Here is a 57,671-nt window from a genome sequence, read left to right as displayed (position 1 = left end):
GTTGATTTTCATGTGCATAATTTTGAATCCAAGGAATACGGTGGCTGAATCGGCAGCCTGTTCTAGGTAGTTTGTCTAAAGGTGGAACTGTACCTTCAATAATATGAAGTCTTTGATTTTTTGAATGAGTAGTAGGAATAGAGTTTAATAGTGAGCGCGTATATGGGTGTAATGGTTTATTTAGTATTTCTTCTACTGAACCAGTCTCAATAATTTGTCCAGCATACATAACAGCAACACGGTCTGCTACTTCAGCAACAACACTTAAGTCATGCGTAATTAAAATGATACCGAGCTTCGTTTTCTTTTGTATTTCTTTTAGTAAATCTAGTATTTGGGCTTGTATCGTTACATCTAAAGCAGTAGTTGGCTCGTCTGCAATAATGAACGAAGGGTTACATGCAATGGCAATTGAAATCATAGCACGTTGTCTCATACCACCAGATAATTCATGCGGGTACTGTTTATAAGTAACCTCTGGCTTTGGAATTCCAACTTGATTTAGTAGCTCTAATGCACGATCCTTTTTTTGTGAGCGCGAAAGATCAGTATGGAAATCTAGATTTTCTTCAATTTGTTTACCAATCGTCATTAACGGGTTTAGAGCAGTAAGAGGTTCTTGGAAAATCATTCCGATTTCCTTTCCTCGAATTTTATTCAATTTACTATCATTAAGCGCTAGTAAATTTGTGCCCTTGTAAGAGATCGATCCATTCATTTTTGTACGATTATTTGAATGTAGTCCTAGGATTGATAGGGCTAGTGCACTTTTACCGCAGCCTGATTCACCCACAATTGCAAGAACTTCATTTTCATGGACAGTAAGTGATACATCATCCACAGCAGGATAGTATTGGTTGTTTATACGAAACGATGTCGTTAAATGTTCGATTTCCAAAAGAGGTTTTGACATTTCGTGTCTCCTTTCGAGATTTCATGAGCTAAATTGTTGGTTTATTTAGAATTTTCATAAGTATAATATTATTACGCGAATGTTTCAATATGAAAACATTTTCTGTAATATATAGTCCTTTTTGACTATAATTTGTTCGAATTTCGGATTAACTAGTAAATTAATAGGGAAAAAATGTCACTATGATTCGATAGAAAGGTTGATAGATTAAATAAAATAAGGGAGAGTAAGGAAAATACAAAATGAAAACGTTTCCAAAACAGTTGTTAGAATAGATAAATAGATGTGTTTGAAAATGATGTTGAAAAAAAGAGGTTTTTGTCAGAAAATGCATTAATTTAGGGGAAAAAATATATTCGATGAGCAATTTGTAGTTTAAAATTCCTAGTTCATATTACCTGTTTTTACACTGAAAAATAAGAATTACATTAAAAAGTATGAAGCTACTACATCTCATTTAAGCTTTAAATTAGAAAAGAAAAAAAGCAGTATAAAGATAAAAGGATAAATAATCCATTTTATTTTATACTGCTTTTCTTAATTTAATCTTAAGTTTTAACTTAATTTAAGTAGGCTGTTAACATCCAAACATGCTTTGCAAGCTGTTCTCGAATGGCTAATAATAAATCATGAGTAACTGAATCATTTTCACACTCTGCAATTTCCATGCCATCTTTTAATTCTTCAATTAAATAGTTATAATCCTTAGTAATGTCCTGGACCATTTCATCAGAAGTAATATTCTTATTGGCTTCTTTAAGGCTTGAAGTATCAAGATACTCTCTCATTGTAGCTAGTGGTTTTCCACCAATTATTAACACTCGCTCTGCTAGTTCATCAATATGTAAACTTGCCTCGTTGTAAAATTCCTCAAATTTAGTGTGTAGAGTGAAAAAATTTGGACCTTTTACATACCAATGATAGTTATGTAACTTTACAAATAGAATATTCCAGTCTGCTATTTGCTTATTTAGCACATCAACAGTCGTTTTTGAGATGGATGATGTATCCATTAAAATCCCTCCTCTAAATGATGTAAAAGATTAAAAAACCATATAACCCATCTTAACTGATATTGAGTAAGAATAGTCATGGTAATATTTGATAGCTAAGACAACAATTAGTAAAATTAACGTTAAATTGTAAATAGCATTATATTGAAATAAAAAACTTTTTGGATGGAGATAGGATTCTTACTTACATAAGAAAAGATCATGAGTAATTAAAAAACATATAGACGAAAATACCATACTCAAAACAGGCTTATATATAAGGAAAAAACAAAAAACCTCATCTAATTGTTAGATGAGGTTATTTTAGCTATGAATGTACGCTCTCTTCAGGAAGGGAGGGCTTAGGGTCAATTCTTAAAGCATCATCTACATTAAATGCATTTTTTAATACTAAGAAAAATGAACCAATCATACCTAAAAGAATAATAAAGTAAAAGAAAAAGATGAGTACATCATATCCCAATATTTATACCCCCTTCGAAACTCTGTATTCATATATATGATTGAAGAAAAGGACAGATAACCAAAATTCACAAAGTGTTCAAAATTTATATGCATATTTAAAATGTGGATAAAATATTTTTACTATTTGGTTGGATCGGTTTATCTAAAAGCAAGTGACATCTTCATTTGTAGCAGTTATACCTAAAATATTAGGAAGAATTGGTTCCAGGTGGAGGTGCACAGGATGTAGCTTTTGCAGATGAAGGTAAGGGACTCGGAACGTGGACGATTGCATATGGTCTGAATTCATCAAGTGTAACTCTTTTCGTGCCAGGAGAAGCTTATAAAGAAGTAGGAGCTAAATATAAGACGAATTTAACGTGGACATTAGCAGATACACCACTCTAAAATCATGAAATAATTTGGTGTAAAAGGAAAAGTGAATCCCCCATCGAGTAGATCATAAATAGTCGATGGAGGATCCAGTTCTTTCTTATTTAATTGTATAAACTTGCAAAAAATGTTTCTATAGTTACGCCGCTTGATTTCGATTCTTTTTAACATGAACAAGAACTGGCGCAGAAGAGAGTAAAATAATTAAAAGAACTGCACTAATAATAAAAGAAGGAACCATGTACCAAGCATTATATACTAATGAATAAAGTGAAACTGGTGTTCCTTTTGGAGCGTATGAACCGTAAAATACAATCCCAGCGATAAAGTGACAGATGAAACGAGCTAATGAGCCGATAAAAGTTCCTAAAATTATATAGGCTGCTGCACTTTTTTTATTGCCATTTGCTAAACTATTTTTTATTTGTTTATATACAAGACCAGCTAATCCGAGACTTGTAAATGCTAGAATATAGTCTAAAAATACTTGAATTGGATGAACAAAATATAGCTTTGTAACGATTTGTAGTGCTGCTAATAATAGACCAGTAATTAAACCTTGCTTTAATCCCCAACGAAAAGCAATTAAAAAAACTGGAATCATTGATAATGATACAGAACCACCTTGAGGTGCAGTAAACAATGGTAAGAAATCAAAAACGATTGCTAGTGCTGCACACATCGCTATTTCTGTCATTAATTGAATCTTTGATGTCTTCATATATATATTTCCCCCTTTATCTAGTGGACAACTTATGTAGTGAAACACTTTGTAAGTAATGATGTTTGAGCGACTAGTCGCCTACATTTTGTAATGTCTAGTTCCAGCGCCTTACCCTTTCTGGTGTCGGGGCAAAAGCGAGCCGCTTCCACATTTCGTAATGTCTAGTTTCAGCACCTTGCCCCTCGAGGTCATAAGACAAAGCCATGTGAAGATAAAAAGCAATCTTCCCCTGTCTTTGTCTTATGCTTGTCGGGGCAAAAGCGAGTCGCTTCCACATTTCGTAATAGGGAGATTTCAGTAGGAATAAATAAAAAAAGCAATACTGGGTAGCATGATGATCCCGGTGTTGCTTTTTCATCGTGCCACATCCCTACGTTAGTACTAACTAACAGGTTCAGAGGGTAAGAATAGCTAATCTATTCACTCTCAGCCAAATGGCTCCCCTTGTGGTTTAGCTTACATTTAGTTGTCTTTACTAAATATAGTCAAGGTCATTTAAAAATACAATTAATTTATCTGTAAAAATTAAAAAAAATTGGCCAATTGTTAATGCAATCTGTGGAGGACTTGCGAAAAACATTAACAGAGTTAACTTTTTAGATAGACATTAAAATTATTTTTAAAAAATGAGTGTAATCATAGCTATTATGTAAAAAATAAGCATTATAACTTTTATCTTATTTATCCTTGCCATAAATTATTCACAATGGCTTGCTTTTCATTTTAAAATTTACCGTGTAGAATGAATACGAAAGAACAGCTAAATTTTGGCAGAAAGTGTAAATAATTTGAAGGGGACATTGAGATGATTCAAGTATTATTTGTCTGTTTAGGTAACATTTGTCGATCGCCAATGGCTGAGGCTGTTTTTCGTCATTTAGTGACAGAAAAAGGGTTAGATAAACAATTTATGATAGACTCAGCTGGTACTGGAGATTGGCATTTAGGTCACCCTCCACATAAGGGAACACAAGGTTTATTGAGTGAAAAAGGTATAACCTGCGATGGTATGAAAGCTCGAAAAGTGACAGATAATGACTTTAAATATTTTAGTTATATTGTTGCTATGGATGCACAGAATAAAGAGGATTTAATGAATTTAGCAAGAAATAATTGTATAGGAGAGATTTCACTACTTTCAGATTATGTTCCAGCATCAATGTGGAAGGAAGTGCCTGATCCATATTATACGGGTAATTTTAATGAAGTATATGACATCATTACAGAAGGATGCTCTCATTTACTTCAGCATATTTTAAAGCAACACCAATTAACAGTTTAGAGGAGGATGTAGAATGTCAAAACGTAACAAAGCTTTACGCAATATTCTAGTCGGAGTCGCAATTGGTGCAGGGGTTACTCTACTTAACAAGGAAAATCGTGAGAAAATCTCACGTAAAGGAAGAAGTGTAACAAACAAATTAAATCAAATTAAAGAAGATCCAGAAATCGTAAAAGGTGCTGTTAGAAATCAGTTGAGAGTAGTACAAAGCTCAGTTGAGAAATTAGAAGGCAATGTACAGCTTGTAAAAGATAAATGGATCGAAATTAAAGATTCCACATTAAATAAGTTTGATAAAGGCTCTTCTAAAGTAACAGAAAAAGCAGTTGAAGCTGTAGAAGCAAAAATTGAAGATTCAATTGATCTAGAAGAAGGTAAATCGCAAATTTCAGCGACTTCACAAGAAGTAAATCATGAAAATGAATCTTCTGAAACTGACGAGCAGTTAGAAGCTTCTCTTGAAGGTATTGAAGAATTAACTGATGAAAATGCAGATGAAGTACAAGAGAAAGTAGAATCAATTTTATTGGCAGGTAATACATCTAAAGAATAACAATTGAAGGTGTCAATTTGATTAAGAAAAAGAATTCTATTGTAGCATTTGTTTGGGATTTAGTGAAAAAGTGTATGGAAGACGAAATAGTATCTCGTTCAGCGGAGCTAGCATATTACTTAATGCTATCTCTTTTTCCATTTCTACTTGTTCTAACTCAAGTCGTAACCTATTTACCACTTTCTACTGATCAAATATTGTCATTCTTGAGTCAATATGCTCCGCCAGATGCAATGGCGATTATACGAAGTAACTTGCAGTTAATAATCGGGCAATCTCATGGTGGAGTTTTATCAGTAGGATTAATTGCGACTATTTGGGCTGCGTCCAATGGGATTAATGCAATCATTCGAGCACTTAATGATGCGTATGATGTAGAGGATAAACGAAATTACTTTGTTACAAGAGGAATTTCAATTCTTTTAACAATTATTATGATTTTTGTGATTGTATTTGCATTATTAATACCAGTGTTCGGGAAAGTCATTGCTAAGTCTGTATTTCATTTTTTAGATATATCTCAGGATTTCTTATATACTTGGAGCCTAATTCGTTGGTCACTAAGCTTTGTGATTCTAATGATTGTATTTACTGTTCTATATTCAATTGGACCTAGTAAAGTAGTTCACATTAAAAAGGTATTTTTTGGTTCGCTATTTGCAACATTTGGATGGATCATTTCTTCATTTGGATTTGCTTTTTACGTTGATAATTTTGGTAATTACACAAGTCATTACGGTAGTTTAGGTGGAATTATTGTCTTAATGATTTGGTTTTTTATTTCGGCAATGGTTGTGATTATTGGTGGAGAGCTCAATGCATTATTAAAGCAAAGACAATATGGTAAGCACAAAGCTAAACCAAAATTAATTGACCCTAAAAAGCCAAATCCAAAATAATTTCTTCTATAATATAATGGAGTTTTCTTCCATGAGTAGTCTTATTTTAGAAAGGTAAACTAATAAAGACTTCAAAAAGGGAGGAACTTTATAATGAGTAATAATAAGAAAAACCATAATGATAAATCAAATAAGAAACAAAAAAGTAGCTCTCACCCAAAGGGCAAAACTAGCGGTTCTGCAAACGGGCATAATGATTACCATTGATTTTTAGACTGACTAGAATATTTGCTTTTCCTGCTAAAAGGCTCATTCCTAGTTTAGTTTAGAAGAAAAAAGCATCGTACAAATTTGTACGATGCTTTTTTTTAATCTCTTAATAATCGTAAAGAGTTAAGAATAACTAAAATTGTACTTCCTTCGTGACCGATTACTCCATAAGGTAAATCAATGATTTGTAGGAAATTCGAGCAGATTAGGAATGCTATTACGGTTAGTGAAAAGATAATATTTTGTTTTACGATCTTGTTCATGCGTTTAGATAAAGTGATTGCTTTTGAAATTTTCGTTAAGTCATTTTTCATCAATACAACATCTGCAGTTTCTAAAGCAACTCCAGTTCCACCACCCATTGCAATACCTACATTTGCAGTCGCTAGAGCAGGGGCATCGTTTATACCATCACCAACCATTGCAACTTGACCATAGTTGTCTTTTAGCTTTTTAACAATCGAAACTTTTTCATCCGGTAAGCATGATGCAAAGTATTCATTGATTTCACTTTCGGCAGCAATTGCTTTCGCCGTTTGTTCGGAGTCACCTGTAATCATGACTGTTCGAACACCTAATTTATTTAAAGTAGATAAGGCTTGCTTAGATTCTTTTCGAACTAAATCTTTTAATGAGAAAATCGCAACAACCTTATCTTGAGTACCTACATAAACAATTGTATTTCCTTCTTGTTCCCACTGTTGTTCAAAATGAATAAGGGGATTTTGTTTCATCGTTACGAATTCTTTTTTACCGACTCTGTACTCAGAACCATTTAAAATCGCTGATACACCGAAACCAGGGTGGTCATCTATTTGTTCAAATGACGAAGATACTGTGATTCCTTGTTTCGTTGCGTATTCAACAATTGCTGCAGCAAGCGGGTGAGTTGAGTATCTTTCAATTGAAGCAACGATCGATAATAACTCTGTACGGTCAAAATCTTCTATTTTCTCAAAACCAGTTACCTCTGGCTTACCAATCGTTAAAGTACCAGTTTTATCGAATGCGATTGCTTTTAATACACCTAATCGCTCTAAATGAATACCACCTTTAACAAGAATTCCCGACTTTGCTCCATTCGAGATTGCAGATAAAACAGCTGGTGTAATCGATGCTACTAATGCACAAGGTGATGCAACAACTAGTAAAATCATTGCTCGATAGAATGTTGTAGTCCATGACCAATCTAATGCAAAATGCGGTAAAAACATCATGATTAATACGGCAATTAATACTCCTTTAACATAAACACCTTCAAATTTCTCAATAAATTGTTGAGAAGGAGTTTGTTCACTTTGAGCTGTTTGAACAAGGTTAATGATTTTTTGGAAAAGAGTTTCATCACTATGTTTCGTAATTTCAACTACAAGCGTTCCTTTAATGTTGATTGTTCCTGCAAACACTTCATCATTTAAGTTTTTAACAACTGGAACTGATTCACCAGTAAGAGCAGCTTCATCTACTAATGTTTCTCCTTTAACGATCTGACCATCAGCAGGAATCCGTTCTCCAGCTTTAATTAAAATATAATCACCAATGTTTAGACTTTTAATGCTGACGACTTCTTCAACTTCATCGACTAATCGAATTGCCGTTTGTGGCTGAAGTGACAATAGTGAAGAAATTTCTTTATTTGTTTTATTTAACGTATATGTTTCAAGTGCGCCACTTAAAGCAAATATGAAAATCAGTACGGCACCCTCAGTCCAATAGCCAATTGCTGCTGAACCAACTGCCGCAATAATCATTAGCATTTCAACGTTTAGTTCCTTTTCAGCAATCGTATCTTCAATACCTTCTTTTGCCTTTGCATATCCCCCAATACAAAATGCTAAAACATATAAAATAATCGACATGATTGAATTATCGTTCTTAACGAATGAAGCAATTAGAATTAATACACCAGAAACTAAAGCGGCAATTAATTCTCCATGTTTTGAAAGAAATGATGTAGATTCCACATGGTCTGCTTCATATGTAGCATGAATCGTAGTAACTTTTGGACTTGCTTCCATAATAAATACCCCTTTCTTATTTTCAATTGAGAAAAATAATCAAATTCACTATCCTTATAAAACGACGAAAGCTGCCGTCCTAGGACAGCAGCGTACATTTTATAAGACCTTACTATTTATTTAATCTCTTAGTTGTGTAGTTCACAGATTTCTTAATTAAAATAATTCTTATTAAATATATATTACCACATTCCTTTAAATGTGAAGAAAAAATTTGCTTATTAATTAAAAAATTTTTAATGAATGTGATGGAGTTGTGAATTCGTATGTAGGTGTGGGGGAGACAGGAATCCTGTCTGCCTATTTAATTTTAACGGTTCTTTCTAATAATAAAATTTTTGACGTTCATTAAAGAATTTTAAGCATCAAACCGATATTTATACAGTAAGCACATTAAATACATATTTGTTACTACATTAAAAGCTAGTTCATCTATTTCAAATTCAAAAAAGTATAGCAAATATAAATAAAAATAAAAATAAAAGCTGGTGGAGATTTTGAAAAAAAAAATTATACAATCAATTGCAATCATAGGATCTGTTTCATGTATTAATTCTATGGATCTATTAGAAGCAGATGCAGAAAGTACAGCTGCAAATCAACCTAAAGTATCGATCTCAAACGCGGATCACTATATCTCTACAGGGAACGGAGTACGTATTCGTTCAGGGGCAGGAACGAATTATAGTATTTTAGGAAGTGTAAATAAGAATGATAAATTAGATGTTAAATCTTCCGCAAATGGTTGGTACAAGATTATTTATCAAGGGAAAATTGGGTACATAAGCGGTACTTATGTTAAAAAACAAAGTAGTGATGTTGAAAATGAAAAAATAGAAAACAATACTATCAATTATATCTCAACAGGGAACGGAGTACGTATTCGATCGGGAGCAGGAACAAATTATAGTATTTTAGGAAGTGTAAATAAGAATGATAAATTAGATGTTAAATCTTCCGCAAATGGTTGGTACAAGATTATTTATCAAGGAAAAATTGGCTACATAAGCGGCACTTATGTTCAGAAACAAAAGAATATTGAAGATGAAAAACCAGTATACAATACGACTAAATATATTGTAACTGGGATTAGAGTTAATATTCGCTCAGGTGCGGGAACGAATTACAATATAATAGGTAGTGCGGCAAAAATGCAGAAGTTAAACGTTATTTCAACTTCAAATGGTTGGCGCAAAATAAACTATCAAGGAAAAATCGGTTATATAAGTGCTGGATATACTGAAAAAGAAATTGATGATTCAAATGATTCGACTAGTGATCGTGATGAGCAAAATATGATTTCTTTTGCAAAACAATTTTTAGGAGTTCCCTATAAGTGGGCAGGAGTATCGCCTACGGGTTTTGATTGCAGTGGCTTTATTTACTATGTCCTTAAGGAAAATGGTAAGCCATTTGGAAGAACAAATGTATCAGGTTATTGGCATAACAATACTTCATTCCAAAAAGTAACAACTTCACAGCCTGGTGATTTGATATTTTTTCAAAACACATACACATATGGACCTTCACACATGGGGATTATGTTAAATCAAAATGAATTTATTCAAGCCGGTAGCAGTAAAGGCGTTACAATTTCAAATATAAATGACTCATATTGGCAAAAGCATTTTTTAGGGTATAAGCGAATAAAATCATAAAATTTTAATTTCATATCCTCATAAATTACTTTTATAAAGATTCCCAACAATTGTCTTTACCTTCAGGGCTTTCACAAAATCAAACGAATAGAAGGAATGCCCTATTGATGATAGAATAAACTGTATTCTATAGAGAGAAAAAGGCTTATGGAGGGAAACAATGTCTGCAAAGAGATTTTTTACACATCCTTTGGGAGTGATTGCATCAGCGGTTATTACAACTTTTTTATGGGGAAGCGCATTTCCGTTTATTAAGCTAAGTTATGAGCACTTGCATATTGAGAAAAATGAAATCTGGAAACAAATGATTTTTGCGGGTTATCGTTTCTTTTTGGCCTCATTATTAATTTTAATATTTTTTACGATAATTGGTAAAAAGTTAACTTTTAAGCGAGATACTTTTTTTGTAGTAGGAAAAGTAGGTTTGTTTCAAACGTTTTTACAATATGTGTTGTTTTATATTGGATTGAGTTTTTCGACGGGAGTTCAGGGCTCGATTATTGCTGGGACTACTTCGTTTTTTCAACTTTTAGCAGCGCATTTTATGTATAAAAATGATCGTTTAAACATGCGTAAGGTTCTTGGTGTAACGGTAGGATTTGCGGGTGTAATAATCGTGAATATTACAAAGGGCACTCTTTCTTTACATTTAGGAATTGGCGAGATTTTATTATTGTTTGCAATGGCATTTGGTGGCTATGGTAATGTACTTGCTAAGGAAGCTGCAAAGAAAGTGGATGTTGCCTATTTAACGGCATATCAAATGATGATCGGTTCGATTGGATTGTTATTAATTGGTGGTTTAACGGCAGGATTTTTACCGTTCCATTTTGATTTAAAAACGTTTGGCATGTTAGTTTATTTATCTGTACTATCATCTGTAGGATTCATACTGTGGAACAATGTCATGAAATATAACCAAGTTGGAAAAGTATCAATGTACTTATTCTTAGTTCCTGTTTTTGGTGTAATTTTATCATCAATCATGCTGAATGAAGTGCTATCTTATCTTGTATTTATTGGTTTAATTATGGTTACGTCAGGTATTATTATTGTGAATTATCAAAAGGTTCAACGTAGCACTCATATGAAGAGTGCGTCTTAACTCGAATAGAATGCAACCCGAATAAAAGCAACTCTACTTTTTAATAATAAGGTGGAGTTGCTTTTTTTTGTAAATCGATAAGAAGGGAGGTACATAGTTGTCAAAGTTTGATAAAGCAATGAATAAAGAAGTTGAAACAGTTGTAGATGATGCTACTGACTTTAAGGTCTCCTATCGAAAGAAACGTAGAAATAGTGGAAGTTTTATCGTATTTGTTGGTCCAGCTTTTCTAGTTTTTGCAGCTTTAGTGCTTATTCCATTTCTAATGGGTCTGTATTATTCCTTTACAAATTGGAATGGTGTAGTCGGAAATATCCATTATGTCGGTTTTGATAATTACAAGTACATATTTACACAAGATGCAGACTTTAAACAGTCTTTTATAATTACCACAAAATATACGTTTTTCGCTGTAATCTTAACGAATTTGATTGGTTTTGGCTTAGCTTTATTAGTTACTAAGGGGCTTAAATCAAGAAATATTCTAAGGACGATTTTCTTTTTACCTAACTTAATAGGTGGTTTATTACTCGGTTTTATTTGGCAATTTATTTTTAATAAAGGTCTCACTTCATTAGGAGCTGCGTTAGGTATCGATTCTTTAATGCAGTCATTATTAGGTACTGCAAATGGAGCGTTTTGGGCAATTATTATTGTAGCGATTTGGCAAGGTGCAGGATATATCATGATTATTTATGTAGCAGCACTCCAAGGAGTACCTCAGGAATTAATTGAAGCAGCTCAAGTTGACGGCGCAGATCGTTTTACAACTTTAAGGAAAATCATCATTCCAATGGTAGCACCAGCTGTAACTGTTTGTTTATTTTTAACAATCTCTTGGTCCTTTAAAGTATTTGATCAAAACTTATCACTTACTGGTGGTGGACCATTTAAATCGACAGAAATGCTTGCGCTAAACATTTATACAGAAGCATTTGTAAACAATCGATATGGATTAGGGGAAGCAAAAGCAATTGTTTTCTTCGTAGTTGTCGCAGCTATTTCAATTCTCCAAGTTTATTTAACGAAGAAAAGGGAGGTTGAAGCATAGTGGAAAATGAACGCTATACTGGACTGACGTTTTTGCTTGAGCTATTTGGGGTCATTTTAGCAATATTTTTCCTCGTTCCTTTTTACTATGTATTAGGAAACTCGTTTAAATCCTTTGCAGATATTTTACAAAATACATCAGCGCTACCTAAAACTTTCGATTTTACAAACTACTCACAAGCAGTTGTCATTATGGATTTCTGGAGAGCTCTTTTGAATTCTTTAATTATCTCAGTTGCAAGTAATGCTGTTATCGTTTTATTTTGCTCAATGGCAGCCTATAAACTAGTTCGCACAAAGCATAAAATATCAACGATTATTTTCTTTATTTTTGTTGCAACAATGGTCATTCCTTTTCAATCAATTATGATTCCACTTGTTAAAGTTGGAAGTACACTTCATTTAATGAATAGTCATTATGGACTTGTTGTTATGTATTTAGCGTTTGGCTCAGCACTTTCAATTTTTCTCTATCACGGTTTTATAAAAGGCATTCCAATCGAACTTGAGGAAGCTGCGATTATTGATGGTTGTTCACCATTTATGGTTTTTTGGAAAGTGGTGTTTCCTTTATTAAAACCGATCACCGTAACAATTGTTATTTTAAATACTTTATGGATTTGGAATGATTTCTTGTTACCATCTCTAGTTTTGCGTGATGAAGAGCTACGTACAATACCACTGGCTACTTTTTATTTTTTTGGTGCGTATACGAAACAATGGAATTTAGCACTTGCCGGATTAGTTTTAGGCATTTTGCCATTGTTGATCTTTTTCTTCGCTGCTCAAAAGCAAATTATCCGTGGTATTACAAGTGGTTCAATAAAGTAAGTTAAGGAGGAGCATATGAATAATAAATTATTTAAATCGATTGCCGTTTTATCAACTAGTATGTTGTTGTTTACTGGATGTAATAATAAAAAAGAAGAAACAAAAAAGCCTGGTGCTGGCGAAAAAATCACATTAAATATTTTTCAGTTTAAAGCTGAAATTGCAAAAGATTTAGAGGCTTTAGCAAAGGAATATCAAAAGGAAAATAAAAATGTAACGGTAAAGGTTCAAACAGTAGGTGGAGGTGCTGATTATGGAGCAGCATTGAAAGCTCAATTTGCATCAGGAAATGAACCCGATATTTTCAATAATGGTGGATACCAAGAGGCTGTTACTTGGAAAGACAAACTTGAGGACCTGTCAGATCAAGATTGGGTGAAGGATTTATATCCTGAAACCGAAAAACCGATGACAGTTGGTGGGAAATTACTCGGAATGCCTATGAACACTGAAGGCTATGGATTCATTTATAATAAAGATTTATTTGATAAAGCTGGTATTACACAATTGCCAAAAACATTAACTGAATTAGAGGCAACAGCAAAAAAATTAAAAGATGCTGGCATTACACCATTTTCAGTTGGATATGGTGAGTGGTGGATTCTAGGAATTCATTTATTAAATATTCCATTCGCACAACAACCGGACCCAGATAAATTTATTGCCGATTTAAATGCAGGCAAAGCAAAAATCCCTGATAATGATAAATTTAAGGAGTTTATAAAATTATTTGATTTAACGATTAAATATGGAAATAAAAATCCATTAACAACGGATTACAATACGCAAGTTACAAATTTTGCATCTGGAAAAACAGCTATGATGCAACAAGGAAACTGGACACAAGGTATGATTGATGGCATTACGCCAAACATGAAACTTGGTCTTTTACCAATGCCGATTAATGATGACAAAAACGCAATGGACAAAATCCCTGTCGGTGTACCAAATAACTGGGTAGTGAACAAAAATTCAAAAAACAAAGAAGAAGCGAAGAAGTTTTTAAATTGGATGGTTTCTTCTGATACAGGTAAAAAATATATCGTTGAAAAGTTTAAATTCATTCCAGCAGTTAAAACAATTGAAGGAAAAGGCTTAGGACCGATTGCTGATGATATTCAAAAGTACTCAGCTGACGGAAAAGTACTTTCATGGAACTGGTTTAAATATCCAAACGGTGCAACAAACGAATTTGGTGCCTCAATGCAAGCTTACGTTGGAGGACAAAAAAATCCACAGCAATTACTGCAATCACTTCAGGATTCTTGGGATAAGCTAAAGAACCAGTAATCGAAGAAGAAATTTAAGACAAACCTTATTTCGAAATAATTTCGAATAGGGTTTGTCTTTTTTTGTAAAGTATTTTATTAAAGATTCACTGATTGGAAGATTTTATGTGATGAACTGATTTAATTATCGTGATATAGTAATTATCGTTACGAAAATAAATGAAATTCCTGAGTTTAACCTAGATTAATAGATTAATAGTAAGGGAGAGTAATCAAATATGAAAAAAACGATGAAAAATGTTATTTTATCAACTGCGATTGTCTTTTCTTTAGGAACAGTAGTTGGGTCGGCAAATGCTGCTTCTGTTGATTATAAAGTTAAAACGATTAGTCCCGTGAAACTTCCAGCAAGTGAATCAGTTAAAAAGATGGCATTAGAAATCACTTCATGGTATGAAACATCATCATCTGGGGCGGATGCATTTGGTGCAACAAGTGGTAATTTCGATGGTGCCGGTCTATCTTTTGGTGCGCTTCAAGAAAATTTTGGAACAGAAACGATCCAACCAATTATGAAAAATATGTTCGCAAATCATAATGATGTGGTATTAAAAGCTTTCAATGGAGATACAGATTCTTATAATACATTTAAAGATGTAATTATGAACAAAACGACAAAAGAACAGGTCGCTTGGGGAGAATCTATCAGTGACCCTAATAATAAATACCAAGTTGTAGAGCCTTGGAAGACTTACTTTAAAAATCTAGGGACAAGTAAAGCATGTATTGATGAACAAATTAATGCTTCAAAATGGTACTTCGATCAAGCAGAAAAGTATTACAAAACATTCGGATTATGGACAAAAAGAGGATATGCATTAATGTTTGATATATTTGTTCAAAGTGGTTCGATTTCGGATAAGACGAAAAATTTAATATTAGATGACTTTAAAAAAATTGATACAAAAAACATGACAAAGGAACAAATCGAAACGAAAAAAATGAATATTATCGTTAATCGTCGTGCTGCAGATGTAAATGAACAATGGAGAGAAACATGGAAATCTAGAAAATCAGTCATTGCGAACGGCAGCGGAAAAGTTGTTGGGTATGGAGACTTCTTTGATGTAACTCCGTATGGTGCTACGTTAACACATGTTAATAAATAAGTTTTTTGATGTGGGAGTCCGAGATTTTGGACTTCCTTTTTTATGTGTGCACTAATTATATTTCATTATTTTTGATAAGAAATATGTGATTTGATTTTCTTATGGGAATATTAAAAAGGAAGTAAACACTAGCTTTTGGATAAAATAATTTCTTAGGAGAGATCAGTTGTGCAATGGTATTTAAAAGTATTAAAGAATTATGTAGTATTTCATGGTAGAGCGAGTCGAACTGAATATTGGATGTTCATGTTAATTAATGCAATTATTACTTTCTTACTTAGTTTATTAGATAACTTTGCAAATACAGATAACATGATTTCAGGAATTTATGGTTTGCTTACCTTGCTGCCACTAATTGCAGTCGGTGTTCGCAGATTACATGATATTGGTAAAAGTGGTTGGTGGTATTTAATTAGTTTAATTCCGTTTATAGGATCAATTATTTTATTAATACTTGCTTGTTTTAAAAGTGAAAATCACGAGAATCGTTTTGGACCAGTTCCAAGATAAGATTAAAATTAATACTGTTCATTGAGTATTAGGAAAAGACTTAAATGTACCATATTATTTCTTAAATAAATTCATCATTGAAATCTTATACCCAATGTATGTCCCTATAGTATTTAAAATAACATCATCTATATCCGAAGTTCTATAAGACATCATTAATTGGACAACTTCAATACTTACCGATAAAAATAAGCCAATTATTATAATTATTTTTGATCTTTTAATTGAGGTCAAAATAACCCCAAATGGCACAAATAGAAGGATATTTCCTAAAGTATTAACTATAAATTGTTTAACGCTGCTAAACTCATTAAACATTTTGATTAATGGGATTAAATTTAATCCACCTTTAGAAACACCTATCCCTAAAGAAGCGACTGGAAAAAAAGTAAACCTAAAAATAAACACAAGTGAAAAAATTAACAATAAATATTTTATGAAAATTGGCTTCAAAATAAATCTCCCAATAAAAAGTTTAGTTACAATAACCTCTGCATCAACATTTATTACTTTTCCGTTAATGGCCGTAATCTTGTGCAGTAATCCGAAAACCATCATCAATAATTAATAATAAGGTTATTATACATTAAGAATTTTTGTATTTCCTCAACAAACTTTGCATTAAATGATGATCGTTTTGGCCCAGTCGAGAAATCTAAAATTATTAACCGCCTAATTTTAGGCGGTTTTTTATATTAATTCAAAATAGATTTTCCAATGATTAAAAATTAATAATGTTACTTAGGTATTAAGAATAGACTTAAATGTATCGTATATATCATCTTAGGAGGGATCCATCTTGGAATGGTATTTAAAAGTATTAAAGAATTACGCAGTATTCAACGGAAGAGCTAGAAGAACAGAGTATTGGATGTTTTTTTTGTTTAATGTCATTATCTCGATTATACTTTCAATTTTACAAAGCATTGCCAATATAGGGGAAGTATTAACTATAATTTATAGTATTTTGACTTTACTGCCTTCGTTAGCAGTAGGTGCACGTAGATTGCATGATTCAGGTAAAAGTGCTTGGTGGTTGTTAATTGGATTAATACCGTTTTTAGGTGGAATCATTCTTCTGATTTTCTTTTGTTTGGATAGTGAAGAGGGAGACAATCGATTTGGGGCGAACCCTAAATAGTAATGTATGGCTGGATTTTAATATTAAAGGATTTGAAGCAAACCGCCTTGAAAAGGGCGGTTTTTTCTTTTTATCGTATTTCTTATTTTTTCACTAATAGTTCAATAATAAGAAATAATTCTAATTAACAACATGATAAAATATTATTGTGAAAGTTTTCACAATAATTAGAACACTCTTTAAGCACGTTAATTAATTATTAATAAAGTGTAATTCCATCTTATCATTTAAAGAAATAATATTAACTATTTCTCCATCCTTGGTGAAAACTTTTCTTGCGCCAAGGGCTTCTTCTTTTACTTCATTCCAACCCCGCATTTTTAAAATTAATTCATAATAATTTGGTAAACCATGTTCTTCAGATGCCATTTTCCAATTGTAGACTTCATATTGATTTTTGTAGTCAATATTGGACTGAAATGCAGTTAACGGAATAGGGAAACCCTTATTTAATTTAGATGGTTTATGTACAACAAAAAATAAAATAATTAAAAAAAGAAATGTAAATAAAATCTTCTTATTTATTTTATTCATTAGATACCTCCCCTTTTTTTCCAGGTTTATAAACATTTTATCATTTTTAATAAAGTGTTTATTAAGAAGTAGTAAGGAGATTATGAAACTTTTATGAATATTGTTGCAAGCAATGTTTTTTATCAGAAATAAACAGTTCAAAGACTAAGTAGAAATTAATATTATTTAAACCTAAAAATTAATCTAGTCAATATATTCCACCCTACTGTTCAAATGAATACGTTTTCACAACTTGAGAGGTATTTTATGATGATAGTGGAGGTGTTACAGATGATTGAAACGAAAAAAGTGATTGATACAAATTTAACAGATGCCAAGACACAGAAGTCATCTAAAAAATTAAGAGGTTTTTTAAATTATCTTACGTTTGTAGGACCAGCAACTTTAGTTTTTGCAGCGATCGTGTTAACGCCATTTTTAATCGGATTTTTCTATTCATTTACTCAGTGGGATGGTGTAGCTGATTCTGCAAAGTGGGTCGGACTTGAAAATTATAAATACATTTTTACGAAAGATACGGATTTTATCCATTCGTTTATTTTAACTGGTAAATATACATTATTCGCTGTGATCTTAACCAATGTGATCGGTTTTGGTTTAGCATTAATCGTAACGCAAGCATTGAAGACTAGAAATATTTTAAGAACAGTCTTTTTCCTTCCAAATTTAATCGGTGGATTATTATTAGGTTTCATTTGGCAGTTCATTTTTAATAAAGGTTTAATTTCAATTGGACAATTATTACATTCAGACTTTTTACAAAGAGCACTTTTAGGAGAAGAAAAAGGTGCGTTCTGGGCAATTGTCATCGTGGCAGTTTGGCAAGGTGCAGGTTACATAATGGTTATTTATGTAGCGGCTCTGCAAGGTGTACCTCAGGAATTAATTGAAGCAGCTCAAATTGATGGTGCAAATAAATTCCAAGTGTTACGTAAAATCATTATTCCAATGGTAGCACCAGCTGTAACAGTTTGTTTATTCTTAACAATTTCATGGTCATTTAAAGTGTTTGATACAAACCTTTCATTAACAAATGGTGGACCATTTAAGTCTACTGAGATGTTAGCTTTAAACATTTACACTGAGGCTTTTGTAAATAACCGTTATGGATTAGGTGAAGCAAAAGCGATTGTATTCTTCGTAGTCGTAGCGTTAATTTCAGTAATTCAAGTTTACATTACGAAGAAGAGGGAGGTTGAGGCATAATGCTAAAAGAACGATATACAGGCTTTACTTTTATATTAGAAATAGCGGCAATTATACTTGCTCTCATCTTCTTAGTTCCTTTTTATTATGTGTTAGGTAACTCATTTAAATCATTTGCTGATATTTTACAAAATACTTCTTCGCTTCCAAAAAGCTTAGATTTTACAAACTATCAACAAGCAATTGAAGTTATGAATTTTTGGAAAGCTCTAATGAACTCGTTAATCGTGACAATTGCTAGTAATGTTGTAATCGTATTTTTCTGTTCGATGGCGGCTTATAAACTAGTTCGTTCAAAAAGCAAAATTTCAAACATCATTTTCTTTATCTTTGTAGCGACAATGGTTATCCCGTTCCAATCAATTATGATTCCATTAGTGAAAGTTGGAAGTACGCTTCATTTAATGAATAGCCATTGGGGATTAGTAGTAATGTATTTAGGTTTCGGTTCAGCATTATCGATCTTCCTATATCATGGGTTTATTAAAACTATTCCGATTGAGTTAGAGGAAGCAGCAATTATTGATGGATGTTCACCGACTATGGTTTTCTGGAAAGTTGTTTTTCCTCTATTAAAACCAATTACGGTTACAATTGTTATCCTAAATACGTTATGGATTTGGAATGACTTCTTATTACCATCACTTGTATTAAGAGATATGGAGTTAAGAACAATTCCGCTTGCTACATTCTACTTCTTTGGAGCATATACAAAACAGTGGAACTTAGCGTTATCTGGACTTGTTTTAGGTATAACGCCACTATTAATTTTCTACTTTGCAGCACAGAAACATATTATTAAAGGGATTACAAGCGGTTCAATTAAATAACGTGATTGGGTGGAAGCTATCAATATATTCCACCCATCATGTCAATATAGGCTATCCATAGTTGTTTATTTTTAAATGTATAATGAAAGCGTATTCAAAATATAGAATATTGAGACGGGGGTTTTTAGGATGAAAAGGATGCTAAAGGTAGCAGCAGCATTAACAACATCAGTAATGTTATTCTCTGCATGTTCTGGAGGATCTTCAGACAAAGGGTCAAATGATTCAAAGGATAAAAAAGTAACATTAAACGTATTCCAGTTTAAAGCTGAGATTGCGAAAGATTTAGAACAAATGGCTAAGGATTACCATAAAGAAAATCCAAACGTAACAGTTAAAATTCAAACTGTTGGTGGCGGTGCTGACTACGGTGCTGCATTAAAAGCTCAGTTTGCTTCAGGTAACGAGCCTGATATCTTTAACAACGGTGGATTCCAAGAAGCAATAACTTGGAAAGATAAATTAGAAGATCTTTCTGATCAATCATGGGTAAAAGATTTATATCCAGGAACTGAAAAACCAATGACAATTGACGGCAAACTTTACGGTATGCCAATGAATACTGAAGGTTATGGTTTCATTTACAATAAAGATTTATTCGCAAAAGCTGGTATTACTGAAGCACCAAAAACTTTAAGCGAATTAACTGTTGCAGCTGAAAAGCTTCAAAAAGCAGGTATCACACCATTCTCAGTTGGATACGGTGAGTGGTGGATTCTAGGAATTCACTTATTAAATATTCCTTTCGCACAACAACAAGATCCAGACAAATTCATGGCTGACGTTAATTCTGGTAAAGTGAAAATTCAAGACAACGAGAAATTCAAACAATTTATGAAACTGTTTGATTTAACAATCAAATACGGAAATAAAAATCCTTTAACAACTGATTACAACACTCAAGTTACAAACTTTGCTCAAGGTAAAACTGCTATGATCCAACAAGGTAACTGGATTCAAGGTATGGTTGATGGAATTACTCCTAACATGAACTTAGGCGTGTTACCAATTCCAATCAACGATGACAAAGCAGCAATGGACAAATTACCAATGGGTGTACCAAATAACTGGGTAGTTAACAAAAACTCTAAAAACAAAGAAGAAGCTAAAAAATTCTTAGCATGGATGGTTACTTCTGACACTGGTAAGAAATACATTGTAGAAAAATTCAAGTTTATCCCTGCATTAAAAACAATTCAAGGTAAAAACTTAGGACCAATCGCAGATGACTTACAAAAATACTCTGCTGAAGGTAAAACATTATCTTGGAACTGGTTCAAATACCCAGATGGAGCTACAAATGAGTTTGGTGCATCAATGCAAGCTTACGTTGGAAAGCAAAAATCTGCTGACGAAATGTTAAAATCTCTTGAAGATACTTGGATGAAATTAAAAAAATAAATTCTTAATTTGAGGCTTCCCTAAATTTCCTCTATAGATTAAGGCAACCCACAAGGAGTTTAATTTCCTTGTGGGTTTTTTATCTGTAATAGAGGTGGCCTTGATGGCAATATGTTATTAATAACTATCTGCTTTTTGAACAAAACTTCTTACTTTTTTAGAAAGTGAACTAATTGATTTAGTTCACAAAGTGTTCTAGTTCAAACCTTATATTTTATCAAAACTTACTAATCTCGTGATATGATTTTATTATGAAAGAAAGTGAATTGAAAAAAGATATTAACTGGGCATACTGTTGAAAAGGTGAGTGATGCTATGCTTGATGAAATGAGAAAGTTTGAAAAAGGATTTCCTGACGGAGTTTTTATAGAACCAAACCGTACAAGTGAACCTAAAGTAAAAGTTAAGGCATTGTATGAATACTGTAGGAAAAAAGGATTAAAGCCTAAAGATTTGACAGAAAAAGAAAGAGAACAGTTTCTTGTTTATGAATGAAAAGGATCAACTTCTTTCTATAATTATAGATATCCACAAGGAATCAAACTCCTTGTGGTTTTTGTTTTGGAAAAGAAGTGGATTTCATAAGATGGATAGTTCTTTTTACTGAATATTTCAACCTTATAAGGGTGTTATTCGTACTTTATCTTTGATAAACTAATATTAGAAAGTGCAAACGTTTCCGCAAAGGATGTTATCATGAAAAACAGTATTAGAAGTAAGCTGATTACCTTATTGTTAATTGCAACCATTATTCCATTTGGCTTATCGATTATAGCAAGTTATTTTTATACGAAAAACACGGTTACGAAGGAATTTGTAAATACGAATTATGATTTATTGAAGCGTAGTGGAAATGATTTATTGAATTATTTTAATGAAATTTACGGTATTCCACTGTCTATTTATAGTAATAGACCGTTTTTGTCTGTGTTAGAAAATGGTGCTACAGCTTACATCGAACAAAATTCTGCTGAAATTCAACGTAGTTTATTAGGACTTTATTTTTCTAGAAGAGAGATTGAGCAGTTGCATTTATATTTAACGAAGGGTAAGGATGATTACACCGTTTACAATGCGAAGGTGAGTAGTCGAGGGAAATTGTATAATTTCAACCAAATTCCCACATATAGAAATTTAAGTTTTTCGAGGGACTCGTATTATATTCAACCGACTCATCCGATTCAAAATTATAATAATTTATCTGATTTTCGAATTGAGCCAGTTAAGCAGGTTGTATCACTTCATTATTTTTTAAATAATGTTACATCCGACCAATGGCTAGGCTTTTTATCGATCGATATTGAGTTAAGTAGAATTAATGAGATTTTTGATCGTATTTATAAAAAAGGAGAGGAACATCTTTTCGTTGTTGGTGATGGGAATGTTGTTCTTTATTCATCTGAAAAAAATCTGATAGGTAAAAAGCTAGAAACAAAATGGTATAAAAAAATAAGCTCAGATCGATCAGGCGAAACTAGTTTTGAATGGAAGGGCAAGGATTTTAGTGGGGTTTATGTGTATGACAAAATAAGAAGCAATCATCAACAATGGACAATCATTAAAAGTATTCCTTATAAGAATCTCTACCATAATTCGAATCAATTATTGAAAATTACGGTTACTCTCGGGGCGATTTCAGTCTTATTAGTCATCATTTTGACTATTATCGTATCATTCAGATTTACACGACCAATCCGAATCTTAATTCGAGATATGCAACGAATTGAAAAAGGAGAGCTTGCAGTTTCCTTTGATACGTTAGGAAATGATGAGTTTGGTCAGTTAGGTAAACATTTTACTTCAATGGTCGCTACGTTAAATGATTTATATATAAAAGAATACAAGCTTCAAATAGAGAATAAAACGAATCAATTAAAAGTACTTCAGTCTCAAATTAATCCGCATTTTTTATACAATGCCTTGCAGTCAATTGGAACTCTTTCATTAAAAAATGACGGAATTAAAGTGTATCGATTAATTATGTCACTTTCAAAAATCATGAGATATAGCATGAAAAATAATGAAGATTTTGTAACGCTTAAGGATGAATTAAATCATATAAAAGATTATTTATCGCTTCAAAATGAACGTTATGATGGCAGATTTGTTTATAACCTGGAAGTGGATGAAGGGTTAAACAAAGTAAAAATGCCGAAAATGATTTTACAGCCAATCGTGGAAAACTTCTTTAAACACGGCTTTGAAAAGCAACAAAAGCTTGGTGAATTAAATATTTCGATTCATAGACAACAAGATAATCGCTTAAAAATAGTCATTGCTGATAATGGTGAAGGTGCATCAGAAGAGGAATTAGAAATCATCAATTCATCGCTTTCAGAAGGTGTATTAAATACTCAGGAGAGTATCGGGTTAAAAAATATTTCTGATCGCATTCAATTCTATTATGGTAAAAAAGCAGAAGTAAAAATAGAAAGTGTGAAGCATGAAAACTTTGTTGTAACGATAATCATACCGATTGAAATGACAAGAGGAGAAGTTAATCATGAAGGTTCTACTAATAGATGACGAAAAGCATGTACGAGAAGGTGTAAAACTTCTTGCAGATTGGGATGCAATTGGTGTAACTGAAATATTAGAAGCAGAAAATGGAGCGATCGCGCAAGAAATCATTATAAAGGAAAGACCGACAATTATATTTACTGATTTAATGATGCCAGAGCTAGACGGTAGAGGATTATTAAAGTGGCTTCATTCAGAAAATATTAATTGTAAAGTAATCGTTGTAACGGGATATGATGACTATCATTATATGAGAGAAGCCATACAGTTCGGTGCATCCGATTACTTATTGAAACCAATTGATCCGGATATATTGAATGAAACTTTAGTAAAAGTAGTTTCAGATTGGAATGAAAAAGAAAAAGAGAGAATTGATGCATTAAATGATTTTCGTTTGCTCCAAGAAGTTTTACCTGTTTATAGAGACAAACAATTAACAAATGCTATTTACGATAAAGAATTTAACCAGAACATGTTAAACCAATTAGGATATGAAGAAGGGCAAACTTTACATGTTTCTTTACTAAAATTACGAAATCTAGAGACATTCAAAGATATATGGCCGGAGGATTTATGCTTCTTTGCCCTTTTGAATATTGTAAATGAAGTTCTTCAAAACCAAAATGGTGGAATTGCATTTCGTAATTTACAAGGTACAAAGGAGATTTGTTTACTCTATTGGGGCGAGCAAGTTACTGACAGTATTCAACATATAGCTAAAATTTTATCGACGGTTGTGCCTTTCCCGTTTCATTTTGCAATCAGTAGAAAGTTTCCAATTGAATCGATCCAGTCTGGGTATGAGGAAGTTGTAAATGTTCTACAGCATGTAAATATTTTAGAAAAGCGAGATGTACCAGTTTATTCTTATGAAGATATAAAAGAGTATAATCCGTTTAATCTAGTAGAAATCATCAACTTATTTGAACAAATGGTTGAGAAGCAGGATATTTATATTTACGATGAAGTCATTCAACTTTTTAGTAAACGAATTGCACAGAAGAATTATCTTCCTTTTGCACAGTTACTTTCATTGCATCAAGAGTTTCTAATCTTCTTAAATCACTGGATTAATAAACTTTCGCTTCAAACCATTCAAGAAGTGAGTCTGGAATTGTTCTGGAATGCGAAAGGACATTTTGAAATTGGTGATTATGTAGCGACTCAAAGAGAAAGAGTGCAGTCGATTATTCAAGAAAAAAATCAAACGAACCAAGAACTGAATAGTATTGAAGCAATCGCAAATTATATTCAACTTAACTATGCTGAAGAGATTTCACTTCAGGAGTTTTCAGAGAAATTTTACTTAAGTCGCGAATATATATCCCGTAAGTTTAAACAAATTTATGGTGTGAATATTTCAGATTATATTGTTTCAATTCGGATCGAAAAAGCGAAGGAATTACTGAAGTTCCCCAATTTAAAAATATATGAAATAGCTGGGAAAATTGGCTATCAAGATGATAAATACTTTCGAAAAGTGTTTAAGAAAATCGTTGGGATGACCCCAAATGAATACCGAAATATGAATGATTAGTAATTATTTAGTAAAAAAGTTGCAGGAAATCCTTGGAAACTGAGGAATAAGTAATTAGATATTTATCCTATGCTTTTATTTTATGTTTCGGGGGATTAAAAAATGGAACAGGCAGTTGAAAGAGTTTTTACAAAAGAGATTTTAACGAATGCAGCATCCCAATTTGGTATTACGGTAGAAGAAAAACCAGTCGGAGAGTTCGAGAACTATCTATTTAAAGGTAAGTTGGCAGATGGTACTGATCGCATTTTACGATTAACACATTCATCTCATCGCTCAAAGGATGAAATTGAGGCAGAGCTAGAGTTTTTAAAATATGCTAGAGAAAATGGAGCGAATGCAGCAGGTTCTTTACCTTCTTTGAACGGTAATTTAGTAGAAGTCCAAAATGCAAGTGATGGTACAAGTTTTTACGCATCAATGTTTGAATGGGCAGATGGTCAATTAGTTGATCGGACAAACCCAGCTGTGTGGAATGATGACCTAATGTACACATGGGGAAAAACAATCGGAAAACTTCATGCGTTAACAGTTGATTATCCTGTCACAAATCATCGTGAACATTGGGACGAAGAAGCTTATTTGAATGAAATGGTAGCTGATGATGAGCTTGGTATTTATACGAAGGAATTAATAGAAGAAATCCAAGCTTATGACAGAAAGAAGGATTCATATGGATTAATCCATAGTGACTTGCATCTCCACAATTTCTTCGTAAATGATAAAGGTGAAATTACGGCTTTTGATTTCGATGACCTGCAATATAATTATTTCATATCAGATATCGCAATTGTCCTATATTATACTGCTTGGGGTAGTAAGGCATCATTTGAAGAAAAATCTAATTTAGCAAAAAGACAACTAGAAATCTTTCGAAAAGGATATGAAACCGAATATATATTAGATGAAGAATGGTATAGCCGAATTCCTTCGTTTTTAAAATGTCGTGATATTACGCTTTATCATGTATTGAATATGAAATATGAAGAGAAAACACAAAGAGTTATTGAACTTTGTGAAGAACTAAAAGAGCGAATCATAAATAAGAAAACAATCATTGATCTTTAAAATTACACTAAACAAAAAGCTACGATTCAAATACGAATCGTAGCTTCTTTTTATATTTAAATTGGGGGGTGAGTAAGGTTATTTGTGTGTAGCTTCTTCTATTTTATTAATATTGCTCTCATATAAATCATCTTCTAATGGGATATAGCCAACTTGCTCAGCTAAAAGTGGAGCATTTTCATTCGCAAATTTCAAGTAGTCCAAAACAACAGGACGTTTAAGTGAGTTTATATTTACATATGTGTAGAGTTCACGAGAAAGTACGTAAGTCCCGTTTTTGATTGTTTCTTCAGTTGGTAAAACTGCTTTACCAGTTTTCGGATTAACGATTGGTACAATTTTTAATTGATCTTTGTTTTCTTCATAGTAAGCATGACCAAAGTATCCAATTGCACCTTTTTCACTAGCAACATCAACGACAAGATTTTTGTCATCTTCAGACGTTTGAGCATCTTTCCGTTCGCCAGCTTCATTTAAGATGGTTTTATTAAAGTATTCGTAAGTTCCTGACTCAGTACCAGGGCTGAAGAATTTAATTTCTTTCTTTGGCCAAGCAGAGTTTAGCTCGTGCCAAGTTTTTATTTTACTTTTTACAGACCATAACTTTGCTAATTGTTCGACTGTTAATTGATTCACAAAATCATTGTCTTTATTTACTACGACTGATAGACCGTCGTAAGCTAATTTTAATTGAATATAATCGATGTTATTTTGTTTAGCGATTGTAGCTTCTTCATTTGTTATTGGACGAGATGCGTCGTTTATATCAGTTACGCCATTTGCGAATTTTTTAAAACCATCAGTTGTACCACTATTACCTATTGAAATAGTTACCTCGGGTTGTGCAGATCTATATTGTTTCGTTATTGTTTGCATAATCGGGAAAACGGTAGATGAACCGTCAATTAGTATGCTACCAGTTAATTGTTTTTCAGGTGTACTTGAATTAGGATGATAGGCAATTCCACAAGCTGCTAAAGATAACATAGCTGTGATTGCGACGACTAATACAAGTGCTTTCTTTAGTTGCATCTACAGTTCCCCCCTCGTTGTTTTTACTACATTTCTTACAATATCCCACAAAGATTAACTTGCTTTTAACGCTACGTAAAGAATTTGTAAAGGTATAGTGAAAGTCCCCCTTTTTTGTTAATAACCAATTAAAATGACCGTATAAACAGTAAAAAATGGGAGAGATATACGGTGGAGCAAATTGTCATCATCCAAGATCAAAACGAGATTGAACATGTGCTTCAACAAAGTAAACAATTCGGATTAATTAAAATCAGCACATATCGATATGGAGAGTTTAATGAAGAAATACATTTAGGTTTCTTAAAAGGTTGCATAGTATTAATGAAAAGCCAAGTTTTGGACGAGTTTATTCCATTAATAATGAGAATAAGACGGATAACAGAAATACCGATCATATTATTAGTTGAAACTTATGACTCATACGAAGCAGCCATATGTATTGAAGCTGGAGCGGATCAATATGTAAAATATCCGATTCATCCTAGAGACTTGTCCGCAAGAATAAAAGCAGTTATGAGGAGGGCAGGCAATGAAAAAATAGAAGAAGACCGAGAAAAAGTCTTATATTTTGGAGAGATTTCCTTCTATTTAAATCGAGAAGAGGTTTATAAAAACAAAATGAGGATCGAATTAAATGGTAGAGAATACGCAATTTTACTATTTTTAATAAAAAAAGCTGGCTTCATTGTAACAAGAGAAGAATTAATGGAAGTTATTTCTGTTTATAAAAATAGAAGATTAATCGATATTTATATTCATAGTTTACGGCATAAAATTGAGGAACTTCCGAATTATCCTAAGTATATTAAAACAATTAAGGGAAAAGGGTATCGGTTTGAAACGCTTGTTAATTGAACACGTGTGTAAAAAGTTAGGTGCATTCTTTTTTAAGGATGTCATTTAGCTTTTTTATTTTTATATGGCAGAGCTTTGGGGAGAGTAGGGAATACGTAATATTATGTTTTTATTTAAAAAGCAGTTTTTTCTATAATAAGAGACAACTCTTTTTTATTAAAATTTAAAAAATTTTATTTTTATGTATAAACCCAAATAGACCAAAAAACTAAGTTAAAAGCGGGTGGATTTAAGCGCTTTCGCAACTTAAACAACAAAAATACCTAATTTGTTTATTTACCATATTATGGTAATATTAAAATTTTAATATAACAAAAAGATGCGTAGTGAATACTCTTTTTTAATTTTTTTGTCTAAATTTGAGGAATATAGTCGAAGAAGCAGGACTTTTGTTGTCTTTTGTAAATTCGAAAAAAAAGGATATATAAGTAATTAGATACAGCATTAACGATAGAAAAATTGGCAAATGAAAAAGCTAGGTGAATCCAAATAAGGATGTACACCTAGCTTTTTATTTTATAAGTGCAGTAATCCAAACTCGTAAGATCTTATCAGCGTGATGTAACATATAAGTATACGTCGTGTCGTAAAGGTGCTTTAAACCAGCATCCGTCATGAAAACTAAGTCCTCAGTTGAAAATCATTTTGTTAATTCAAAAAATTGAACCATGTTTTTACGCTCTTCTCTACTAATTATTAACAACACTCCCTTTGATTTAAATGATTGACTAATTTGTTTCCAATCTGTTTTAATACGATATATTTATTTGTTGATTGTTATATAACAAAAAAGTTGAAATGTGCTAGAGATTTTTACTGAAAAAGTAAAAAAGATAATTTAATCATTTCATTAATTATTATTCAAATTACAACGTATTAATTATTCTAGAAAAATATCTAATGTTACAATTTTCATTAATGAATGTAACAAAAATAGACCGGTTTGCAAGGATTTCCATAAGTTAGGTAAAAAAATCGACAAAAAGTTTTGTTTTATGGTAAATTTAACTAAAACTTCCTATTTATAGGTTAATTTTTACTTAACTTTTTGTTAAGTAATTGTTATACTTGGCATTGTTGAATCTGAGGGTATATTTTAATAGAATAATAAATGGATTACAGGAGTCATTAGCTATTTATTTATAACCCCAATTTATCAATCTTCAACTCAATTATTAGTTAACCAAAAAGAAACAAAAGATTCTTTGATTTATCAGAATAATCAAATACAAACAAATATTCAATTGATCAACATACAATGTCGTTATTAGGAGTCCATCTATTTTAGACGAAGTTATTAATCAATTAAATTTAGATTGTACAAATGCATGAACAATATGATGAGATTCTGTTTGATGACCCTTAATACCTCTGACAACTAGCGTCTAAGCAGATCATTACAAGTCATCACACACTTGTGAAATGATTTGAGCATCAATAATTGCTAACAATGAGTGTGAGGAGGGGTTAGATGCCCTAAATTATATTTATTTTAAAAGAAAATAGATTTTCTTCTTGTGTATTTACTCACATGAATATAGAAGTGGAAACTTTATTAATTTGGGGAAAGAAAGCAATGAAGGGAATTTGTAAATGAAAAAAGTAAGAAAAGCAATTATACCCGCAGCGGGTTTAGGGACACGCTTTTTACCTGCAACAAAAGCAATGCCGAAAGAAATGCTACCAATCGTAGACAAACCAACAATTCAATATATTGTTGAAGAAGCAATTGAATCAGGAATTGAAGATATCATTATCGTAACAGGTAAAGGAAAACGCGCAATTGAAGATCATTTTGATTATTCATTTGAGCTAGAACAAAATTTATTAGAAAAAGAAAAATATGCGTTATTAGAACAAGTTAAAGCTCCATCTAATATCGACATTCATTACATAAGACAAAAAGAACCTAAAGGATTAGGTCATGCTGTATGGTGTGCGCGTAATTTTATCGGCAACGAACCATTTGCAGTATTACTTGGTGATGACATTGTTGAAGCACAAACACCAGGTTTAAAGCAGCTAATGGACCAATATGATAATACATATTCTTCAGTAATTGGTGTTCAAACAGTACCAGAAGAAGAAACGCATCGATATGGCATTGTTGAACCAATTATGCAAGAGGGTAGAAGATACGAAGTAAAAAACTTTGTCGAAAAGCCAGCACCAGGTACAGCACCTTCTAATTTAGCAATCATGGGTCGTTATGTATTTACACCTGAAATTTTTATGTATTTAGAAGAACAAAATATCGGTGCAGGTGGCGAAATTCAGTTGACAGATGCAATTCAAAAATTAAATTCAATTCAACGTGTGTTTGCATATGACTTTGAAGGAAAGCGTCACGACGTTGGTGAAAAATTAGGGTTTATTAAGACAACAATTGATTTTGCTTTAAAAAATGAAGACTTAAGAGAAGATTTATTGAAGTATTTACATGAAACGTTAACAGTCAGTATTAATTAAGGATAGATGATTAGATTGAAAGCAATGAGATTTGAACAATCAGAATATGCTTCTAAAGCCACTCTTATCGAAAGAAACAATTGAAAAAAGAAGGATCTATTTATTTACTAAGCGCTTAGTGGATTTATCTGGCGCTTTTTTGGGTCTTATACTACTTTTACCAGTTCATATTATTATTGCTATTATTTTAAAGTTAGAAGATCCTAAAGGTCCAATTTTCTTTTTTTAAACTCCGGTAAAAATGGAAAAGGGTTTATTCGGAAAAGGATGGGAGATTTTTGACGTGACAATTTAATCTGCCCACCCATAAATAGTTGAAACATTGTATTTTTTTATTTACCCAATAATAGGGACTTGACTAACAAGAGGGATGAACAAAATGAAAAGACAACTGAACACTGAAAGCAATTTGGAACCATTACCTAGAGTGCATGAAAAACCATCCACTGCAAAATTGACATTGAATCGAATCTATATTTTGTTTACGATTTTATTTTGGCTGCTTTATGTAGCATCCACAATTTTTGATCAACTGCATAATGGGAATGGTAGCTTTAAACAAGTCGTTGAAGCGGGATTATATATCTTGATTGTTACGACACTATGTTTTTCCGCATTGATGTATCTTTATTCTAGACAAGGGGCATTGATCCGCTTTAAAGAGCATACTCGGATCCCACGTGAAACCCTATCTGCTTATTTTTCTGAGAATCAACCAGGAATTACTGTTTTGGTTCCATCGTATGATGAAGAGGTTGACGTTATTCGAAAAACATTACTATCAGCTATTTTACAAGAATATCCGAAAATCGATGTACAACTCCTGATTGATGATAAGCCGAATCCAACAGATCCGCAAAAAAAGGAAAAATTGCAAGCAACTATGAATCTTGCAAAAGAAATTACAGAGCTTTTGGAAGTCCCTTATACTAAACTAGCAAAAGCTCGTGAGGTTTTTGAAGAGACATACAACAAAACTGGGGAAATCTCTTCTTCTACTTTAAATGATTTAGTAAAGCAATATAATTATGCTGCCAAATGGATTAATAAATTTGCTGATGAAGAACCTTTGGAGAATCATGTAGATGATTTCTTTAATAATCAAGTTTTAAGAGATTTAGCTGAGGAATTAGCCGTAACGGCAGTAGCATTAGAGAAATCCTCAAAAGAAAATTATAGCATGAGCTATGAACGTATCTATCAGTTTTATTCTCGATTAGTATGGATTTTTACCGGAAAAGTAGGGTATTTCCAACGAAAACAGTTTGTTTCTTTATCTGATGAAGCCAATAAAGCTATGAATCTTAACTCTTATATTGATTTAATGGGAGGGAGTTACAAGATTCTCCAAACACCAGCTGGTAAAGTATTGCAGAGAGTATCTTCAGAGGCAGAAGCAGATTTAGTAATTCCAGATACTGAATTTTTACTAACGCTCGATGCCGATTCTATTCTGCTAAAAGAGTATTGTTTACGTCTGGTATATCTATTGAATCAAGAAGGAAATGAAAAAGTAGCTGTAACACAAACTCCTTATTCTTCTTTCCGTGGATGTCCAACTCGAATCGAACGAATTGCTGGTGCTACAACAGATATTCAACACACTTTACACCAAGGAACAACGTATTATGGCGCGACATTTTGGGTAGGGGCGAACGCGGTCATCCGAAAACGTGCGATCGAGGAAATTGCCGAAACAGAATATGTAAATGGATTTAAGATTCGCCGTTTTATCCAAGACCGTACAGTAATTGAGGATACGGAGTCTAGTATTGATTTAGAAAAAAATGGTTGGACCTTGGCGAATTATCCGGAGCGTTTGAGTTACTCAGCAACTCCTCCAGATTTCGGTTCTTTAGTCATCCAACGTCGTCGTTGGGCCAATGGTGGATTATTAATTATGTCAAAACTATTTGCTACTATTCGCCAACGCCGTCAGGAAGGGAATCCAATCAAGTTAATGGAAATCTTGTTGCGAGTCAATTACATGGCATCTATTGCTTGGTCTAGTTTTGGCTTAATCTTCCTATTAGCCTATCCTTTTGACGATCGTTTATTGAGTATTTTTATTGTTGGTGCTGCTGTCCCTTACTTTACTGCAATGGCGAGTGATTTAAAATACAATCGTTATAAACGAATGGACATCTTCCGAATTTATGGTCTCAATCTAATCTTGTTGGCTGTTAATACGGCTGGAGTGCTAAAGTCGATCCAACAGATATTAACAAGTGAAAAAATTCCTTTTGCACGAACACCTAAGGTTAATGATCGGACTGGCACGCCAACACTTTATATCTTAGCGCCGATCATTATTATTGCTTATTCTGCTTTTATTTGCTGGCGCTCTTTCATGCTGGGCAATTGGCCGAATGCTTTATTTTCATTTTTTAACGCCTTTACTTGTGGGTGGGCTGCATTAACATTTATCGGACCTGTTAATATGCTTGTGGATTTGGTTCATAACTTTAAAGATTGGATATTTGTAGAAGTAAAACCTAAGCAAACTGAAAAAGATGCACAAGACCAATCAGAAATCAATTGGCAATCGGTTTTATACTATGGTGATGCGAAGGAGCGAACAGAAGTTCCTTTAGGTGTATCACTTGGCAAATTGGAATATACAGAGACAACTGGAGTTGAAGATAAACTTAATTCCAGCAATAAAAAAATAGGATGAAAAAAGATTATGCAAAATAAAAAGAAATTGTCAATGCCGCGTTTATTGTTGGTATGTTTAGTCGGGGTAGCTGTAGGAGCTAGTTATTTTTATCGAGATAATATAGTCGTATTTAGTAAAATAGAAAAAACAGAAAAAACAGAAAAAACGGCAGTAGAATCAAATCCTTGGTTTGCCTCTTATGTCGATGCTACACTGACACCGCAATATGAATTTGAAAAAATCGATGGTAATGTTGTGCTTTCTTTCATAGTAGCTGAGAATAAAAATAGTGCTGTTCCTAGTTGGGGAGGCGCCTATTCGATGGATCAGGCATCTGAGGATTTAGATATAGATCGACGAATTGCTCGCCTACGACAAAAGGGTGGGGAAGTCATTGTTTCATTTGGTGGCTTATCCAATTCGGAATTAGCTATTACAACAACAGATGTTGGAAAAATAAAAAATGCATATGCTAAAGTAGTAAAGCGTTATGATCTGAATACGATTGATGTAGATTTAGAGCAAGAAGGATTGACAAATAAGCATGCCGCTAAACTTCGTGGGGAAGCTTTGGCAAAATTGCAGCAAGAACGAAAAAAAGATAAAAAAGAGTTAGCTATTTGGGTAACATTACCAGTAACCCCGCAAGGTTTGACTGAGGATGGTACGGATGCCGTAACAACATTATTGAAAGCTGGAGTAGATTTAGCTGGCGTCAATATCATGACAATGAATTATGGGGAAAGTCGTAATTCAGCACTTTCTATGGCAGACAATTCGATTAATGCCTTGAAAAAAACCCATCGCCAACTAAAGATTATTTATCAAAAACAAGGAGTTAACTTGAGTGATAAAGCATTATGGAGAAAACTCGGCGCAACACCAATGATTGGCCAAAATGATATCCAAGGTGAAGTTTTTGATTTAGAAGATGCTGCTAAGCTGAATAAATTTGCCCTAGAAAATGGTTTGGGACGATTGTCTATGTGGTCAGCAAACCGTGACAGGAAGTCCAGTGAGAATAGTGTTGGAATTCAAAGTGTTTCCAACTTTTACAGTGGTGTTAAACAAAACAATCAAGAGTTTGCAACGATTTTGAAACAGAATATGAATGGTAGTGTTTCTAGTGATGCAAAACGGACAACCAAGTCAGATGTAACTAATATAGATTTGAATAAACCTGATGATCCGAAAACTTCCCCGTATGAGATATGGAATGAATCTACAACCTATTTAAAAGGTACTCGTGTTGTCTGGAGGCACAATGTGTATAGAGCTAAATGGTGGACAAAAGGAGATGCTCCTGATGCACCTATCTTGGATGAAAATACAATTCCTTGGGAACTTGTTGGTCCGGTATTGCCTGGAGAAAAACCATTGCCAAAAGTTAGCTTGCCTAAAGGAACCTATCTGGAATGGGAAGAAGGAGAAGTCTATGGAGCTGGTGATCGGGTAATGTTTGATGGCATCCCGTATGAGGCAAAATGGTGGAACAAAGATGAAAATCCTGAAAAACCCCTTGCTAATGATGATGCAGCACCATGGAAACAGTTGACTCAGGATGAAATTAAGAAAGTGTTGCAGAAAATTAAGGAATAATGATGGTTAGGCTTATGATTGATACGTGCCTAATTTTTGCCTACCTAAAATGAAAAACAATGAAACAATATGAAAGTCCATATACCAGAAATGCCGATAAACCGGTATATGAACCCATTTAAAAACCTTCCACATTCAAGTATGTAAAAATAGAAGATTAATCGATATTTAAATTCATAGTTTACAACATAAAATTGAGGAACTGCTAAATTATCCTAAATATTTTAAAACGATTAAGGGAAAATCGGTTTGAAACGCTTGTTAATTGAATAAAAGTAAAATTAAAAAGCTAGATGAATTCTTTTAAAGGATGCATTTTAGCTTTTTTATTTTTATAAGGCAAAGGTTTGGATAGAGAAATGCACTTTTATTGTTTTTAATAAAAAAATAGACAAATTTTTTTATTAAAAATTAAAAAAAAAAATTTTTTTTGTACAAGCCCTATTAGACAAAATGGCTAGGGAAAAAACGTACAAATTGTATACAATTCCATAAGTAAACAACAAAAATGGTCAATCTGTTTATTTACCATATATTGGTAAAAATAAAATTTTGATATAACAAAAAGATGTATAGTAAATACTTTTTTAAAATGTTTTTGTTACAAATTGAGGTATATAGTCGGAAAAGTAGGACTTTTGATGTCTTTTGTAAATTCGGCAAAAGGAAGAAATGTAAGTAATTAGAAACAGTATTTACCAACGAAACGATTGTAAATGGAAAAGCCAGGTGAATCCGAAAATAGGGTCCACCTAGCTTTTTTATTTTTATAAGTGCAGTAATCCAAAGTTGTAAGATCTTACTCAGCGTGATGTAACATGTACGTATAAGCCGTGTCGTAAAGGTGCTCTAAATCAGCATCCGTCATGAAAACTAAGTCCTCAGTTGAAAATCCTTTTGTTAATTCCAAAAATTGAACCATGTTTTTACGCTCTTCTCTACTCATCATTAACAACACTCCCTTTGAATTAAATGATTGATTAATTTGTTTCCAATCTGTTTTAATACAGTGTATTTATTTATTTATTATTATATAACAGAAAAGTTAAATTGTGCTAGTGATTTTTACTTAAAAAGTAAAAAAGTTAATTTAATCATTTCCTTAATTATTATTCAAATTACAACATATTAATTATTCTAGAATAATATCTAATGTTACAATTTTCATTAATGAATGTAACGTAACTAGACCAGTTTGTAAGGGTTTCCATAAAATGGGTAAATAATCCGACAAAATACCTTGTTTTATGGGAAATTTAACCAAAGTTCCCTATTTGTAGATTAATTTTTACTTAACTTTTCGTTAAGTAATTGTTATACTAGGCACTGTTGAATCTTAGGGTATATTTTAATAGAATAATAAATGTATAGAATTTAAGGAGGAAATGATGGAAGAGACGATTAGTTTACAAGAATTATTCGGCGTTATTAAGAAACGTCTAATCATGATAATTAGTATTACAGTTGTAGCCACGGTGGTTACAGGTGTCATTAGCTATTTATTTTTAACCCCAATTTATCAATCTTCAACTCAATTATTAGTTAACCAAAAAGAAACAAAAGATTCTTCGATTTATCAGAATAACCAAGTACAAACAAATGTTCAATTGATCAATACATACAATGTGGTTATTAAGAGTCCAGCTATTTTAGATGAAGTTATTAATCAATTAAATTTAGATTATACAGTTGCAGAACTAACTAAAAATATCACAGTTGCAAGCGAAGCAAATTCACAAGTATTTACGGTTTCTGTACAAGATCCTGATCCTAAGCAAGCACAAACGATTGTGAATACGATTGCAAATGCATTTCAGGCAAAAATTAAAACAATTATGAGTGTAGATAATGTAACTGTTTTAGCAAAAGCAGATTTAAGTGAAAATCCGATTAAACCAAATAAGAAATTAAATGTTGTGATTGGATTTGCAGTTGGGTTAATGATTTCAGTTGGTATTGCATTCTTACTTGAGTTTTTAGATAACACAGTTAAGACTGAAAAACAGCTTGAAGAATTATTGGAGTTACCGATTCTAGGTGTTATTTCTGAAGTAACAAAGGGAAAAATCACTCCGAAAATAAATTTAAAATTGGGAAAGGGTGCGTAAGATGAGTAAAAAAACTGCTAAAGAAAAATTAAAAAGATTTCTTATTACATTAACAAACCCTAAATCACCATTTGCAGAGCAATATCGAACAGTTCGTACGAATATTCAATTTTCTTCGATCGATCGAAAAATAAAATCAATTTTAGTGACATCTTCTGAACCTTCAGAGGGTAAAACAACGACAATTGCGAATCTTGCTGTTACGTATGCTCAGCAAGAAAAGAAAGTTCTTTTAGTAGATGCCGACTTACGTAAACCGCAATTACATTCTGATTTTAAGTTAGAAAATTTTAAAGGTTTAACAACTGCTATTGCACAAGAAAAGTCATTAAAGGACGTTATACAAAAAACTGAGATTAACAATCTATCCATTCTAACTTCGGGTCCTATTCCACCAAATCCATCTGAACTATTATCTTCAGAGAAAATGAAGAAATTGATTATACAAATGTATGAACAATATGATGTGATTCTTTTTGATGCGCCTCCATTGTTAGCAGTTACTGATGCCCAAATCATTTCACAAGTATGTGATGGTACGATTTTAGTTGTCCGTAGAGGATACACGGCAAAAGAAAAAATTAAAAAAGCAAAAGAGCTATTAACACTAGTAAACGCAAATATCCTAGGTGTTGTATTAAATCGAGCGGAACAGGATAAAGACGGTTATTACGATTATTATGGTAGCGAAAAATGATTGATCTTCACTGTCATATTTTACCTGGCCTAGATGACGGTCCAATTACAATGGAAGATAGTATTGATATGGCGCGAGCAGCCGTGGACAATGGGATTCATACAATTGTTGCATCACCTCATCATCAGAACGGACGTTACAATACAGACAGAAAAGAGATATTGGAAAAAGTAGAAGAGTTAAATAAAGTATTAAAACAAAAAGCTATACCTTTAACCATTTTACCAGGGCAAGAGGTAAGGCTTTATGGGGAATTGATTCAAGACTTTGAACTTAATCGAATTGTATCAATTAATGATGGAAGACGCTATTTACTATGCGAACTTCCATCATCCCATATACCACAATTTACAAATAGGTTATTTTACGAGATGCAAGCAAATCGAATTATACCGATTCTTGTACATCCTGAACGCAACAAAGTTCTTATAAACGAACCAGACATTCTTTTTGAGTTTGTCCAAAAGGGTATATTAACTCAGCTAACTGCTTCATCAATAACAGGTAAGTTCGGTAAAAAAATTCAAAAGTTTGCTTTTAAATGTATTGAGGCAAATTGGGTGCATATTATTGCATCAGATGCACATAACACGAAAAATCGGAATTTTGAGTTAATTGATGCATACGAAATCATCCGAGAAAAATTTGGAATCGAAACCGAGTTCCAAATGAGGGAAAATGCGCAATCAATTGTGAATGGTGACATTCTTTATCCAGAAGAACCTCTTAAATTAAAACAAAATATTTTTAGTCGTTTACTAGGAATCTAATAAATGATAGGTGATATCTCCTTACCGTTATCAATGGGGGTACTCGGCTATATTGTGGTAGATGATTAAATTGATTAGTTTTCCGTTTATCTTAGTGCACAAATAGACCCCATAAAATAATTCAAACTAAAGGGCTATGTGTATTCGAGAAAAGGAATGACAAATTTAAAATGATCTGCTTAGACGCTTGTCGTCAGAGGTATAGTGTGAGGAGGGGTTAGATGCCCTAAATTATATTTAATTTAAAAGAAAATAGAGTTTCTTCTTGTGTATTTATTCACATGAATATAGAAGTGGAAACTTTATTAATTTGGGGAAAGAAAGCAATGGAGGGGCTTAGAAAATGAAGAAAGTAAGAAAAGCAATCATACCAGCAGCGGGTTTAGGAACACGCTTTTTACCTGCAACAAAAGCAATGCCGAAAGAAATGCTACCAATCGTAGACAAACCAACAATTCAATACATTGTTGAAGAAGCAATTGAATCAGGAATTGAAGATATCATTATCGTAACTGGTAAAGGAAAACGTGCAATTGAAGATCATTTTGATTATTCATATGAGCTAGAACAAAATTTATTAGAAAAAGAAAAATATGCGTTATTAGAACAGGTTAAAGCGCCGTCTAATATTGACATTCATTATATTCGACAAAAAGAACCTAAAGGACTGGGTCATGCGGTGTGGTGTGCACGTAATTTTATCGGCAACGAACCATTTGCAGTATTGCTTGGCGATGACATTGTTGAAGCTGAAACACCAGGACTAAAGCAGCTAATGGATCAATATGACAATACATATTCTTCAGTAATTGGTGTTCAAACAGTACCAGAAGAAGAAACGCATCGATATGGTATTGTTGAACCGATTATGCAAGAAGGTAGAAGATACGAAGTAAAAAACTTTGTTGAAAAGCCAGCACCAGGTACAGCGCCTTCTAATTTAGCAATTATGGGTCGTTATGTATTTACACCTGAAATTTTTATGTACTTAGAAGAGCAATCAATTGGCGCAGGTGGCGAAATTCAATTAACGGATGCAATTCAAAAATTAAATTCAATTCAACGTGTGTTTGCATATGACTTTGAAGGAAAACGACATGATGTTGGGGAAAAACTAGGATTTATTAAGACAACGATTGATTTTGCATTAAAGAATGAAGACTTAAGAGAAGATTTATTGAAGTATTTACATGACATGTTAACAGTAAATATTAAATAAGGATGGATGGATGATCAGATTGAAAGCAATGAGGTTTGAACAATCAGAATATGCTTCTCAACCACTCTTATCGAAGGAAACTGTTAGAAAAAAATCGATCTATTTATTTACAAAGCGCATAATGGATTTATTTGGTGGTTTTTTGGGTCTATTATTATTATTACCAGTCTTTATAGTAGTAGCAATTTTAATTAAATTAGAAGATCCGAAAGGTCCGGTTTTCTTTTATCAAATTAGAGTCGGTAAAGAAGGAAAAGAATTTAAAATGTATAAGTTCCGTTCAATGGTAACTGATGCAGAAGATCGATTAAAAGAACTTCTACAATATAATGAAGTTTCAGGTGCAATGTTTAAGATGAAGGATGATCCTAGGATTACAAAAATCGGGAAATTTATTCGAAGAACATCTATTGATGAGTTACCACAGTTATTTAATGTTATATCTGGAAATATGTCACTTGTTGGACCAAGACCACCATTACCAAGAGAGGTACTGGAGTACTCTAATTACGATAAACAAAGACTTCTTGTCGTTCCAGGATGCACAGGATTATGGCAAGTAAGTGGTAGAAATCATTTGAATTTTAATCAAATGGTCGAATTAGATATTCAATATATAATCAAAAGAACACTATTATTTGATATAGTAATAATTTTTAAAACAGTAATAATGATTTTTAAAACAAACGATGGAGCGTATTGATACGAAATTTTTGTTGGATATTAGGAGATGAAAAAAAGATGAATACTAAAATTTGTGTTGTTGGATTAGGGTATATCGGTCTGCCGACTGCGAGTTTACTAGCTACTAAAGGCTTTAATATACATGGCGTTGACGTGAATAAAAAAGCTGTTGATTTGATAAATCAAGGGAAAGTTCATATTTATGAACCTGACTTGGATATGATGGTAAAGGCGGCTGTTCAGAGTGGGAGATTAAAAGCTGGTACAACCCCAGAAGAATCAGATATCTTTATTATAGCGGTTCCAACTCCATTTCAGGATGATCATAGACCAGATTTAAGCTATGTAAAAGCCGCCTCAAAAGCAATCGCTCCTTACATTAAAGCCGGAGACTTAGTAATTCTAGAATCTACGAGCCCTGTAGGTACTACTGAAAAGGTAGTAAATTGGATTTTAGAAGAGAGAAAAGATTTATCAGTTACAGAAGAGGCTAACACTAATAAAGGATTAATTTTTGTATCACACTGTCCAGAAAGAGTGCTACCAGGACATATTTTAAGAGAATTAGTTGATAATGATAGAATTATCGGCGGAATTAACACTCGATCAACTAGAAAAACTGTAGAATTCTATAAACAATTTGTTAAAGGTGAAATTCTCGAAACGAATGCACGAACTGCAGAAATGGCTAAGTTGACAGAAAATTCATTCCGAGATGTAAATATTGCTTTTGCTAATGAGCTTTCTATTATTTGCGACAAGTTAGATATCAATGTTTGGGAGCTAATAAGCTTAGCAAATCGCCATCCAAGGGTAAACATTCTACAGCCTGGTCCTGGGGTAGGTGGACACTGTATTGCAGTTGATCCTTGGTTTATTATAGATGCTGCCCAAGAGGAAGCAAAATTAATCCATACAGCACGACTTGTAAATGATTATAAGCCAGGTTATATAGTAGAAAAGATTATTGAGAAAGCAGATAAATTTAAGGAACCGGTTATCGCATGCTTAGGGTTATCATTTAAAGCGAATATTGATGACTTACGTGAAAGTCCATCTATTGATATTGTAAAACATTTAATTGAGAAACAGGTTGGCACTATTAAAGTAGTGGAACCCCATATTAGTGAACTTCCTAGATATTTAGTTGGTGCTGAATTGGTAACAATAGAGGAAGCGCTGAGTAAAGCAGATATAATTGTTATGCTAGTAGATCATGATGTGTTTAAAACAATAGATAAAAATAAGTTAAAAGAGAAAATTATAATCGATACAAGAGGGTTTATCGAATATTGAGATAATGTTTTAATTCTTCTTAAATATTTAGTTCAAAAGAGTATTAAATCTATAGTTTAATAGAAGGAATACTCTTTTTTTATCTGTTTAGATATTTATGTGTTTGGAGGAATAGAAGTGATTAGAAGGGTAAAGATTCTTGGGTCATATGTGGACGCTTTAACCATGGAAGAAACTCTAGGTGAAGTAGATAAGATTATTAATTATAGACGACCGGTACAGCATGTAGTTGTGAATGCTAGTAAAATCAACCTTATGAAACAGGACGATCAATTAACTGAAATTGTAAATTCATGTCCAATAATTAATGCCGATGGTCAATCGGTGGTTTGGGCAGCAAAAATATTAAATAAACCTCTCCCTGAGAGAGTTACGGGGATAGACTTGTTTGAAAATTTAGTTAAGATATCATCACTAAAAGAATATAAATTATTCTTTTTTGGTGCAAGTGAAGATGTAGTAAAACGAGTGGTAAACATTTATAAAGAAAAATACCCGGAAATAAACATTGTAGGCTACAGAAGTGGTTATTTTACTGAAGCAGAAGAAAAAAAAATAGTGAATGATATTAAAAAAGTTGAACCAGATATATTATTTGTAGCTTTCTCAAGTCCTAAAAAAGAATATTGGATTAATAAATATCTTTATGATTTAAATGTTCCATTTGTAATGGGAGTAGGTGGAAGTTTTGATGTAATTGCAGGATTAACTACTAGAGCACCAAAATGGATGCAACAAGCGGGACTAGAGTGGTTTCACCGTTTTATTCAAGAGCCAAAAAGAATGTTTAAGAGATATATTGTCGGAAATCTAAAGTTTTGCTATTTAGTCCTACTTGAAAAAATAAATATTAAGTAATAACATTGAAAATTTTATTAAAATTTTGAAATTGCGTAAAGGATTGAGAGTACTTTATGAAAATAATAATGATTGGTTCCCATCTAAGGACAACTGGTGGAATAACTAGAGTCATAAAAAACTATCTTCAAGGAGGACTAGGGGATAAAGTTGATCTTGAGTTTTTCCCTACTTATTATGGAAGTAACCATATTATAAATATTCTATATTTTATCAAACAGTATCTTAAGTTATATTTTAATCTAGTTTTATTTAAGAAAAAATACGATATTGCACATATTCATATGTCTTATAGAGGAAGTTTTATTCGAAAAAAATATATCATTAGATTGTTGAATAGATTAAATATTAAAATCATATTGCATATGCATGGTTCGGAATTTAAGGATTTTTTTAATGAGAGTACTGATAATCAGAAAAAAGAAATAAAAGATACATTAAATAAAGCAACAATTATCTTAGCACTTGGTGAACAATGGAAAAAGTACTATCAAACCATTAGTAAAGCTCATGTAATTTCTCTGGATAATGCAGTATTCCCTAAAATAAACAATACACTACCTGAAGAAAAGGTTTATATAACTACTATGGGTGTTCTTTCTAATAGAAAAGGAACTTATGATTTGATTGAAACAGCTTTGAAAATAAAAGGGAAAATAGACCCAAAATATAAATTTTTAATAGCCGGTGATGGTGAGGTTGAGAAGGTCAAAAGCAAAGTAAAAGAATTAAATTTAGAGGATTTGTTTATAATACCCGGTTGGATTTCTGATCAAGAGAAAATAGATGAAATCTACAGAAAGAGTATCATATATGTATTACCTTCGTATAACGAGGGAATGCCAATGTCTATTTTAGAAGCTATGAGTTATGGATTGCCAATAATTTCGACTAATGTTGGGTCAATTTCTTCAGTGGTTGAGGAGGACAATGGTTTCATTATCAATCCTGGGGATACTGAAATCCTAGTAAATTTATTAATTGATTTGTTAAATGATCAATCTAAGATCAAACTATTTGAAGAAAATAATAGAAATAAAATTAGTGAAAAGTATAATGTGTATGTTTCACTTGATAAGATTGTTTCACTATATAAAAGTATATTATAAATAATAAAAATTTAGAGGAGAAACCTCTAATAAAGTGAGTTGAATGTTATTGCCAGGCTTTTTTGGTTTTATTTCAAGAGAGAAAAATGTTTTAGATAAAAATATTATAATAAACGATATTATAGATCAAAAAAAATCGTCAGTTGTAGATGAATTAGTTGTAAATACTTCAAATTTGTACGGGAAAATTTTTAGAAATACAGTTACCAAGTTTCAAAAAGATAAGACCTTTATTCAAGTTCAAGATAATTTTTTTGTTCTAGATGGAGTATTATTAAACAAAAAAAATTTATATGAGAAATACGAAGTTGAAGATGATAATATTAATAGTTTACTTAGTAAAATAACTCTTAAAAATCCTAAAACTTTTTATAAGGAATTCAGAGGAACATTTGCTGGCCTTTATATTAATAATGATCAGGTTATTTTATATACAAACCATATAGGCGATAAAGAAATTTTTTACCATATATCTAGTGATGAAAAAGTCCTTTATTTTTCGACTGATTTTGAGGTCCTTGTGAAATTGGCCAATATTCATGGAAATCATATTTTCAATTTAAATACTAATGCTGCGTACAGCCTTATGACTCATTCACATGTGTTATGCAACGAAACTTTACTTAAAAATGTTCACAGATTAACACCTGGTCATTATATTCAATATACTAAAAATAATTTCAAAAAAGTAAGTTACTACTTATTAGAAAATAGTACAGTGAGTATTTCGGAACAAGAAGCATTAGATAAATTAAATTACTATTTTAGAAAAGCTGTTAAACGATCATTTGAGAAAGATTTGGAGTATGGATATAAACACTTAGTTGCCTTAAGTGGTGGCCTAGATTCCCGCATGACTGCGTGGGTTGCTTACGATATGGGCTATACGAATATGTTAAATTATACTTTTTCACAAACAGATTATTATGATGAGACTATTCCAAAACAAATTACTTCTAAGTTAAAAACCGAGTGGATGTTCAAAGCTTTGGATAATGGGACATATCTTTATAAATATTTTGATGAATCAATAAAAGTTTCAGGAGCAAGAAGCCAATCAAGTACGTTATCTCATACCATGAGTATGATTGAGAATATAAACTTAGATAATTATGGAATAATTCATACTGGTCAGCTAGGCGATGTTATAATAGGTACTTTTTACGACAAAGGAAAACGTAAAAATTTTGCCCGAGGAGATGGTGCTTATTCAACTAAATTAATTGATAAGGTAGTCTATACCAAAGAAAATGCCTTTAATATAGACGATCAAGAAATGTTTAAATTTTATAATAGGGGTTTTACGGGAGTTAATACTGGTTTAAAGCCAATGTATCAATATACCGAAACGGTTTCTCCGTTTTTAGATGTAGATTTTTTAGATTTTTGCTTATCACTTCCATTAGAGTATAGGAGCGGGCACAAAATATATATAAAATGGATCAATCAGTATTATCCTGAAGCAGCAAACTTCATTTATGAAAAAGTGCAAGGTAAGATAAATCGCAAAATAATTAATGTAAAGGGTGTCCCGTTACCGTGGACAAGTATCCCTTCTGCAGCGATAAAATTGTTAAAAAAGAAATTGGGCATAAAATTAAGTTCAAAAAGGCACATGAATCCGATGGATTTCTGGTATAAAAATAACAAGTATTTAAGAAATTTCTATGAAGAACAGTTTATGCAGAATATTAACTTGGTAAAAGACAGAGAGCTAAAGTCTAAAAGTGAATTTCTATATAAAAATGGTAGTACTTTAGAGAAGGATAAAGTCATTACTTTTTTAGGGTTTATTAAAAGAATGAAACATTATATAGAATAGTACAGATTTTTTACTTATTTGTAAAATAGGAGATATTAAGAATGAATGTATTGCATATAAATTCAGGATTATATTTTGGTGGTGGTTCTGAAAGAATAATTATGGATTTAATGACTAAAAATAATTTAAATACTAATTATTTGTGTGTCATAAATGATATGTGGAGTAAAGAACATATTAGTAAGCTTCATAAAGGTTTTTACCTTTTATGCAATAGAAAACAGGGGACGAAAAATGTTATTTCAAATATCAAGACTATAATAAAAGCGTGTAAATTCATTAGGAAAAATCAAATAGATATAATACATTGTCATGATACTTTTAGTTTGAAATTTGCTTATATTCTTAAAAAAATGTTGGGGTTAAAAGTAGTTTTTACTGTACATGATACAAATGTGTATACAGCTAAGTTGAATAAATTTCCCATTGATAAATACGTTGCAATTTCAAATACAGTTTATAAAATAGTTAGTGGATTTGTACCGAAAAATAAAATTGAATTAATTTACAATGGAATAGATCTAAATAAATTCTATAACAATAAAAAGCGAAATAAAAATAAGCAAGAATGTATCAACATTTCATGTGTAGCTAGATTGGTCCCAGAAAAAAAGGGACAAGATATTTTAATAGGTGCAGTTGATATAATAAAAAAACAATACGGATTCAATAATTTTAAGTGCTTTTTTGCAGGTACTGCGACCGATCAATGTTCTTTAAATGAATTGAAAGAATTAGTGAAAAAAAATAGATTAGAGAATCATGTTGAGTTTTTAGGTAATATTGAGAAGGTTGAAGAAGTGTACTCAAATACAGATATTTTTGTTTTACCTTCTAGATATGAGGGGTTTGGATTAGTAGTTGTAGAAGCGCTAGCTGCAGGTTGTGTTGTGATAGTAAGTAAACTTGATGGGCCCTTAGAAATAGTTAAAGAAAATGAGCTATACGGTTTATCTTTTGAAAAAGACAATCATGAAGAATTAGCGAAAAAAATATATCATTTAATAAATGACGTGAATTTACGGAATCATTTTAGTAATAATGTGGAGACATTAAAGTATCTAAATAAAGAATTTTCTTTAGATAATATGATTGCTGGTTATAACAAAATATATAAAAGTGTTTAGGGGAAAAGAAATGCTAGATTTATCAATTATTATTGTAACTTATAATTCGGAAAATGATATATATCCATGTTTACAGTCTCTAATACTATCAAATACGAAAGTTAATTATGAGATTATTATTGTTGATAATGGATCAAAAGATAATACATGTAAAATAGTAAATAATTTTATTCTCCAAAATAGTAATAAAAAAATTAAACTAATTAAAGGTTCAAATAAAGGATTTAATGCTGGTAACAATACCGGAATAAATAATTCTGCAGGTGAATTTATTTTATTGCTAAATCCAGATACAGAAGTTTTTCCAAATACACTTGAAAATTTATTTAACACTTCAAAAAAAATTAAGAATATGGGATCACTAGGTTGTGTAATGGTAAACAAAGAAAACCAAGTGATTTTTTCAGCAGGATATTTTCCAAGTATTATCAGTGTTATTAAGAAATATATTAAAAAAAATCAAGTGCGAATTCACCAAAATAAGGAATTGCAACTCGTAGATTTTCCAGCAGGGTCTACATTTATGTTTAGAAAGTCAATTATCACAAAAATTGGATTGATGGATGAAAATTACTTTTTATACTTCGATGAAACTGATTATGCATATCAAATGAAGAAAGTAGGGTTACAAAGTTATATTCTTACAAATACAAAAGTTATTCACAAATTTGGTCAATCCACTACAAACATCCCAAAATTTTCTATTGAAAAGAACATCGAAAGCTTCTTTTATTTTATTAATAAAAATTATAACAAATTTTATGGATTCCTAATTAAATGCTTTGATTTAACTTTTCATTTAACAAGGTATTCTTTGAGTAATATATATAAAAAACATAACAAAGAATTATTTAAGTTCTACGTACAAACGTATATTTTGCATTTTAAAAGAACTATTAAGAACTATTAAGAACTAAAAGAACGACATTTTTATAATTTTGTTTATAACTAGTTTTTTATAAGATTAAAAAAATATTTTTGAAAAATGTGTATTAAAGTAGGTCATATTAAATGAAGAAAAATATTATCACAGGATATTTTTATATAATTGGTATTGTAATAATGATGATTAGTATAAATTTGTTAGAAAAATATTCTAATATATTTATATTAACTTTATTAATATTGGGTTTTTTTGTTTTTTTATTTGGATTTATTTACAGTGATACAAGAAAATTCGATATTATTATTCTTTTAGTATTAGCGACAGATTGCTTTTACTTTCCGATAGGTAATGCATCGTATTTAGATTTATTAGATTTATTTACTGTTCTTTTACTTTTTAAACTATTTTTTTACAAAAGGAAAGCTACAAATTTAACTTATAAAATGATTTTACTTTCATTAATTGCGTTAGCATTTATTTCATCAATTAATGCAACATTTGAGTTTTCTCAATCATATTTAGATAGTATTATTCCCTTCAGACATTATGTTGTATTGTTGTTGTTTTTCCCAATTGTTGATTGGCTAGATAGAGGATATGAGCTAAATAAATACTTAGTAATGGTATCTTTTATTGCCCTTAGTTTATTTATTGTTCAATACTTTTTATATACTAAAATTGTATTTTTATCAATTCCGGGAGTTAGTGTACGTATTGGATTATATCGCCTACATTTTCAAACATTAACCCCTATTTTAGGAGCTATGGTAGCCTTCAATAGTTTCATGTTTACAAAAAAAGGATTATATAAATGGTTTTCACTATTAGTATATGTAATGGCTTTATTCTTTACCATATTTGTAAATCAAACAAGAACATACATGTTTGGATTAATACTTTCAGGATTGATAATGTTTATAATTTCCAGAACTAATATAATCTCAAAATCAAAAATATCAATTACATTAAGTTTGTTACTAGTGATATTATTTCCACTGTATTTTGGTCCAGTATCAGATTTAGTCAAAACTGCTTTTAGCGATATTACGACTTCATCTGAAACGTATGGTATAAGGCAAAATGCGATGAAGTATTATATTGAATTAGGAAAAGAACATTCAATAACAGGCTATGGTTTAATAAATTTAAGAACAAAGTCTGACTGGTTATTACCAGGATATTCAATGGGATATTATTGGGTTGATATAGGAATATATGGTTTGTTTTTTTTACACGGAATTTTAGGGGTTATTTGGTACTTTTTAGTTTTGTATTTACTTTTAAAAGATACAAAAAGACTAATCAATTCAAATTATGTTTATATTCTAGCATATGCTTCTTTTGGAGTACTCACTATCACTACGATTGGCCCGTTTTATTTTTACCTTTTTCCAACAGTATTTTGCATAGCCATAACACAATACATTAATAGGAAGAATATAAATTAGTATAAAATTAGGTTATTTCAAACCTGGTAATTAGAAATTATTATTATTTTGAATTTCAAGAATAGGAGATCATATAAATGGGAAAGCTCGCATCTAATTATTTATTTAATGTTCTTTACCAGTTCCTAGTGATGGCTCTTCCCTTAATCTCTACTCCTTATGTAGCAAGAGTTTTAAACCCTGAAGGATTAGGTGTAAGCTCATATTCAACCTCAGTTGTTCAGGTTTTTGTGTTTTTTTCAATATTAGGAATTCAAGTATACGGTAATAGGCAAATTGCATCAATAAAACATAAAGGATTAATTGAACTTTCAAAGGAATTTTGGTCTATTTATTCTGTCCAGTTTTTAAGTTCAATGCTAACTGTTATATCGTATCTATTAATTATTAACAATTTTGTAGAAGTGAACAAAAAAATTTTTTACATCCAATCTATTGTACTAATAGGTTCGTTATTGGATATCTCTTGGTTATTTATTGGGTTAGAGGAATTAAAAAAAATTGTATTAAGAAATACAGTTGTAAAAATTGTATCGCTTCTTTTGATATTTATTTGTGTTAAGCAACCTGAGGATTTATACTTATATATTTTGATAAATGTATTTGGAAATTTAATAGGTCAGGTGGTAATGTGGTTACAAGTTCCAAAATATATAAAACTTACTTCAATTAATACAGATAAGATTAAAACTCATATTAAGCCTATTTTCTCTCTTTTTTTACCCCTTTTATTTGTTCAAATATACAGTGTATATAATAAAGTACTACTTGGAGCTCTAGTTAGTAACAAGGATGTTGGTTATTATGACCAAGCATTAAAAATTATTCAGTTAACTTTAGCCATTGTTACATCTCTAACTTCAGTTATGCTTCCAAGAATTTCATCCGAATTTGCAAAGGGTAATTTAGATAATGTTAATTATTATGTAAATAATATTTTAAGATTTGTGCTTTTTTTAACAATACCTATGTGTATTGGATTAATTTCGATTTCTCCAAAATTAATCCCTTGGTTTTTGGGTCCAGGTTATTCAGAAGTAATAAATCTTTTAATGCTTATGAGTCCAATAATAATTTTTATTGGTTGTGCAAATGTTTTTGCAATGCAAATATTAATTCCTACACATCAACAAGGTAAATATACTATTTCAGTCGCTATAGCAGGAACTCTAAGTCTAATAACAAATATAATTTTGGTAAAGCCTTTTGGCAATATAGGAACAGGTATTGCTATCCTTGTAGCAGAAGGAGTAGGTGCTTTTATTCAAGCATTGTTTGTTAAAAATTATTTTGATTTTAGATTAGTTATTACGTATTCATACAAGTATATATTATCTGCATCGTTAGTTGGTGGTATTTCTTTTAGTATAGGGGAATTAGTCAATACTGGTGGGATATTTATTACATTAACTCAAATTTTTGTTTCTATAATTGTTTATTTATCTATTTTACTATTATTAAAAGATGATTTGATATTAACGTTATTTGGCAAGGTTACAAAGTTTGTAGTTGATTTAAAAATAAAAAAATTTAAGTCCAACATATAATCTAAGATGCCGATTATTTTTTGAAATTGATTTGACAGAGGATAATTCCACTAAGAGGAAATTATGATTAATTAAAATTGATAATAATAAACAAAAACTAGTGAATTATAGGTATTCAGATAATAGTTACAATACCTGAAAATCGGATAAGAAAATTCTATAAAGTATAAGAAGTATTTTCTAGATTAGTTACAAGTGAATTTTGTAGAATGACATAAAAAATTATTAAATTTTTAAGTTGGGAGAAGATTGAGAATTGCTATCCAAAATTAAGTCATTTATTAGATCTAAATTTAGAGGAGATGTCTCTACCGAATTTCTAATTAAGAAAGGGTTAAAAGTTGGGAAGAATTTTAAAAGACTAGACCGTTGTATCATCGATTACTCCCATTGCTGGCTGATAACAATTGGAGACAATGTTACATTTGCTCCGCGTGTTCATATTCTAGCTCATGATGCTAGTACTAAATCTCACTTAAATTACACGAAAATCGGTTTAGTTAATATTGGAAATAATGTATTTATTGGAGCTAATTCAACAGTCCTTCCCAATGTTAATATTGGAAATAATGTTATCATAGGTGCTGGAAGCGTAGTTACAAAAGATATTCCTGATAATTCATTAGCAGTAGGTAATCCTGCTAGAGTAATAGGTAAAACATCTGATTATATAGATAAAAACAGGATGAAGCTACAAAATATGCATGTATTTGATGAAAAGTGGACAGAAAGAGGTAAAATTACAGAAGAACAGAAATTTGAAATGATAAAACGATTAAAAGATTCAGGTGGTATAGGATTTGTAGAGTAAATATTATACTAATATTCCTAATGCTTATTATCCTATTTCTTTACCGGAATTTATGATACAAGAAAAATATTCTAGTTTTTTTATATTTAAAGATTTATATCCTCAAATACGAGAAATATACTTCTACAATTAAAGTAAAACTAATTTAGCTAGTTTAATGGATAATTATATACTTTAAATATACCTATTTAGTTTGAAAGGGGAATGAATTTTGAAAGTTAAGGTAATGACAATTTTCGGTACAAGACCGGAGGCAATTAAAATGGCTCCACTCGTACTTGAACTAGCTAAATATCCAGACCAAATAAAATCGATAGTGACAGTTACGGCACAACATCGTCAAATGCTTGACCAAGTACTTGAGATTTTTGAAATCACTCCCGATTACGACTTAAATATAATGAAGGAAAGACAGACTCTAGTTGATGTCACAACTCGTGGTTTAGAAGGTTTAAATAAGGTTATGCAAGAAGTGAAGCCAGATGTTGTTTTAGTGCATGGTGATACTACAACGACATTTATTGCTAGTCTAGCAGCTTTCTATAATCAAATTGCAATTGGTCACGTTGAAGCTGGTCTACGTACATGGGATAAATACTCACCATACCCGGAAGAAATGAATCGTCAAATGACAGGTGTAATGGCTGATTTGCATTTCTCACCTACGTCGAAATCAGCGCAAAATTTACTTGAGGAAAATAAAAAAGAAGAGACCATCTATATTACAGGAAATACAGCAATAGATGCATTAAAGACGACAGTAAAAGAAAAATATAATCATCCAGTATTAGAGTCAATTGGAAATGATCGTTTAGTATTAGTGACAGCTCATCGTCGCGAAAATATTGGGGAACCGATGCGCAATATGTTTAAAGCAATTAAGCGTCTAGTTGAAAAGCATCATGATATTCAAGTAGTTTATCCTGTACATATGAATCCGCTTGTACATGAAATCGCAAATGAAATCTTGGGAAATGATAATCGAATTCAACTAATTGAACCATTAGATGTCATTGATTTCCATAATTTTGCAGCAAGATCACATTTAATCTTAACAGATTCAGGTGGTGTACAAGAGGAAGCGCCTTCCCTTGGTGTTCCAGTACTTGTATTGCGTGATACAACTGAGCGCCCCGAAGGTATTGAGGCGGGTACATTAAAGCTTGCAGGTACAAATGAGAAAGTCATTTTTGAATTAGCTGACGAGCTTCTTACAGATGACGAAGCACATGCAAAAATGGCAAAAGCTTCAAATCCTTATGGTGACGGAGAGGCTTCTAGGAGAATAGTAGAAGCGATTATTAAGCATTTTAATAAATGATACGAAATCTATATTATTAATTATTACAAGGAAACACTGTTAAAGGTATATATTTAACAGTGTTTTTTTATTTTGTCAATGTGAAATAAAAAGAATTAGTTAATTATTCAGATTACTATTATATGAGAAATAGCTAGATATAATTCGAAGCTTTATAACGGATACTAATAGAATATAAGATGAAAATTTTAATATACTACAAATTTACTTAGTCATAGTTTTAGGAGGAAATAACATTGAAAGGAATTATCCTTGCAGGCGGCAGTGGTACGCGTCTTTATCCATTAACAATGGTTACAAGTAAACAATTATTACCTGTTTATGATAAACCAATGATATATTACCCACTATCTACTTTAATGCTAGCGGGTATTAAAGAGATTTTAATTATTTCAACACCAGAAGATTTACCTCGCTTTGAAGCTTTATTAGGTAATGGTTCTCAATTTGGAATTTCTTTGCAATATAAAGTTCAACCTAGTCCAGATGGATTAGCTCAAGCATTTATTATTGGTGAGGAATTTATTGGAAAAGATTCTGTTGCAATGATTTTAGGCGACAATATTTATTACGGTAGTGGCATGCGTAAAATTTTAAAGAATGCGGCTTCAAAAGAAACAGGTGCAACAGTATTTGGCTATCATGTTCAGGATCCTGAGCGCTTTGGCGTTGTCGAGTTTGACGAAAACGGAAAAGTTTTAAGCGTTGAAGAAAAGCCTGCAGTACCGAAATCAAATTATGCGATTACTGGATTATATTTTTTCGATAATCGAGTTGTAGAAATTGCGAAGAATGTAAAACCATCGCATCGTGGAGAATTAGAAATTACAGCAGTTAATGAAGCTTACTTAAATATGGGCGAATTAGATGTTGAACTATTAGGTCGTGGATATACATGGTTAGATACAGGAACTCATACAAGTTTAGTTTCTGCTACTAACTTTGTTAAAACGGTTGAAGAGCATCAAGGGATCAAAATTTCTGCTCCTGAAGAAATTGCTTATATTAATGGATGGATTAATAAAGAAAAGCTAATTGAATCAAGTGAACTTTTAAGCAAAACGAGCTACGGTAAATATTTACTAAAAGTTGCAAATGGTGAGATTAAATATTAAATAATACGTTTCGAGGTGTCATTTTAAAATGAAAATTACTGAAACCTTTTTAGAAGGTGTTGTGGTGATTGAACCAATTGCCTTTGGTGATCATCGTGGTTGGTTTATGGAAACATACAGTGACTCAAAGATGAAGGAATATGGACTAGATTTACATTTCGTTCAAGATAATCAATCTTTTTCTTCAGCGAAAGGTACTTTACGTGGATTACATTATCAATTAGATCCAAAAGCGCAAACTAAATTAGTTCGCTGTACACGTGGTTCTATTTTTGATGTAGCGGTTGATATTCGTAAAGGCAGTCCTACTTTTGGGAAATGGTTTGGGGTCGAACTTTCTGCTGAAAATAAAAAGCAATTATTAGTACCAAAAGGGTTCGCGCATGGTTTTATGACATTAACTGATGATGTAGAAGTGCAATATAAAGTAGACGAGCTTTATGCTCCTGAATGTGACAGAGGAATTCGATGGAATGACCCTGAAATCAATGTGGAATGGCCAATGGATGTTACTCCTGTATTATCAGGAAAAGACGAAGCTGCACCATTATTAAATGATGCTGAAAATAACTTTACTTACGGGGAGTAATTAAATGAAGATTTTAGTAACAGGCTATAGTGGACAGTTAGGCTATGATGTTGTACGCGAATGCAAAATTCATAGTTTTGATGTGAAGGGTGTCGGTCGTAATGAACTTGATATTACGGAGAAAGATGCTGTTTTTTCTTTAGTAGATTCATTTAAACCAGATGCAATCATTCACTGCGCTGCCTACACGGCTGTTGATAAAGCTGAAGATGATCAAGAGAATTGCTGGAACGTGAATGTTGAGGGTACTAGAAATTTAGCTGAAGCTGCAAAGAAACAAAATGCAAAATACGTATACATTAGTACGGATTATGTATTTGAAGGTAAAGGTGAAATGCCGTTTAATGAAGATGATCAAGCAAATCCAGTCGGCTATTACGGTCTTACGAAGTATGAAGGAGAAAAACTTGTCCAATCGATCATCGACAATCATTTCATCGTTCGTATTTCTTGGGTATTCGGAATTAATGGTAATAACTTTATTAAAACAATGCTACGTCTATCAGAAACTAGAAACGAACTAAATGTAGTAGGAGATCAAATTGGTTCACCAACTTATACATTTGATTTAGCCAAACTATTAGTAGAATTAGTTCAATCAGAAAAATACGGAACATATCATGCAACGAATGAAGAGTTTACTAGTTGGGCAGAATTTGCGAAAGAAATATTCAAGCAAGCGGGGAAAGATGTAGTAGTACATTCAATCTCTACTGAAGAATATCCAACTCGTGCAGTACGACCAAAAAATTCTAGACTATTAAAACAAAAGCTAGTAGAGAATGGATTTAAACCATTACCTTCATGGCAAGACGCGTTAGGCAGATATTTAGTTCAATTAAACCAAGAGGTGAATTCAGGTGAGTAAAATGAAAGTAGCTGTTACAGGTGGTGCCGGGTTCATCGGTGGTAACTTTGTACAATATATGGTAAATAAATATCCTTCATATGATATTTACAATCTAGATGTTTTAACATATGCAGGTGATTTAACGAAGCATAAAGAAATCGAAAACAATGAAAACTATCATTTTGTAAAAGTTGATATTTCGAATCGTGAAGAAATTGTTGAGTTATTTAATAAGGAAAAATTTGAATATGTCGTGCATTTTGCAGCGGAAAGTCATGTTGACCGTTCAATTACTGAGCCTGAAATATTCGTGAAAACAAATGTTTTAGGAACTCAAGTTTTATTAGAAGCTTCTAAAGCAATTAATGTTAAGAAATTTGTTCACGTTTCTACAGACGAAGTGTATGGTGAATTAGATTTTGATCCAACAACATTCTTTACAGAAGATACGCCATTACAGCCGAATAGTCCGTACTCAGCTAGTAAAGCATCATCTGATTTATTAGTACGTGCATATCATGAAACATTCAAGTTACCAATGAATATTACTCGTTGTTCAAATAACTATGGACCGTACCACTTCCCGGAGAAGTTAATTCCATTAACAATTTCACGAGTTTTAAATGATCAAAAGGTTCCTGTTTATGGCACTGGTGAAAATATTCGTGACTGGTTACATGTACTTGATCACTGCTCTGCAATTGATTTAGTATTGCATGAAGGAGAAAACGGTGAAGTATACAATGTAGGTGGGCATAACGAACGTACTAACTTAGAGGTTGTAAAAACAATCATTTCTACTTTAGGCAAATCTGAAGACTTAATAGAGTTTGTCCAAGATCGTTTAGGTCATGATAAACGATATGCAATCGATCCAACTAAGTTAGAAAAACTAGGATGGAAGCCTACATATAATTTTGATACTGGTATTGCACAAACTGTTCAATGGTATATAGATAACAAGGAATGGTGGGAAACAATCATATCAGGTAATTATAAACAATATTTTGAAAAACAATATGGAGTAAATAATTAAGTTACAAAAATATTATTCTATTTTTGAAGGCTCGCCCTTACTATTTTTAGTAAGGGCGAGCTTTATTATAGATATGAAAGCTATGTTTATAGAAGGAATGAAGAATCTTCACATGTTTTTATATCACTGGTCACTTTAAAATAAAGCTTATTAAGAATAATTTTGGAAAGTTAATATTCTTATAATTAAGATTTCCATGTTTTGAAGTAAATATCCTAAATGAGGTAATTTAAAAATGAATTATAAGAATCAATTCAAAAAATGGTACAACTATCCAACACTAGATACTGAATTAAAAACAATACTAGAACAAATGAAACCAAACGAAAAACTAATAGAAGACAGCTTCTACAAAAACCTAGAATTCGGTACAGGCGGAATGCGGGGAGAACTAGGCGCTGGAACAAACCGACTTAACATATACACAGTAAGAAAAGCATCAGAAGGGTTAGCACGCTTCATAGAGAACCAAGGCGAAGAAGCAAAAAATCAAGGTGTAGTAATTGCATACGATTCCCGTCACAAATCACCTGAATTTGCAATGGAAGCCGCAACAACTCTTGGTGCACATGGTATTAAAACATATGTATTCGAAAGCTTACGTCCTACTCCAGTTTTATCATTCGCTGTTCGTTATCTAGGTGCATTTAGTGGAATCGTATTAACAGCAAGTCATAACCCACCAGAATATAACGGATACAAAGTATATGGACCCGATGGTGGTCAACTTCCTCCTGCAGAAGCAGATGCATTAACTAGCTTCGTAGATCAGGTTGAGGAGGAATTATCAGTAAAAGTAGCTTCAAAAGAAGATCTACTAGCCAATGGTTTACTTGAAATGATTGGCGAAAAAGTAGACTCAGCTTATTTAGAAGAGTTAAAAACAGTTGTTGTGAATGCTGATATTGTAGAAAAGCATGCGAAGGATTTAAATATTGTTTTCTCACCTTTACACGGGACATCTAATATTCCTGTTCGTAATGGATTAAGTATGTTAGGTTACACGAATGTAACTGTCGTCAAAGAGCAGGAACTTCCAGATCCAAACTTTACAACTGTAAAATCTCCGAATCCAGAAGAACACGCGGCATTCGAACTTAGTATTCAGTACGGTGAGCAAGTAAATGCAGATGTATTAATTACAACTGATCCTGATGCAGACCGTTTAGGTGTTGCTGTGCGTAACGCTGAAGGTGAGTTTAGTATTTTAACAGGTAATCAAACTGGTGCATTAATGCTTGATTATTTATTGTCTCAAAAGAAATCACTTGGAACTTTACCTGAAAATGGTGTAGTTTTAAAAACAATCGTTACATCTGAAATTGGACGAGTGATTGCACAAAACTATGGTATTGATACGATTGATACGCTTACTGGCTTTAAGTTTATTGGTGAGAAAATTAAAGAATATGAACAAACAGGTGAATATAAGTTCCAATTTGGCTATGAAGAAAGCTATGGTTATTTAATTCGTGATTTTGTAAGAGATAAAGATGCAGTTCAATCAGTTATTTTAGCTTGTG

53 protein-coding genes and 1 riboswitch (2 of these 54 running past the window's edge) are annotated in these 57,671 nt (G+C 31.9%); of the genes, 44 read left to right on the top strand and 9 right to left on the bottom strand.

The features are described from left to right. From ACFVR2_RS15830 to ACFVR2_RS15820, 3 genes are all read right to left on the bottom strand, one after another. Positions 1–913 carry the 5' portion of an ABC transporter ATP-binding protein gene (locus ACFVR2_RS15830; protein ID WP_387363475.1) on the bottom strand. Its footprint begins 113 nt before the window's first position, so 913 of the gene's 1,026 nt are visible here — the first part of the coding sequence; it begins with the start codon at positions 911–913; the stop codon falls past the left edge of the window. Positions 914–1,473: 560 nt separating this feature from the next. Beyond that, complete coding sequence (locus tag ACFVR2_RS15825) at positions 1,474–1,911, bottom strand: Dps family protein (protein ID WP_483867305.1); 438 nt, start codon at positions 1,909–1,911, stop codon at positions 1,474–1,476. A 322-nt stretch (positions 1,912–2,233) separates the two neighbouring features. Beyond that, positions 2,234–2,389, bottom strand: a complete 156-nt coding sequence (locus ACFVR2_RS15820; RefSeq protein WP_156339752.1) for a hypothetical protein — start codon at positions 2,387–2,389, stop codon at positions 2,234–2,236. Positions 2,390–2,589: 200 nt separating this feature from the next. Between ACFVR2_RS15820 and ACFVR2_RS15815 the strand changes: the two genes are divergently transcribed. After that, positions 2,590–2,778, top strand: coding sequence for a WxL domain-containing protein (locus tag ACFVR2_RS15815; RefSeq protein ID WP_387363472.1), 189 nt, complete (start codon positions 2,590–2,592; stop codon positions 2,776–2,778). Between the two features lie 124 nt (positions 2,779–2,902). Here the strand turns inward: ACFVR2_RS15815 and thiT are convergent, their stop codons facing one another. After that, positions 2,903–3,484 carry an energy-coupled thiamine transporter ThiT gene (gene thiT / locus ACFVR2_RS15810; RefSeq protein WP_056476402.1) on the bottom strand — a complete coding sequence of 194 codons (582 nt, stop codon included), beginning with the start codon at positions 3,482–3,484 and terminating at the stop codon, positions 2,903–2,905. A gap of 353 nt (positions 3,485–3,837) precedes the next feature. Further along, positions 3,838–3,942: riboswitch (TPP riboswitch) on the bottom strand. Positions 3,943–4,292: 350 nt separating this feature from the next. Between thiT and ACFVR2_RS15805 the strand changes: the two genes are divergently transcribed. From ACFVR2_RS15805 to ACFVR2_RS15795, 3 genes are read left to right on the top strand one after another with little or no spacing between them, the layout of a single operon-like run. Further along, the gene (locus ACFVR2_RS15805; protein ID WP_387363469.1) at positions 4,293–4,769 is read left to right on the top strand and encodes a low molecular weight protein-tyrosine-phosphatase; all 477 of its coding nucleotides are present in this window, start codon (positions 4,293–4,295) and stop codon (positions 4,767–4,769) included. Positions 4,770–4,782: 13 nt separating this feature from the next. Further along, entirely contained in the window at positions 4,783–5,322 is a 540-nt protein-coding gene (locus tag ACFVR2_RS15800; RefSeq protein WP_387363466.1) for a hypothetical protein, read from the top strand. Positions 5,323–5,339: 17 nt separating this feature from the next. Then, positions 5,340–6,221, top strand: a complete 882-nt coding sequence (locus tag ACFVR2_RS15795) for a YihY/virulence factor BrkB family protein (RefSeq protein WP_387363463.1) — start codon at positions 5,340–5,342, stop codon at positions 6,219–6,221. Between the two features lie 308 nt (positions 6,222–6,529). Here ACFVR2_RS15795 and ACFVR2_RS15790 read toward each other — a convergent pair whose 3' ends face one another. Further along, the gene (locus ACFVR2_RS15790) at positions 6,530–8,449 is read right to left on the bottom strand and encodes a heavy metal translocating P-type ATPase (RefSeq protein ID WP_387363460.1); all 1,920 of its coding nucleotides are present in this window, start codon (positions 8,447–8,449) and stop codon (positions 6,530–6,532) included. 497 nt (positions 8,450–8,946) lie between these two features. Here ACFVR2_RS15790 and ACFVR2_RS15785 point away from each other — a divergent pair, with 497 nt between their 5' ends. The 7 genes from ACFVR2_RS15785 (at position 8,947) to ACFVR2_RS15755 (ending at position 16,001) form a co-directional block, all read left to right on the top strand. After that, positions 8,947–10,107 carry a C40 family peptidase gene (locus ACFVR2_RS15785; protein ID WP_387363457.1) on the top strand — a complete coding sequence of 387 codons (1,161 nt, stop codon included), beginning with the start codon at positions 8,947–8,949 and terminating at the stop codon, positions 10,105–10,107. Positions 10,108–10,267: 160 nt separating this feature from the next. Then, the gene (locus ACFVR2_RS15780) at positions 10,268–11,212 is read left to right on the top strand and encodes a DMT family transporter (RefSeq protein WP_387363454.1); all 945 of its coding nucleotides are present in this window, start codon (positions 10,268–10,270) and stop codon (positions 11,210–11,212) included. Positions 11,213–11,330: 118 nt separating this feature from the next. Further along, positions 11,331–12,263: a carbohydrate ABC transporter permease gene (locus tag ACFVR2_RS15775; RefSeq protein ID WP_029715291.1), complete on the top strand. Its 933-nt coding sequence runs from the start codon at positions 11,331–11,333 to the stop codon at positions 12,261–12,263. Continuing rightward, positions 12,263–13,093 (top strand): carbohydrate ABC transporter permease, encoded by an 831-nt coding sequence (locus ACFVR2_RS15770; protein ID WP_387363451.1) that lies wholly within the window; start codon positions 12,263–12,265, stop codon positions 13,091–13,093. Before ACFVR2_RS15775 ends, ACFVR2_RS15770 begins: the two co-directional genes overlap by 1 nt. A gap of 15 nt (positions 13,094–13,108) precedes the next feature. Beyond that, positions 13,109–14,383, top strand: coding sequence for an ABC transporter substrate-binding protein (locus ACFVR2_RS15765; protein WP_387363448.1), 1,275 nt, complete (start codon positions 13,109–13,111; stop codon positions 14,381–14,383). Positions 14,384–14,600: 217 nt separating this feature from the next. Next, entirely contained in the window at positions 14,601–15,491 is an 891-nt protein-coding gene (locus ACFVR2_RS15760) for a hypothetical protein (protein ID WP_387363445.1), read from the top strand. A 168-nt stretch (positions 15,492–15,659) separates the two neighbouring features. Continuing rightward, positions 15,660–16,001, top strand: coding sequence for a DUF805 domain-containing protein (locus ACFVR2_RS15755; RefSeq protein WP_335408721.1), 342 nt, complete (start codon positions 15,660–15,662; stop codon positions 15,999–16,001). Positions 16,002–16,055: 54 nt separating this feature from the next. Here the strand turns inward: ACFVR2_RS15755 and ACFVR2_RS15750 are convergent, their stop codons facing one another. Then, entirely contained in the window at positions 16,056–16,454 is a 399-nt protein-coding gene (locus tag ACFVR2_RS15750; protein WP_387363441.1) for a VanZ family protein, read from the bottom strand. A gap of 346 nt (positions 16,455–16,800) precedes the next feature. Between ACFVR2_RS15750 and ACFVR2_RS15745 the strand changes: the two genes are divergently transcribed. After that, positions 16,801–17,142: a DUF805 domain-containing protein gene (locus tag ACFVR2_RS15745; RefSeq protein WP_387363438.1), complete on the top strand. Its 342-nt coding sequence runs from the start codon at positions 16,801–16,803 to the stop codon at positions 17,140–17,142. Between the two features lie 192 nt (positions 17,143–17,334). Here ACFVR2_RS15745 and ACFVR2_RS15740 read toward each other — a convergent pair whose 3' ends face one another. Beyond that, positions 17,335–17,676 carry a hypothetical protein gene (locus ACFVR2_RS15740; protein WP_387363435.1) on the bottom strand — a complete coding sequence of 114 codons (342 nt, stop codon included), beginning with the start codon at positions 17,674–17,676 and terminating at the stop codon, positions 17,335–17,337. Positions 17,677–17,946: 270 nt separating this feature from the next. On the opposite strand from ACFVR2_RS15740, the gene ACFVR2_RS15735 reads away from it, so the two are divergent. The 7 genes from ACFVR2_RS15735 (at position 17,947) to ACFVR2_RS15705 (ending at position 26,238) form a co-directional block, all read left to right on the top strand. Next, complete coding sequence (locus ACFVR2_RS15735; protein WP_387363432.1) at positions 17,947–18,882, top strand: carbohydrate ABC transporter permease; 936 nt, start codon at positions 17,947–17,949, stop codon at positions 18,880–18,882. After that, positions 18,882–19,712 carry a carbohydrate ABC transporter permease gene (locus ACFVR2_RS15730; RefSeq protein WP_335473621.1) on the top strand — a complete coding sequence of 277 codons (831 nt, stop codon included), beginning with the start codon at positions 18,882–18,884 and terminating at the stop codon, positions 19,710–19,712. The genes ACFVR2_RS15735 and ACFVR2_RS15730 overlap by 1 nt, the downstream gene beginning before the upstream one ends. A gap of 129 nt (positions 19,713–19,841) precedes the next feature. Continuing rightward, entirely contained in the window at positions 19,842–21,113 is a 1,272-nt protein-coding gene (locus ACFVR2_RS15725; protein WP_387363429.1) for an ABC transporter substrate-binding protein, read from the top strand. Between the two features lie 315 nt (positions 21,114–21,428). Beyond that, complete coding sequence (locus ACFVR2_RS15720; RefSeq protein WP_387363426.1) at positions 21,429–21,608, top strand: hypothetical protein; 180 nt, start codon at positions 21,429–21,431, stop codon at positions 21,606–21,608. Positions 21,609–21,809: 201 nt separating this feature from the next. Further along, positions 21,810–23,639: a sensor histidine kinase gene (locus tag ACFVR2_RS15715; protein ID WP_387363423.1), complete on the top strand. Its 1,830-nt coding sequence runs from the start codon at positions 21,810–21,812 to the stop codon at positions 23,637–23,639. Next, positions 23,617–25,170, top strand: coding sequence for a response regulator transcription factor (locus ACFVR2_RS15710; RefSeq protein ID WP_387363420.1), 1,554 nt, complete (start codon positions 23,617–23,619; stop codon positions 25,168–25,170). Before ACFVR2_RS15715 ends, ACFVR2_RS15710 begins: the two co-directional genes overlap by 23 nt. 102 nt (positions 25,171–25,272) lie before the next feature. Next, positions 25,273–26,238 (top strand): phosphotransferase enzyme family protein, encoded by a 966-nt coding sequence (locus ACFVR2_RS15705; RefSeq protein WP_387363417.1) that lies wholly within the window; start codon positions 25,273–25,275, stop codon positions 26,236–26,238. 78 nt (positions 26,239–26,316) lie between these two features. Here the strand turns inward: ACFVR2_RS15705 and ACFVR2_RS15700 are convergent, their stop codons facing one another. Beyond that, positions 26,317–27,270, bottom strand: coding sequence for a PstS family phosphate ABC transporter substrate-binding protein (locus tag ACFVR2_RS15700; RefSeq protein WP_387363414.1), 954 nt, complete (start codon positions 27,268–27,270; stop codon positions 26,317–26,319). Between the two features lie 171 nt (positions 27,271–27,441). On the opposite strand from ACFVR2_RS15700, the gene ACFVR2_RS15695 reads away from it, so the two are divergent. From ACFVR2_RS15695 to ACFVR2_RS15675, 5 genes are all read left to right on the top strand, one after another. Next, positions 27,442–28,128, top strand: coding sequence for a winged helix-turn-helix domain-containing protein (locus ACFVR2_RS15695; protein WP_387363411.1), 687 nt, complete (start codon positions 27,442–27,444; stop codon positions 28,126–28,128). 1,115 nt (positions 28,129–29,243) lie between these two features. After that, entirely contained in the window at positions 29,244–29,399 is a 156-nt protein-coding gene (locus tag ACFVR2_RS15690; protein WP_335474958.1) for a Wzz/FepE/Etk N-terminal domain-containing protein, read from the top strand. Positions 29,400–29,721: 322 nt separating this feature from the next. Continuing rightward, complete coding sequence (galU, locus tag ACFVR2_RS15685) at positions 29,722–30,597, top strand: UTP--glucose-1-phosphate uridylyltransferase GalU (protein WP_335408747.1); 876 nt, start codon at positions 29,722–29,724, stop codon at positions 30,595–30,597. A gap of 379 nt (positions 30,598–30,976) precedes the next feature. Further along, the gene (locus ACFVR2_RS15680) at positions 30,977–33,274 is read left to right on the top strand and encodes a glycosyltransferase family 2 protein (protein WP_387363407.1); all 2,298 of its coding nucleotides are present in this window, start codon (positions 30,977–30,979) and stop codon (positions 33,272–33,274) included. Positions 33,275–33,283: 9 nt separating this feature from the next. Then, a complete protein-coding gene (locus ACFVR2_RS15675; protein WP_387363404.1) occupies positions 33,284–34,855 on the top strand; it encodes a chitinase in 1,572 nt (523 codons plus the stop codon). A gap of 799 nt (positions 34,856–35,654) precedes the next feature. On the opposite strand, the gene ACFVR2_RS15670 is transcribed toward ACFVR2_RS15675, so the two are convergent. After that, positions 35,655–35,804 carry a BH0509 family protein gene (locus tag ACFVR2_RS15670; protein ID WP_175403455.1) on the bottom strand — a complete coding sequence of 50 codons (150 nt, stop codon included), beginning with the start codon at positions 35,802–35,804 and terminating at the stop codon, positions 35,655–35,657. Positions 35,805–36,243: 439 nt separating this feature from the next. On the opposite strand from ACFVR2_RS15670, the gene ACFVR2_RS15665 reads away from it, so the two are divergent. The 20 genes from ACFVR2_RS15665 to ACFVR2_RS15570 form a co-directional block, all read left to right on the top strand. After that, positions 36,244–36,963 (top strand): YveK family protein, encoded by a 720-nt coding sequence (locus tag ACFVR2_RS15665; RefSeq protein ID WP_387363401.1) that lies wholly within the window; start codon positions 36,244–36,246, stop codon positions 36,961–36,963. A 1-nt stretch (position 36,964) separates the two neighbouring features. Beyond that, positions 36,965–37,660 carry a CpsD/CapB family tyrosine-protein kinase gene (locus ACFVR2_RS15660; RefSeq protein WP_387363398.1) on the top strand — a complete coding sequence of 232 codons (696 nt, stop codon included), beginning with the start codon at positions 36,965–36,967 and terminating at the stop codon, positions 37,658–37,660. Next, on the top strand, positions 37,657–38,430 hold the full coding sequence (locus tag ACFVR2_RS15655; RefSeq protein WP_387363395.1) for a tyrosine-protein phosphatase: 774 nt from the start codon (positions 37,657–37,659) through the stop codon (positions 38,428–38,430). Before ACFVR2_RS15660 ends, ACFVR2_RS15655 begins: the two co-directional genes overlap by 4 nt. Positions 38,431–38,773: 343 nt before the next feature. Further along, on the top strand, positions 38,774–39,649 hold the full coding sequence (gene galU, locus ACFVR2_RS15650) for a UTP--glucose-1-phosphate uridylyltransferase GalU (protein WP_387363392.1): 876 nt from the start codon (positions 38,774–38,776) through the stop codon (positions 39,647–39,649). Positions 39,650–39,659: 10 nt separating this feature from the next. Continuing rightward, positions 39,660–40,352, top strand: coding sequence for a sugar transferase (locus ACFVR2_RS15645; protein ID WP_387363389.1), 693 nt, complete (start codon positions 39,660–39,662; stop codon positions 40,350–40,352). Positions 40,353–40,390: 38 nt separating this feature from the next. Beyond that, complete coding sequence (gene wecC, locus ACFVR2_RS15640; protein ID WP_387363386.1) at positions 40,391–41,629, top strand: UDP-N-acetyl-D-mannosamine dehydrogenase; 1,239 nt, start codon at positions 40,391–40,393, stop codon at positions 41,627–41,629. A 117-nt stretch (positions 41,630–41,746) separates the two neighbouring features. Then, positions 41,747–42,487, top strand: coding sequence for a WecB/TagA/CpsF family glycosyltransferase (locus tag ACFVR2_RS15635; protein ID WP_387363383.1), 741 nt, complete (start codon positions 41,747–41,749; stop codon positions 42,485–42,487). A gap of 56 nt (positions 42,488–42,543) precedes the next feature. Beyond that, entirely contained in the window at positions 42,544–43,596 is a 1,053-nt protein-coding gene (locus ACFVR2_RS15630; protein ID WP_387363380.1) for a glycosyltransferase family 4 protein, read from the top strand. A gap of 43 nt (positions 43,597–43,639) precedes the next feature. Continuing rightward, the gene (locus ACFVR2_RS15625) at positions 43,640–45,418 is read left to right on the top strand and encodes an asparagine synthetase B family protein (protein WP_387363377.1); all 1,779 of its coding nucleotides are present in this window, start codon (positions 43,640–43,642) and stop codon (positions 45,416–45,418) included. A gap of 41 nt (positions 45,419–45,459) precedes the next feature. Next, positions 45,460–46,545, top strand: coding sequence for a glycosyltransferase family 4 protein (locus ACFVR2_RS15620; protein WP_387363374.1), 1,086 nt, complete (start codon positions 45,460–45,462; stop codon positions 46,543–46,545). Between the two features lie 10 nt (positions 46,546–46,555). Then, entirely contained in the window at positions 46,556–47,455 is a 900-nt protein-coding gene (locus tag ACFVR2_RS15615) for a glycosyltransferase family 2 protein (RefSeq protein WP_387363371.1), read from the top strand. Between the two features lie 101 nt (positions 47,456–47,556). Further along, positions 47,557–48,879, top strand: coding sequence for an O-antigen ligase family protein (locus tag ACFVR2_RS15610; protein WP_387363368.1), 1,323 nt, complete (start codon positions 47,557–47,559; stop codon positions 48,877–48,879). A 77-nt stretch (positions 48,880–48,956) separates the two neighbouring features. Next, complete coding sequence (locus ACFVR2_RS15605) at positions 48,957–50,426, top strand: oligosaccharide flippase family protein (protein ID WP_387363365.1); 1,470 nt, start codon at positions 48,957–48,959, stop codon at positions 50,424–50,426. Between the two features lie 256 nt (positions 50,427–50,682). After that, positions 50,683–51,237, top strand: a complete 555-nt coding sequence (locus tag ACFVR2_RS15600) for a DapH/DapD/GlmU-related protein (RefSeq protein ID WP_387363362.1) — start codon at positions 50,683–50,685, stop codon at positions 51,235–51,237. A gap of 226 nt (positions 51,238–51,463) precedes the next feature. Then, positions 51,464–52,558: a non-hydrolyzing UDP-N-acetylglucosamine 2-epimerase gene (gene wecB / locus ACFVR2_RS15595; protein WP_387363878.1), complete on the top strand. Its 1,095-nt coding sequence runs from the start codon at positions 51,464–51,466 to the stop codon at positions 52,556–52,558. 236 nt (positions 52,559–52,794) lie between these two features. Then, positions 52,795–53,673, top strand: a complete 879-nt coding sequence (gene rfbA / locus ACFVR2_RS15590) for a glucose-1-phosphate thymidylyltransferase RfbA (RefSeq protein WP_387363359.1) — start codon at positions 52,795–52,797, stop codon at positions 53,671–53,673. 28 nt (positions 53,674–53,701) lie between these two features. Further along, positions 53,702–54,262 (top strand): dTDP-4-dehydrorhamnose 3,5-epimerase, encoded by a 561-nt coding sequence (rfbC, locus tag ACFVR2_RS15585; RefSeq protein ID WP_387363356.1) that lies wholly within the window; start codon positions 53,702–53,704, stop codon positions 54,260–54,262. Positions 54,263–54,266: 4 nt separating this feature from the next. Continuing rightward, on the top strand, positions 54,267–55,130 hold the full coding sequence (gene rfbD, locus ACFVR2_RS15580; RefSeq protein WP_387363353.1) for a dTDP-4-dehydrorhamnose reductase: 864 nt from the start codon (positions 54,267–54,269) through the stop codon (positions 55,128–55,130). Continuing rightward, positions 55,123–56,148, top strand: coding sequence for a dTDP-glucose 4,6-dehydratase (gene rfbB, locus ACFVR2_RS15575; RefSeq protein ID WP_387363350.1), 1,026 nt, complete (start codon positions 55,123–55,125; stop codon positions 56,146–56,148). The genes rfbD and rfbB overlap by 8 nt, the downstream gene beginning before the upstream one ends. Before the next feature lie 235 nt (positions 56,149–56,383). After that, positions 56,384–57,671 carry the 5' portion of a phospho-sugar mutase gene (locus ACFVR2_RS15570; protein WP_387363347.1) on the top strand. 443 nt of this gene lie beyond the right edge of the window, so 1,288 of the gene's 1,731 nt are visible here — the first part of the coding sequence; it begins with the start codon at positions 56,384–56,386; its stop codon lies beyond the right edge, outside the window.

Source organism: Gottfriedia sp. NPDC057991, assembly GCF_042886615.1.
Classification (GTDB): domain Bacteria; phylum Bacillota; class Bacilli; order Bacillales; family Bacillaceae_G; genus Gottfriedia.
Note: the sequence above shows the minus strand (reverse complement) of the source record. Positions and strands in the feature narration are given on the sequence as shown.

What these genes read in the sequence shown, in the direction of transcription:
- ACFVR2_RS15670 (WP_175403455.1), bottom strand. Translation starts at nt 35,804, where the DNA reads ATGATGAGTAGAGAAGAGCGTAAAAACATGGTTCAATTTTTGGAATTA.
- ACFVR2_RS15765 (WP_387363448.1), top strand. Translation starts at nt 13,109, where the DNA reads ATGAATAATAAATTATTTAAATCGATTGCCGTTTTATCAACTAGTATG.
- ACFVR2_RS15620 (WP_387363374.1), top strand. Translation starts at nt 45,460, where the DNA reads ATGAATGTATTGCATATAAATTCAGGATTATATTTTGGTGGTGGTTCT.
- ACFVR2_RS15630 (WP_387363380.1), top strand. Translation starts at nt 42,544, where the DNA reads ATGAAAATAATAATGATTGGTTCCCATCTAAGGACAACTGGTGGAATA.
- ACFVR2_RS15605 (WP_387363365.1), top strand. Translation starts at nt 48,957, where the DNA reads ATGGGAAAGCTCGCATCTAATTATTTATTTAATGTTCTTTACCAGTTC.
- ACFVR2_RS15775 (WP_029715291.1), top strand. Translation starts at nt 11,331, where the DNA reads ATGAATAAAGAAGTTGAAACAGTTGTAGATGATGCTACTGACTTTAAG.
- galU (WP_387363392.1), top strand. Translation starts at nt 38,774, where the DNA reads ATGAAGAAAGTAAGAAAAGCAATCATACCAGCAGCGGGTTTAGGAACA.
- ACFVR2_RS15705 (WP_387363417.1), top strand. Translation starts at nt 25,273, where the DNA reads ATGGAACAGGCAGTTGAAAGAGTTTTTACAAAAGAGATTTTAACGAAT.
- ACFVR2_RS15800 (WP_387363466.1), top strand. Translation starts at nt 4,783, where the DNA reads ATGTCAAAACGTAACAAAGCTTTACGCAATATTCTAGTCGGAGTCGCA.
- ACFVR2_RS15710 (WP_387363420.1), top strand. Translation starts at nt 23,617, where the DNA reads ATGAAGGTTCTACTAATAGATGACGAAAAGCATGTACGAGAAGGTGTA.
- thiT (WP_056476402.1), bottom strand. Translation starts at nt 3,484, where the DNA reads ATGAAGACATCAAAGATTCAATTAATGACAGAAATAGCGATGTGTGCA.
- ACFVR2_RS15680 (WP_387363407.1), top strand. Translation starts at nt 30,977, where the DNA reads ATGAAAAGACAACTGAACACTGAAAGCAATTTGGAACCATTACCTAGA.
- ACFVR2_RS15615 (WP_387363371.1), top strand. Translation starts at nt 46,556, where the DNA reads ATGCTAGATTTATCAATTATTATTGTAACTTATAATTCGGAAAATGAT.
- ACFVR2_RS15740 (WP_387363435.1), bottom strand. Translation starts at nt 17,676, where the DNA reads ATGAATAAAATAAATAAGAAGATTTTATTTACATTTCTTTTTTTAATT.
- ACFVR2_RS15720 (WP_387363426.1), top strand. Translation starts at nt 21,429, where the DNA reads ATGCTTGATGAAATGAGAAAGTTTGAAAAAGGATTTCCTGACGGAGTT.
- ACFVR2_RS15700 (WP_387363414.1), bottom strand. Translation starts at nt 27,270, where the DNA reads ATGCAACTAAAGAAAGCACTTGTATTAGTCGTCGCAATCACAGCTATG.
- galU (WP_335408747.1), top strand. Translation starts at nt 29,722, where the DNA reads ATGAAAAAAGTAAGAAAAGCAATTATACCCGCAGCGGGTTTAGGGACA.
- ACFVR2_RS15730 (WP_335473621.1), top strand. Translation starts at nt 18,882, where the DNA reads ATGCTAAAAGAACGATATACAGGCTTTACTTTTATATTAGAAATAGCG.
- ACFVR2_RS15660 (WP_387363398.1), top strand. Translation starts at nt 36,965, where the DNA reads ATGAGTAAAAAAACTGCTAAAGAAAAATTAAAAAGATTTCTTATTACA.
- ACFVR2_RS15805 (WP_387363469.1), top strand. Translation starts at nt 4,293, where the DNA reads ATGATTCAAGTATTATTTGTCTGTTTAGGTAACATTTGTCGATCGCCA.
- ACFVR2_RS15790 (WP_387363460.1), bottom strand. Translation starts at nt 8,449, where the DNA reads ATGGAAGCAAGTCCAAAAGTTACTACGATTCATGCTACATATGAAGCA.
- ACFVR2_RS15675 (WP_387363404.1), top strand. Translation starts at nt 33,284, where the DNA reads ATGCAAAATAAAAAGAAATTGTCAATGCCGCGTTTATTGTTGGTATGT.
- ACFVR2_RS15780 (WP_387363454.1), top strand. Translation starts at nt 10,268, where the DNA reads ATGTCTGCAAAGAGATTTTTTACACATCCTTTGGGAGTGATTGCATCA.
- ACFVR2_RS15625 (WP_387363377.1), top strand. Translation starts at nt 43,640, where the DNA reads ATGTTATTGCCAGGCTTTTTTGGTTTTATTTCAAGAGAGAAAAATGTT.
- ACFVR2_RS15645 (WP_387363389.1), top strand. Translation starts at nt 39,660, where the DNA reads ATGATCAGATTGAAAGCAATGAGGTTTGAACAATCAGAATATGCTTCT.
- ACFVR2_RS15725 (WP_387363429.1), top strand. Translation starts at nt 19,842, where the DNA reads ATGAAAAGGATGCTAAAGGTAGCAGCAGCATTAACAACATCAGTAATG.
- ACFVR2_RS15655 (WP_387363395.1), top strand. Translation starts at nt 37,657, where the DNA reads ATGATTGATCTTCACTGTCATATTTTACCTGGCCTAGATGACGGTCCA.
- ACFVR2_RS15610 (WP_387363368.1), top strand. Translation starts at nt 47,557, where the DNA reads ATGAAGAAAAATATTATCACAGGATATTTTTATATAATTGGTATTGTA.
- rfbD (WP_387363353.1), top strand. Translation starts at nt 54,267, where the DNA reads ATGAAGATTTTAGTAACAGGCTATAGTGGACAGTTAGGCTATGATGTT.
- wecB (WP_387363878.1), top strand. Translation starts at nt 51,464, where the DNA reads ATGACAATTTTCGGTACAAGACCGGAGGCAATTAAAATGGCTCCACTC.
- ACFVR2_RS15735 (WP_387363432.1), top strand. Translation starts at nt 17,947, where the DNA reads ATGATTGAAACGAAAAAAGTGATTGATACAAATTTAACAGATGCCAAG.
- rfbC (WP_387363356.1), top strand. Translation starts at nt 53,702, where the DNA reads ATGAAAATTACTGAAACCTTTTTAGAAGGTGTTGTGGTGATTGAACCA.
- ACFVR2_RS15665 (WP_387363401.1), top strand. Translation starts at nt 36,244, where the DNA reads ATGGAAGAGACGATTAGTTTACAAGAATTATTCGGCGTTATTAAGAAA.
- ACFVR2_RS15760 (WP_387363445.1), top strand. Translation starts at nt 14,601, where the DNA reads ATGAAAAAAACGATGAAAAATGTTATTTTATCAACTGCGATTGTCTTT.
- ACFVR2_RS15715 (WP_387363423.1), top strand. Translation starts at nt 21,810, where the DNA reads ATGAAAAACAGTATTAGAAGTAAGCTGATTACCTTATTGTTAATTGCA.
- wecC (WP_387363386.1), top strand. Translation starts at nt 40,391, where the DNA reads ATGAATACTAAAATTTGTGTTGTTGGATTAGGGTATATCGGTCTGCCG.